Consider the following 56799-nt stretch of genomic DNA (forward strand, 5'->3'; position numbering starts at 1 on the left):
CGCTTTGCTTCGGCGCAGGGACCTTCCCCCCTGCGGGGGGACCGAGGTCCGGGTGGCTCTCTCTGCGGGTCGTGCCCCCCTACTTCCGCCTTCGCTTTGCTTCGGCGCAGGGACCTTCCCCCCTGCGGGGGGACCGAGGATCGGGTCGGTCGGCCCCCTCTGCCTCGAGGACTCGGCATCTCCCCCACGTGCCGTGGGGGAGGAAACGCGGTGGTGCGCAGTGACGGCCCACCACTCGCGACTAGAAACTCGCGACTCGCGACTAGAAACTCGCGACTCGCGACTAGGAACTCGCGACCATGAAGCGTGACAATCCACACCAGGTCGTCACCGGGGCCATCAACGATGGGTGGGTCGAGGGGGGAAGCTTCCTCGGGTCCATTTTGGCCGGGTGGCTGCTTGGATGGTTGCTGGACTTCTGGCTCGACACCGACCCGTGGTTCATCGTGATCGGCATCATCGCCGGGTCGGTCAGCGGTTTCTATCGCATGTGGACACTGGCGACCAAGGACGACGATGTTCGAGAGAAGTGACGCCGAGACCTACGTAGCCGAGCAACGGCCGGTCGAACTCGACCTGGCCAAGAGCACGGTGCGTCGCACAATCGTCGTCGGTCCCATCTTGGTAGCCGTCTTCTGGCTGGTCAGGGGATGGGACGGCGCCTGGTCTGCCGCCCTGGGGGTCGCCATCGTGGTGGGCTACTACCTCATCACCGGAGTGTTCCTGTCCATGGCGGCGCGGATCTCGTTCGCCGCCTACTATGCGGCCGCGCTCCTTGGTTTCATCGCTCGATTGGGCCTGATCGCGGCGACGATGTATCTTCTCGCCAACATCTTGCCCGTCGACCGTATGACATTGGGAGTTACGGTCGTTGTGGCCTATCTTGCACTATTGGTTTTAGAAGTGAGAGCACTCGCGGGGAAGCGACGAGGAGACCATGGTTGACCAACTGATCCTGGCTAGTGAATGCGATGTCGCCAACGAGGTGATCTGCGCCCCTGCCGACGTCAAAGAGCTCTTCGAGCTCCCCACCATCTTCCACATCGGCGAGCTCGCCATCACCCGAACCATTCTCCTGATCTTCCTGGCCGCCTTCATTGTGCTGGCCATTCTCTACTTCGGGCTCCGCAAAGGAAGCGTGGTCCCTTCCAAGTTTCAGGCCGTCGTCGAGAGCCTCGTCCAGTTCGTGCGGAAGGATGTGGCGGAAGACATCATCGGACCGGATGGCGTCAAGTACGCCCCCTACCTGACCGCCATGTTCCTGTTCCTGCTGGTCGGCAACCTCTTTGAGGTCACCCCGCTGGTCAACTTCCCGATCACCTCCCGGATGGCGATCCCCGCCTTTTTGGCCATCGTCACTTATGTGATCTTCGTGTTCGTCGGTTTCAAGAAGAACGGCTTCCGCTACCTCACCGACATCATTTGGCCCAAGTCGGTTCCCATCGGGTTGCGCTGGCTGGTCGGCGTCATCGAGTTGTTTTCGACCTTCATTTTGCGGCCGCTCACCCTGGCGGTGCGGCTCTTCGCCAACCTGGTGGCCGGCCACCTCATGTTGACCCTGCTGCTCGGTTCCGGCGCCATCTTCATCTGGAACTTCGCCGATGCCGGCGCCAAGAGCCTGGTGGGCGTCGCCTGGTTCGCTTTCGGCCTCGGTATCTACCTGTTCGAGATCGTCGTGGCGGTTCTGCAGGCCTACATCTTCACGCTGTTATCCGCCGTCTACATTCAGTCTTCAGTTCACCCAGAGCACTAAGGAGGAGAAGGGAAATGGAAGGATCAATAGAGGTCCTCAAAGGAGGACTTGCCCTGATGGGGTACGGTCTCGCCGCCATCGGACCTGGCATCGGCATCGGCATCGTGGTTGGCAATGCCATCACCGCCATGGCGCGTCAGCCTGAGATGGCCGGCACCGTGCGTACCACCATGTTCCTCGGTATCGCATTCACGGAGGCGCTGGCCCTGATCGGGTTCGTGCTCTTCTTCATCGCCTAGGAGGTCACCGTGTTGTACGCACTGTCCACGGTGCTGGTCCTGGCCGCCGAAGAAGCAGAAGAGACCTCGAACGTTGGCCTTGTCCTGCCCGACCCGTATGAACTGGTCGCCGGCATCATCGCCTTCGCCATCGTCTTCTTCTTCGTCTGGAAATGGGCGTTCCCGGCCATCGACAAGATGCTCGAGGACCGTCAGCGGGCCATCAAGGGCCAGATGGAGGACGCCGAGGCCACCAAAGCCGAAGCACACAGCCTCCTCGACGACTATCGCAAGCAGCTCGCCGATGCCAAGGGCGAGGCCGCCGGGATCATCAACGAAGCCCGGTCGGCCGCCGAAGCCATGAAGGTCGATATCGTCGCCAAGGCTCAAACTGAAGCCGAGCACATCACCACCAAGGCCCGCCAGGATGCCGCCACCGAGCGCGATCGTGCCCTTGCCTCTGCCCGGGTCGAGGTTGCCAACCTGTCGATCGACCTCGCCGAGCGGGTGGTCGGGGAGAACCTCGACCGCAGCGTCCAGCTGGGTCTAGTCGAACGGTACCTAGCCGACCTGGACAGGATGACCGAGTAGATGGCCGCTGAAGACCGCATCCAGGGCTACGCGTCGGCGGTCTTCGAGATCGCCCGCGGTGAGGGTGAACTCGAACGAGTCGAGCGCGAACTCTTCAGAATCGCCCGAACCTTCGAGAGCTCCAACGAGCTGCGGGAAGCGCTCACCGATCCTCGCCTCCCGCAGGAGCGCAAGCAGGGCGTCATCGACGACCTCCTTGGTGCCAGGGCGTCTGAGCTGACCGTGTCCCTCGTCGGGTTCATCGTCGGCGCCGGTCACGCCTCCGAGCTGCCTGAGATCGTCGACGGGTTCGTTGCCAGGGCGGCCGCCGAACGGCACCGGGCGATAGCAGAGGTGCGGTCGGCCGTTGAGCTCGACGCAGAGACGATTGCCCGTCTCGAGTCGGCGCTCGCCAAAGTGACCGGAAAACAGGTCGAAGTCAAAGTCGTCGTGGACCCGAAGGTTCTCGGCGGCATCGTCGCCCGCGTCGGCGACACCGTGATCGACGGCTCGGTTCGCAGCCGTCTCGACACGCTGCGAGACACGCTACAGAGCCGCTAAGGAGTCACCGATGCCAGAGATGACCATCAATCCGGAAGACATCACGGCTTCCCTCCGCAGGAACCTCGAGGGGTGGGAGCCGACCATTACCCAGGAGACCGTCGGCTACGTCTCCTCCATCGCCGACGGTGTTGCCCGGGTCAAGGGCCTGCCCAACGCAATGGCCTCCGAACTGCTGGAGTTCCAGGGCGGACTCCAGGGGGTCGCCCTCAACGTCGATGAACACGACCTCGGTGTGGTGCTCATGGGTGAATCGAACCACATCGAAGAAGGCTCCCCGGTCCGCCAAACCGGCAAGGTGCTGTCCGTACCGGTCGGTGACGAACTACTCGGGAGGGTCGTCGACCCGCTCGGCAACCCGCTCGACGGTAAAGGTCCGGTCAACGCGTCGTCCAGCCGCCTGCTGGAGACGCAAGCGCCATCCGTGGTCGAGCGCCAGCCCGTGGTCCAGCCGCTCCAGACCGGCATCAAGGCCATCGACGCGATGACCCCGATCGGGCGCGGCCAGCGCGAGCTGATCATCGGCGACCGCCAGACGGGCAAGACCGCCATCGCCGTCGACACGATCATCAATCAGAAGGGCCTGGGCGTAAAGTGCATCTACGTGGCCATCGGGCAGAAGAGCTCGACCGTCGCAGAGGTGGTCGACGCCCTCGAGTCGCACGGGGCCATGGAGTACACGGTGGTGGTCAACGCCTCGGCGGCCATGCCGGCCGCTCTGCAGATGTACGCACCGTACGCCGGCTCGGCCATCGGTCAGTACTGGATGTACAAGGGGGAGCACGCCCTGATCATCTTCGACGACCTGTCGAAGCAGGCCGTTGCCTACCGCGAGATCTCCTTGTTGCTGCGCCGTCCGCCCGGCCGTGAGGCCTATCCGGGTGACGTTTTCTACCTGCACAGCCGTCTACTCGAACGCTGCGCCAAGCTCTCAGATGAGCTGGGGGGCGGGTCGTTGACCGGCCTGCCGATCGTCGAGACGAAGGCCGGCGATGTGTCTGCCTACATCCCGACCAACGTCATCTCGATCACCGATGGACAGATCTTCCTGGAAGCCGACCTGTTCTACTCGGGTCTGCGCCCCGCCATCAACGCCGGTATCTCGGTGTCCCGGGTGGGCGGCAACGCCCAGGTCAAGGGCATGAAGAAGGTAGCCGGTCCGTTGCGCCTCAACCTCGCCCAGTTCCGCGAACTCGAAGCGTTCGCCGAGTTCGGCTCTGAGCTCGACGCCGCCTCACTCGCCCAGTTGGAGCGGGGCCGCCGGGTGGTCGAGGTGCTCAAGCAGGGTCAATTCGAGCCGATGCCGGTCGAAGAGCAGATCGTGTCGATCTACGCGGTGACCGAAGGCCACATGGATTCGATCCCCACCGAACACGTTGAGGAGTTCGAGTCGGCGCTGATGGACCACATGCGAGCCCGCCACGGTCAGATGCTCGACACCATCCGTGAGACCGGCGCACTTCCGGACGAGGAGACCCTCGTGGCGGCTATCTCCGAGTTCAAAGACATCTACGAGATCGAGGGGTAGCGACCGGTGGCCAGCGCCGAACTCCGGGATACGCGACGGCGGATCAAGTCCGTCCAGTCGACGATGAAGATCACGCGGGCGATGGAGCTCATCGCCGCATCGAGGATCCCGAAAGCGACCGCCCGGGTGGCAGCCTCCAAGCCCTACTCGGCCAAGCTGGTCGAGGTCATCCGCAACGTGTCCGGCGCCTCCGGGGGCTCGTCGCACATGCTGCTCGAACGGCGCGAGGTGCGAAACGCGGGTGTGCTGATCGTCTCGTCGGATCGCGGCCTGGCCGGAGCGTATGCCTCGACGATCATCCGGGAAGCCGAACGCCACATCATCGCCCTGGAGAAGTCTGGAACGCCGGCACGGCTGTTCGTGGTGGGGAAGAAGGCGCAGAGCTACTTCAACTACCGCAAGTATCACATCGAGCGCACTTTCCTGGGCGTGACCGACACGCCCGGCTACGGTGATGCCAGGGCGATCGCCAACATCTTGATGGATGCGTATGCATCCCAGAACGTCGACTCAGTTGACGCTTTTTACACCCAGTACAAGTCGCCGATGACCCAGGTGGCACTCCAGTTCCAACTGCTGCCCATCGTGGCTCCGGAAGGGGCCGAGGGTGGCGAGGCCGCCGCCGCGGTGGACTATGCCTACGAGCCGTCGCCGGCCGCCATTCTCGATCGGTTGCTGCCCCGCTATGTGGAATCGACCGTGTTCAGCATGCTGCTGGAAGCGTCGGCCTCGGAGCACTCTGCGCGGCGGCGGGCCATGAAGGCGGCCACCGAGAACGCCGACGAACTCATTCGCATCCTCACCAGAATCGCCAACAGGGCACGGCAGGCTGAGATCACCACGGAGATCTCTGAGATCGTCGGCGGCGCCGAGGCGCTCGCCCCCCAGACGTCATAAAGGAGCACGGAATCGTGGCAGAAGCAACAAGCATCGGACGTATCACGAAGGTCGCCGGACCGGTGATCGACGTGGAATTCCCGCCCGACCGGCTTCCGGAGATCAACTTCGCGTTGGAGGTCGATCTGACCGTGGACGGCGTGACCAGCATGGTTATCGCCGAAACCGCTCAGCATCTCGGCGGCAACCGGGTCAGGGCCGTTGCCATGGCACCGACCGATGGTCTGGTGCGCGGCACCGAGGTCCGTAACACCGGAGGGCCGATCTCGGTTCCGGTCGGCGACCGCACCCTCGGCCACATCTTCAACATGTGGGGTCAACCCCTCGACGTCGACAGCATCGAGGACGGCGAGAGCTGGCCGATTCACCGCGCCGCCCCGGCCTTCGAGGATGTCGAACCGCAGAAGACGGTGTTCGAGACCGGTATCAAGGTGCTCGACCTCCTCTGCCCGTACCTCCAGGGTGGCAAGATCGGCCTGTTCGGCGGGGCCGGCGTCGGCAAGACCGTGCTCATCCAGGAGATGATCAACCGGGTGGCTACCCAGCACGGTGGTGTGTCCGTGTTTGCCGGGGTCGGCGAACGCACCCGTGAAGGCAACGACCTCTTCCTGGAGATGCAGGATTCCGGCGTCATCGAGAAGGCTGCGCTGGTGTTCGGTCAGATGGACGAACCGCCCGGCGTGCGGCTCCGGGTGGCGCTCTCGGCGCTGACTATGGCGGAGTACTTTCGGGACGTCCAGAACCAGGACGTGCTGCTGTTCATCGACAACATCTTCCGGTTCACTCAGGCGGGTTCCGAGGTGTCCACTCTGCTCGGCCGGATGCCGTCTGCGGTGGGCTACCAGCCGACCCTGGCCGGCGAGATGGGTGTGCTCCAGGAGCGCATCACCTCGCTGCGCGGCCGTTCGATCACGTCGCTCCAGGCCATCTACGTGCCGGCGGACGACATCACCGACCCGGCTCCGCATACGGCCTTCGCTCACCTCGACGCCACCACTGTGCTGTCCCGTCCGTTGACCGCACTGGGCATCTACCCGGCGGTGGACCCGCTCGACTCGAGCTCCCGGGCCCTCGACCCGCTGATCGTTGGCGACGAGCACTATGAGGTCGCCACATCGGTCCAGCAGGTGCTCCAGCGGTACAAGGACCTCCAGGACATCATCGCCATTCTCGGCATCGACGAGTTGTCCGAAGAGGACAAGCTGATCGTGAGCCGGGCCCGGCGTATTCAGAAGTTCCTGGCCCAGCCGATGTTCGTCGCCGAGCAGTTCACCGGCCAGGCCGGTGTGTACACGCCCATCGAGGAGACGATCCGCTCGTTCAAGGCCATCCTGGATGGTTCCATGGATCAGTACCCCGAGCAGGCCTTCTACATGGTCGGCGGCATGGACGACGTCATCGCCAGAGCGAAAGAAATCGAAGCGGTGGGCGTCTAGTGTCCCCTCTTTTCCGTTTTCGCGCGGGAATCACCCCAAATAGGGTGGGATCCCCGCGCGAAAACGTGGTTTTGGGGGTGCGCTGATGGCTAAGCCCTTCAACGTTGATGTTGTGTCGCCCGAGGCCACCGTTTGGTCCGGAGAAGCGACCTTCGTCGTGGCGCGGACCACCGAAGGCGAGATCGGCATCATGGCCGATCATGAGCCGGTCATGGCGGCGCTGGCCACCGGGGCGGTGAAGATCGAGTCGGGAGCTGAAACCGTCACCATCGGCGTGCACGGCGGATTCCTCCAGATTCTCAACAATCAGGTGACCTTGCTCACCGACCGGGCCGAACTCGCCAAGGGCGACGCCGACGCGGCCAGAAAAGTGGCCGAAGGGCTGCGCCAACTCGAAGAAGGCGCCGAGTAGGAGCGTCGCGGGTCGCGTGATCCTCGTCTCTGCGATGAGGTGATCGGTTTCGGAGGCTGGTCGGCGACCTTTTTAGGTCTTCGCGTCTTGTCGGGTGGCCCAAAATCTATCTAGCATCAAATCGTGTCTTTGCCGGCTATCGCACGCTGGGAAACAGCTTCACATCCGCGACGGCCGGTTCTACCGAAAGAAGGAATCTGATGAAGAACTGGAAAGCCCTTCTGGGGCTCATCCTGGCCTTCTCGTTGATTGTCGCCGCATGTGGCAGCGACACGACCGAGACGACCGAGGGAGTGGCAGCCCCTAGTACTACAGCTGCTCCGGCGACGACCACAACAGAGGCCGCTCCGGAAACCACCACGACACTCGCCGATACCGGCGGGACGACCACAACGACGCTGCCGCCGGTTGTCCGGGCCGACGCCGACCTGGTGATCTGGGCCGACGATACCCGTGCTCCTGCGATCACGCCGTTCGCCGAGCAGTTCGGCGCAGACAACGGCCTGACCGTTGCCGTGCAGGAAGTCGGCTCCGGCCAAATCCGCGACCGTCTGATTGTCGCCGGTCCGGCCGGTGAGGGTCCCGACATCATCATCGGAGCCCACGACTGGCTTGGCCAGCTCGTCGACAGCGGTGTTGTCGCTCCCCTAGACGTGAGCGCCGTCGCAGATCAGTTCAGTGAGGCCTCGATCCAGGCATTCAACTATGAGGGTCAGATCTACGGCCTGCCTACCTCAGTCGAGAACATTGCGCTGGTCCGCAATGTCGACCTCGTCCCGGATGCTCCGGCGACGTTCGAAGAACTGGCCGAGGTCGCCCTGGCCCTCTTCGCGGCCGGTGACGTAGAAGTCCCGCTGGCGCTGCAAGAAAACGGTAACGGCGATCCGTATCACAACTACCCGCTGGTCACCTCCTACGGTGGCTATGTGTTCGGCGTCAACGCCGACGGCAGCTACAACCCTGAGGACGTGGGCATCGACAGCGAAGGTGGCCTCGCCGCCGCCCAGGCGTTCAGCGACTATGCCGCCTCCGGCCTGATCAACGTCGACGTCACCTACGACATCATGACCGAAAGCTTCGGCAACGGCACCGCGCCCTTCGCCATCACCGGTCCATGGGCGTTGCCCAGCTTCGAGGGCGTTAATTACGTGGTGGAGCCGATCCCGCCGGCGGCCGGCGGCGAACCGCAGCCGTTCATCGGCGTGCAAGGCTTCATGATTTCGGCGTTCGCAGAGAACCCGATCTTTGCCCAGACCTTCGTACTCGACTTCATGTCGACGCAGGAGGCTCAGGTGGCGCTGTTCCAGGCTGATCCCCGTCCGCCCGCTCATCTCGGCGCATTCGCCGAGGTGTCGGCAGATAACCAGGCGATTCAGGGCTTCGGCCTCTCGGGCCAGAACGGCTATCCCATGCCTGCTATCCCTGAGATGGGATCTGTCTGGACCGCCTGGACGGATGCGTACGAACTCATCCTGACTGGTGGGGATCCCATCGCAGCGTTCACCGACGCGGCCGCGCAGATCCGAACGCTGATCGCCGCAGGTTGATCAGTCCGTGAAGCAAGGCGAACCGGGCAGGGTTGAGGAGACCGGGCTTTCGGGCCCGTCCGACCCTGCCGGTTCTCCGGTGAGCCGGGAGGAGCGATCCTCCCGGCTCTCGCTATCCGGTGGCACGATCCTCAAGCTGCTGTTCCTGGCGGCGGTCAACGCGATCGCACTGGCATCGATTCCCACCATTTGGACGGCGCGTTGGTGGGCCGGTCTGATCGTTGTCGTTGGAGCGACATTGCTCCTCGATATCGCCTACCTGACGAGACGGGCAATTCCCCTCAAGTATCTGATTCCCGGGACGATCTTTGCTCTCATCTTCCAGGTGGTCCCGGTCGTGTACTCGGGCTACATCGCATTCACCAACTACGGCACCGGGAACGTGCTCACCAAGGAGCAGGTGCTCGACAGTATCTCTACTCGGGTATCCAACGTGCCCGGTGCTACCCGCTACCAGGCCAACGTTCTGGCAGCGGACGGAGGTACGGGCGAGTTTGCTCTCCTCCTGACCGACGACGCAGGCAATCAGTTCCTTGGAACCCCCGAAGGCCTCCAGGATCCCGGTGACATCGTGCTCGACGACGCCGGCAAGGTGACGGAAGTCGACGGCTACTCAGCACTTGCGTTGCGCGATCTGGCCGATCGGCAAGACGAGTTGCAGAGCGAATTCGAGATCCCGACCGAACAGGGGGTCATCCGGGTCGTCACCGCCACCAGCGCAGCTCTCTATGAGGCCGTATTCCAATATGACGAAGCCTCCGACACGGTGACCAATATCGAGACGGGCATCACCTACACGCCGGTCGAGGGCAACTTCGTCAGCAGCACCGGCGAGAAACTCACCCCGGGTTGGGTGGCAAACATCGGCTGGAAGAACTTCAGTCGTATCTTCACCTCCCAGGCCATTCGCGGACCGTTCGTTCGGGTCTTTCTGTGGAACTATGCGTTTGCACTTCTCAGCGTCCTGTTCACATTCGTGGTCGGACTTGGGCTGGCTATGACGCTCAACCATCCAACCATGCGCGGTAAGAAGATCTACCGCTCGTTCCTGATCTTCCCGTATGCACTTCCGGCATTCCTGACCGCCCTCGTGTGGGCCGGGATGCTCAACCAGGAGTACGGGGTCGTCAACGATGTACTCAGCACAAACATCCCCTGGTTGCGTGACCCCTGGATGGCCAAGCTCTCCGTTCTCCTCGTCAACCTCTGGCTCGGCTTCCCCTACATGTTCCTGATCACGACGGGGGCATTGCAGGCGATCCCCGAAGATCTCAAGGAAGCTGCCTTCGTCGACGGAGCGACGCCGCGCCAGGCGTTTCGCCGAATCACCTTCCCGCTATTGCTGGTTTCCGTGGCCCCGCTGCTGATCGCCTCCTTCGCATTCAACTTCAACAACTTCAACATCATCTACCTCCTCAACGGCGGCGGTCCGCCGATTGCCGGCGCTCAAACTCCGGCCGGACATACCGACATCTTGATCAGCTACACCTACCGGCTGGCCTTTGAAGCCGGGAGTGGGTCGGACTTCGGTTTCGCCTCGGCTATAGCCATCATGATCTTCATCATGGTCGCCACTATCTCGGCCCTTAGTTTCCGCCGTACCCGCGCTCTGGAGGACCTTGCCTGATGGTTGTCGACAGCACCCGAGTCGAACAGAACACCACCGCTGAGCTGCAACGGCCGGGGCAGCAGTCCTCGTTCGTCAGGTGGTTCCGAAACACCGGCTGGCGTCATCTCGTGGCATGGCTGGCGCTCGTCTTTGCTCTGTTTCCGGTGATCTGGATCATCTCTGCCTCGTTCAACCCCCTCGGGTCGCTCCAGTCGCAGACCTTGATTCCCAGCAACGTGACCCTCGACAACTACAGGGAGTTGTTCGAAGAAACGGACTACGCCTACTGGTACAGGAACACGATGTTGATCGCCGGCGGCGCCGCGGCACTGCAGGTCTTGCTGGCGGCGTTTGCCGCCTACGCCTTCTCGCGGATGCGGTTTCGCGGTCGTCGGACCGGCCTGCTGACGGTGCTCTTGATTCAGATGTTCCCTCAACTCCTTGCCTTTGTGGCGATCTTCCTGATGATGGTGCAGATCAAGGGCGTGTTCCCCGCGGTCGGCCTGGGTACCAAGATCGGACTCCTCCTCATCTATCTAGGCGGAGCAATGGGCGTCAACGTATGGCTCATGAAGGGATTCTTCGACACGGTGCCGGTCGACCTCGACGAGTCCGCCAAGGTGGACGGAGCTACCCATTCGCAGATCTTCTTCCGGATAATCCTGCCCCTCGTCGCGCCCATCCTGGCGGTGATCTTTCTCCTCTCCTTCATCATGTTGCTCAACGACTTCGTGCTGGCCGACGCGGTTCTGGGTCAAGGCAGTTCCAAGAACTACACGATGGCCGTGGGTCTCTATCGATTCCTGACCGACCAGTTCAATCAACGATGGGGACCCTTCGCCGCGGGTGCCCTTCTGCTGGGGCTCCCGGTCATCGTCCTGTTCTTATTCCTGCAGCGGTTCATCGTGTCCGGGCTGACCCAGGGTTCGGTCAAGGGATGAGGCGCCGGTCGCTGGTCGCGAGTCGCGGGTAGCACGTGCCGTCGTTGCACCGTCTTTTCGCACCGATCGTGGTTCTTGCTCTTGTGGCCGCAGCTTGCACCGGGGCCGCAAACGAAACGACCACGACCACGGCTCCCGTCACCACCCCCACGTCACTCCCACCGGCGGCCACTACGACCATGCCGGCCGTCTACGACGGACCACCCCTGTACGTCAACCTGATGTGGCACCAGCACCAGCCGTTCTATCCCAAGGATGAAAACGGCGTCTATACCCGGCCGTGGGTGCGGCTACACGCCACCAAGGACTACTACGACATGGTCGCCATGGTCGGGAGCTACCCAGGTCTCAACGTCACGTTCAACCTGACCCCGGTGCTGCTGCGGCAACTCGAGGACCTGGCCGGCGGCGCCAAGGACATCTACTGGACGATGGCCGAACTGCCGGCATCGTCGCTGAGCGACGACGAGAAAACGTTCATTCTCGAGCGTTTCTTCGACGTCAATCCCCAGATCATCGCTCGCTTCCCACGCTTTCAAGAGTTAGCCGACAGCCGGGGCGGGTCGACCGGCGAAAGTGCCCTGGAACAATGGTCGAGCCAGGACTTCCTCGACCTCCAGGTGCTCTTCAACCTGGCCTGGACCGATCCCGACTTCCTGGCGGAGGAGCCGCTGGCAGCCCTCGTAGCCAGGGAGCGCGATTTCACCGAGGAAGACAAGGTCGTTGTCTTCGGTGAGCACCTGCGCATCATCCAGGAGATCATTCCGCTGCACGCTCGTCTGTGGAAGGAGGGCGTGATCGAGGTCACCACCACGCCGCTGGCGCATCCCATCCTGCCGCTCATCGCCGACACCGACCTCGCCCTCGCCGGCGATCCCACCGCTCTACTGCCGGACGACCGCTTCCGGGAGGTCGCCGATGCCGACCAGCACATCGTCCGGGGCCTCGACGAAGCGGAACGGCTCCTCGGGGCCCGGCCTACCGGCATGTGGCCCGGTGAGGGATCAGTGGCCGAACTGGTGATGGGCTTGTTCTCCAAAGACGGCGTCGAGTGGGTGGCGACCGGGGAGGACGTGCTGGCCAGGAGCCTCGACCTCGGTTCGTTCACCAGGAACGCAGATGAAACGGTGGAGCAGGGAGACCTGCTCTACCGGCCGTGGGCGGCCGAGCCGAACCGACCACCCAACGTTGGCATGTTCTTTCGCGATGTCCGTCTCTCCGATCTGATCGGCTTCGAGTATTCGGGAACCGATCCGCAGGAAGCTGCCGCCGATTTCTTGCAGCGGCTCGAGAACATCCGTGACTCACTCGACATGCAGTCCGCCGCCGACGCCGGCCTGCCCTACGTGGTGTCGGTGATCCTCGACGGAGAGAACGCCTGGGAGAACTACCCCAACGACGGCAAGGATTTCCTCGACGCGCTCTACACCATGCTGACCACGACCGACTGGATCGAGACCATCACGCCGAGCGTGTACCTGGAGCGGTTCGGCGAACCCGAGGTGATCGACGAGGTGTTCCCGGCTGCGTGGTTCCAGCCGAACTTCGCCACCTGGATCGGAGAGAAAGAAGAAGCGACGGCCTGGGACTACCTCTACGACGTTCGCCGGGATCTCAGAGCGGCCGAGCAAAGCGGTGACTACGCCGCCGAAGCGCTCGAGGCCGCGTTTGAGACAATGCTCTACGCCGAAGGCTCCGACTGGTTCTGGTGGTACGGCGCCGACCAGGAATCCGGCGACGACGGCTACTTCGATCGCGCCTACCGTGAGCTGCTCGGGCAGGTCTACGACCTCCTCGACCTCGCGCGGCCGACCTTCATCCAGGTCCCGATCATCCCCCAACTGCCAGTGGTGGCGGACCAGCAACCCGCCGATCTCCTCACCGTGACGATCGACGGTACGAGGGAGGACGCATGGGACCGGGCGGGAGGCTACGGCGACACGGTGCCGGGAGGAATCGACTGGGCCTTCGACAAGGAGAACCTCTACTTGTTCGTCGGCGTAGGCGCAGGTAGTCGATTCGACATCTACCTGGGCGCGCCGTCCGGCTCGAGCAGGCCCGTGACCGAGTCGGGAGCGGTGCTGGGCTTTGGAGCGACCCACGTTCTTCGCTGGGACGGTGCGACGAGCTGTGTCGAAGCGCCGATCGGACCTACTCCGGATCCTTGCCTGCCGGTTGCCGGCGCGGTTCTCGAAGGTGGCGGTATCGAGTTCGCAGTGCCGCTGAGCGCGCTCGGTGCGCTCGAACCGGGCGACACGATTCTCGCCAAGTTCGTACAGGGCACGACCCCGTCGCCGGCGGCCGGACCGATGGCGTTTCAGGTGCCGGACATCTCCAATATCCAGGTGTTTCTCGACGTTGAAGACCCCGTTGGCGATGATCATGGTCCCGGGTCGTACACCTATCCGGCCGATGTCGTCTTCCTGACGGGGAGCTACGACCTCAGCCGCTTTCAGGTCGGAACCGAAAACGGAGACCTGGTGCTCACGTTCGAGGTCGTTGCTCCCATTCAGAATCCGTGGGGTTCTCCCAGGAACTTCTCGGTCCAGACCTTCGACGTATACGTCGATCAGGATCCGGGGGCGGGAACCGGGGCGAGGCTGCTGATTCCCGGGCGCAACGCCTCACTCGAAGAGGGGGATGGGTGGGAGTACGGCATCACGCTGGAAGGATGGCAACCGGCGATCTATGTCGCCGACGCGGCGGGGGACCAGGAGGAAACCAGCCCTACGTTCAACGTGACCACGTTCGGGGACAAGGGCAAGGTCGTGGCCAGGATCCCCCTCGAGCTGTTCGGCGGAGGTGATCCCACCGGCTGGGGCTACGCGGCCGTCGTGCTGAGCCAGGAAGGTTATCCATCAACCGGAGTGCGGCGGGTTCGCGATGTCGAGGGCACCGCACAGCAGTGGGTCCTCGGTGGGGGACCGGCCGACCTCAACCACACCCGGATCATCGACGTTGCCTATCCCGCAGCCGGCGTCCAGGAGGACGGGCTGTCGGCGTATGTGGCGGCCTCCTCCGGCTCGATCGACGACCTCGGTGCCGGCGACTTCGGAACGATTCCGCTCAACCTCGCCGACTGACCCCTGTTCCTCTGCGTTTTCGCGCGGCATTCGCTCGCCATAGGAAGACATCGCCGCGCCAGAACGCAGTTAGAACGAGGCGATCAGGCCGGACCAGGGTGGGACTGCGGCGACGCGAAGGTCGAGCGGTTCGGGCGACACCTCGCCGGTGCCGTGCAGGATATCGACCCGGTCGGCCGTCACCGGGATGAAACAAGACAGAGCCTCCTCGGCTCGATTGACGATGACCAGGAGGCGCTCATCTGCGTTCGTTCTCGTGAAGGCGAAGGCATCGCTGTCGAGGTAGACGACCTCGAACGTCCCATACCGGAGGGCGGGGTGATCTCTGCGGAGCCGGCCCAGAGTCCTGGTCTGGGTCAGGAGATCCTGATTCCACGATTGCTCGTCGTGCCACGGGAAGGCTCCCCGGGATCCGGGGTCCGATCCTCCGGTCATGCCGACCTCGTCTCCGTAGTACAACCCGGGGGCACCCGGCACGGTCATTTGGGCGAAGACGGCCAGCGCGAGGCGCTGTGCGTCATCGCCGGCCATCGTGAGAAATCGCTCGGTGTCGTGGCTGCCGATCAGATTCTGGCTCGCCAGGACGACCTCGGGCGCATACCTCGCATGCATCCGGGTGAGGCCTTCGACAAAACGGTCGGCGTCGATCGTCGGTTCGGCGAAGAAATCGACGGCCAACTCCCGGAATTGATAGTTCATGGTGGCGTCGAATCGATCCCCCTGGAGCCACGGCATCGCATCCCCCATGATTTCGGCGATTAGGTACGTGTCCGGGTCGACCGACTTGACGGCCCGGCGGAAGTCGACCCAGAAATCGTGGTCGATGTAGCGCGCCACATCCATCCGCCAGCCGTCGATGTCGTAGTTGGTAATCCAGTGAGTGGCCACCTCGAGGAAGTACTGCCGGGCATCCGGATTGGTGAGCACCAATCTCGGCATGGTCGGCACTCGATACCAAGAGGCGAAGGATGGCTCGACCGGTGGGCCGTCATCATCGGATTCGATCAGGGTCAATCCGGAGGCCTTGATGGTGTTCACCTGGTAGTCCAGGAATTGTTCGGCCCGCTCGCCGTAGAGATCTCGCGCGACGCGCGGCCGGATCTGCACCGTGAGCGGGTATGAGTGGACGTCGAACCAATCCCAATAATCCGAAGCGGGGCCATTTGCGATCATGTCCTGAAAAGCGAAGAAGTGCGGATGGCAGTGATTGAAGGAAGCGTCCAGTATCACCTTGATGTCCCGGGAGTGCAGCGCCTCGACCATTTCCCTCAACGCTTCATTACCGCCCAGGCGTTGATCGACCTCGTAATAGTCGACGGCGTCGTAGCGATGCACCGACAGTGAACGGAATACCGGGTTGAGATACACGGCATCGATCCCGAGGTCCGCCAGGTAGTCAGCCTTCTGGGCAATCCCACGGAGGTCGCCACCCTGGAATCGGCGGGGGTGCGGTGGGCTGCCCCACGGGTCGGCGTCGGACGGGGTCAGCGTCGGGTCACCGCTGGCGAAGCGATCAGGGAATATCTGATAGATAACTGCGCCGCGTGCCCACTGCGGTACCTCCACGTGCTGCGTCTGCGCCACATCGAGACCCCAGTAGTCGAGGCGCTCGGCCGCGTTCGTTATGCCGGAAGGAACCAGGTACACGGGTTGATCGCTGCCGAACCGGAGGGCGAACGAGTACTCGAAAGTGGATCCTGCCGGGTCGACGGTTGCCTCCCAGTAGATGAAACGCCGGTCCTCGGCATAGCGGTCCATGGTCGTGCCGGACCCATCGAGTCGGGCGAGCACCGCTTCGGTGAAACCATGTTCGGTGATGAGTCTGAAGCGTATGCTTCCGTCTGCTCGGCGCTCGCAGAAGGCAACGTCGGACGGGTCGTAGCGGACGTCGTAGGGGAAGAGATGTCCAGGTCTTCTGTAGTACTGGTAGACGCGCTCCACGGTCTCAGGGCCTCTGTCTATGACAATCGCCCGGCGAAACCTTCGACCTGACCAGGTAAACCGTTACCCAGGGCTTGCGTGATCACCGGGAAGAACAGCGTCGCCAGGAACCCTTTCGAGCGGAGCAGCACATGCACGTCGACGGCGACTCCGGTTTCGGCCTCTGTGAGCTTCGTGGTGATGCGGCCGGTCACCTCACTGGTGGCGATTTCGATGGCCATCATCGAGGGATTGGTCGATTCCACCGTCACGGCTGTGCCCTCATACACCTGAGAGGCGGCTGTAGCTCTGAACCGATAGGCGGTCAACAAACCATCCGGATCGTGGTGGACGTCGAAGACCTCTTCGACTCCGGCGAGGCCCTCCCAGGTCTCCGGCAGTTGAAGCTGTTGCCAGGCGAATTGGCGGGTCGTCGGCGCAATCACCGTATGCGAGAACTCGGCAGAGGACACGGCGGGAGCGTATGACCCGAATCAGCGTGATGCAAGCTCCCGGTTAGCCTGATGGGGTGATCAACCCGACAGATTTCGTACGACTGACCCTCGATCCGGTTCGACTCGCCATCCTCGGCCGGGCAGCCCTGGGTCCGGTAGATGCAACCGAACTCGCCGGGGTTCTGGGAACCCACACCAAGCAGGTTCTATCCGGCATCGCCCGGCTGCGTGAAGCCGGCCTACTGACCGAAGAGAACACGCTCAACCGGGAAGCGTTGCGGGAGCTGGCACTGGCGCTCCCGGACGATGCCGGTGTCGATCCGGCCGTCGTTGAGGGGCCGTGGTCGACTGAGGAAGTCCAGGTGCTGTCACGGTTCTTCTCGGGTTCAAAACTCACGTCTATTCCAACGAACCGTTCGAAACGGCTCGTGGTTCTCGACCGGCTGGCGACGGAATTCGAACCCGGTCTGCGCTATACCGAACGCCACGTGAACCTGATCCTCAAGTCATTTCACCCGGACTTCGCGGCTCTGCGACGGTATCTCGTGGACGACGGGTTCCTGACCAGGGCCGACGGTGTCTACTGGCGCAGCGGCGGCCGTACCGGCGGCTGACCCTTCCAGGATTGCTGGTTCTGCGCGATCATGGTGTTGCGGCCTCCGGGTGAGAGGGCGGTGTTTGGGAGTTCACCCGGTGGTTGCTCTTCTCCGATGTCCATGACCCGTGACTTCTGGTTCCTGGTACCTTCTTGTCCATGTCTGGACTTCTCGCATTTCATGCCCATCCCGATGATGAGGCCACCTCGACCGGAGGGACGCTGGCCCACTACGCCGACGCCGGCGAGCGGGTCGTCGTTGTCACTGCCACCGACGGCGCGGTGGGGGAGATCCACAACTACGACGATCCCGAGGAACTCCTGCCGCAGCTGGCCGAAATGCGCGCAGTTGAGATGGCAAAGGCGGCGGCCATCCTGGGTGTGGAGCACGAGTTCCTGGGGTACCGGGACTCGGGGATGATGGGAACCGAGGACAACCAACACCCCGATTGCTTCTGGCAGGCCGACTTCATGGAAGCGACGGGCCGGCTCGTGCGGCTCATCCGCAAATACCAGCCGGAGGTCATGGTCATCTACGACCCGTTCGGAGGATACGGGCACCCCGACCACATCCAAGTTCACAGAGTCGGGCTGGCGGCGTTCTACGCAGCGTCCGACCTGTCTCGGTTCCCCCTCACAGGCGGTGAGATCGAGTGGACCCCACCGAAGCTGTATTGGACGGCCTGGGCCCGGTCGCGGATGGCGGCCTTCGCCGAGGCGCGTCATGAGGCGGGACTGATCTCAGCCGACGATCGCGATCGGATGCAACGCGGGGGAACCGCCGATGAGTACATCCATGCGTGGGTCGACATCCGGTCGCAACTGGATCGCAAATTCGATGCCCTCCGGGCGCACCGCACGCAGATCCCGGCCGACTGGTGGCTGTTTCAGGTCCCCGAAGAGTTGCGACCGGAGATCTTCGGCCGCGAGAGCTACATCCGCGTATTCAGCCGGGTCGAGGTACCGACGCCCGAGGACGACCTGTTCGCCGGCCTCCGTTGAGTTCCAGACTTTTCTCCGCAATGCAATGGCGCGTGGCAATACACAGTATTGCGCAGAAACCTGGGTCTGAATTCTCCGCAATGCAATGGCGCGTGGTGATTAACAGTATTGCCGAGAAAACAGGCTCCTCGACCCGTTACCCTGCTCAGCAATGTTGATCGTTCGCGACCTCCGGATTGAGGTTGGGCCCCGTGTACTCCTCGACGGGGCCTCATTTACGCTGCAATCTGGAGACAAGGTGGGGCTGGTCGGGCGCAACGGCGCCGGAAAAACCACGCTCATGCGGACTCTGGTCGGATTCCAGTCTCCTGCCGACGGGTCGGTCATCCGGTCCGGCAACCTCGGCTACTTTTCGCAGGAAGCGGCCCTGCCGGACCTCGAGCGCCCCGACCTGACCGGCCTCGAACGGATTCTGGCCGCCCGGGAGATCGGAGCCATGCTGCGCCGCATCGAGGACACCCGCCGCAAGATCGAGCGTCTCGACGGCAAGGCGCGTGACGAGGCGATCAAGCGCTTTGCGCGTCTGCAGGACGAGTTCGAGGCCAAAGGCGGTTTTCCCGCCGAAGCCGAGGCCAAGCGCACCGCCGCCTCCCTCGGCATCGGCAACGACGAGCTCTCCCAGCCGGTCGCCACGATGTCAGGTGGTCAACGGCGCCGGACCGAGTTAGCTCGCATTCTCTTCGCCGAGAGCGACACGATGCTGCTCGATGAGCCGACCAATCACCTGGACATGGACGCAAAAACCTGGCTCATGAGTTACCTCGCCTCCTATCGCGGCGCCCTACTGGTCGTCAGTCACGACCTGCCGCTCCTCGACGAGTCGATCACGTCCGTCCTCTCATTGGAGGGCGGGGATCTCGACGCCTATCGGGGCAACTATTCCCATTTCGTCTCCGAACGCGAGCGTCGCCGAGTCCAGAAGGAGCGAGAGCGGCGCCACCAGGACGTCAAGATCGCTCAGCTCCAGGGCACGATCAACCGCTTCAAAGGCAAGACCGAGAAAATGGCGCGCAAGGCCAAAGTGATGGAGACCAGGGTGGAGCGGATCAAGCGCGACCTCATCGAGGTGGGAGGACGTGGCAAGAACGTCTCGGTCAGGTTCCCGCAACCGGAACCCTCTGGAAGAACACCCCTGAACGCCGGCGGCCTCGCCAAGTCCTACGGTGACAACCTCGTATTTGTCGACGTTGATGTCGACATCGACCGGGGTGAATGCATGCTCATCATGGGGCTCAACGGCGCTGGGAAGACGACGCTGTTGCGTGTGCTGGCGGGTGTTGAGACACCCGACCTCGGCGAGGTCACGCTCGGGCACAATGCTTCGCTCGGGTACTACGCACAGGAGCACGAGCAGATCCACAACGGAATGACCGTTCTCGATCACCTGCGCCAGGTGTCAGATCAACCCGACCGGATGCTGCGAACCGTCCTTGGTCACTTCCTGTTGGCCGACAAGATCGAACAGGACGCCGGAACGCTCTCGGGTGGCGAGAAGACCAAGCTCGCCCTCGCCCAGGTCGTGCTCGCTCGCCCCAACGTCTTGCTGCTGGATGAGCCGACCAACAACCTCGATCCCCAAGCGAAGGAGGCTCTCCTCGGCGCGTTGCATCAGTATCAGGGCACGATCATCCTCGTGAGTCACGACACCGAGTTCGTCGCCGAGGTGCAGCCAGACCGGGCCATCATGATGCCGGACGGTGAGGTCTTCTACTTCGATGAGTCGCTGCTGGAGCTAGTGGCTCTGGCGTAGCTCCTGGGCGATAGGGGCGTCGCCCTGCCGCCTCGAACCCGTTGCCACCCGGTAGCCGGTCCACAGCAGCACCGCCCCGATCAGGAGCGCCACCGCGAACCCGGCCGCTTCCCCGAGCGCGGTCAGCGAACCGCCAAAGGCAGGCGAGAGGGTTCCCAGCACAATCAGCAGGTTGCCGACGGCCAGCATCCGATTGGAACTCCAGACCTTCACTGCGCTGAATCCGGCGAGTCCAACGATGATCAGCGTGGCCACGCCACCGGCCAGCGCCGCGAACAGCCGTGGGCCAGGGACGGAAACCCCTCCGACCTCGATGATGAAGTCGAAAAGCTCCTTTCCCTCCGGGACTCCGTCGGTCGCCGTCGATCCCTTCAGCGGCGCCAGCCAGGTGGCAGCCAACCCCAGCGCCGACCACAGGCCGACGCCGTACGCGAATCGCCGGCCGGCGATCGGTCCGAGCACCAAAAACACCGATCCGGCGGCGAGGAAAGGGATGTTGACGATGGCGCCGAGCCAGTAGAACAGCCTGAAGTTGAGCGCACCCCAGCCCACGGCCAGTCCAAGCACGAGGGCCCACGAAGCGAGGGCGTAGGCCCCCATGGCCGTTGCCCACATGATGGCGTGCGGGCGAGGTCGTCTTCGCCAGTCGAGGGCTAGATCGAGGGCGAAGCCGGTGGCTGCCAGCGCGGCGAGCAGCGGGACGAGGTAATTCACGGCGTCACCCTACCGGCGAGGCATCCGACAGGGAGTCGGCTCGAGGCGATGACATAATGCCTCCTCGTGAGCCAGACGATCGACGACCAACAACTCTCCAGACTCCGCTGGATCGGCCGCCGGCTGATTCTCCTCGGGGTCTCAGTTTGGGCGGTCTGGCTGATCGTCAAAGCAACAGGAGGCGATCCGCAGGTCGAGCACTATCTGCCGTTTCATCTCGGTGGTGTGCTTCCTGGTTCGATCATGGCCCGGTGGAGCAGCGTCCGGAAGATCTTCCGGAGGGGTTGAGGCGGAGGCCACGGGCTACGAACGTCCGCCCATCAGCGCCAGCCAGCCATCCGCCACCCGGCCGAACGGTTCGCGCAAGCCCTCCAGCGCGATGTGCACATCTGCGGCCGTCACCCTGGCCTTGTCTACCCAGAAATCCGGGTAGGCGAGCGACGTCTGGTGCAGGAGGAACTCGTCCTCATCCTCGATCATCACGGTCCCGTCGGTGAGGCGCACGACGTCGAGATCGAGATCGACCATCGTCACATAGTCCGTCCGCTCCCACACGGCCGGCGTGATGATGTCGACGTAGTGCGAAGTGCGGTGCTCGGTGTTGCGAACCACCGTCCACCAGCGCCCGGGAGCGACGCACTGCACGAAGAACCCCTCCATCGCTTTGGCGGGCTCGGTGCCTTTGCGCAGCTCGGTCCCGGTCGGGACCCCGAGCCAGGTGCCGAACTCGTCATCGCCGAGCAGTTCGGCTTCGTAGTTCCAGTGGAGGGTGTCGGGATGCTTGCGATACTCAACCGTGATCATCGGGCGTATCCTGGTCGCGATGGACGCTCTCGTCGAGTACGCGCAGGAAGCACTGAGTTCGAGAGCCGACGCGGCGAAGGCTGCGCAGATGGCTGCCTACATGAAGACCGACATGCCGTTCTACGGCGTGCAAACGCCCGCCCGCCGCCAGATCGCCAGGGAAATGAAGCGGAGGTTCGTTCCGCGCTCGGCAGGCGAGTACTGCACGATGGTCGAGACGCTCTGGGCCCTTCCTCACCGCGAAGAGAAATACCTTGCCATCGGGCTGGCCGGGGCACACCCAGGGTTCGTCACGTTCGAACAGATCGGCCTCTACCGGCGGTTGATCGTCGAGGGCGCATGGTGGGACTTCGTCGACACCGTCGCATCGGGGCTGGTCGGCCGGGTCCTACGCAACGAGCGGGAAGTGACCCGCCCGGTCCTCGACGAGTGGATAGACGGTGAGGACATGTGGCTTCGCCGCACTGCGATCATCAGCCAGCTCGAACACAAGGACGCTACGGATGCAGAGATGCTGTTCGACTACTGCTCCAGGCGTGCATTCGAGAAGGAGTTCTTCATCCGCAAGGCGATCGGGTGGGCGCTGCGCCAGTACGCCAGAACGGATCCAACCGCCGTCACCGCGTTCCTGCTCGAACACCGGGACGAGTTGTCCGGACTGAGCTTCCGGGAGGCGTCCAAGCATTTGGACCTCAGCAGTATGCAGTAGGCGGTAGGCCGGACGCGACCCGGCCCCCGGGGATGCCGGAGGCCAGGTCACTAATCGCCTGTGGCCTATGGCCTATGGCCTATGGCCTATGGCGAACCGCCGCAGGCGGTTCCTATTCCACCGTCCAGGTTCCCAGAGAGCCGATGAGTTTCTGGAGGTCGCCGGGGCCTCGCTTCTCGGTGACCGCCTCGATCTGGCGGGTGACTTCCTTGTCGTAGACCGGGCGGTCGACGTCGCGGAAGATTCCGATCGGGGTCGGCCCATCCGGGTGTGATGACAGACGGCTCAGCGCAAACGCCATGCTCGGGTTCACTTGCCGTGAGTCGTGCACGTGGATGGTCGACGGATCGACCGAGGCCGTGTCGACGATTCTGGCCACGCCGCTCTCGATGACTACCGCCTTCTCGCCATCCGGACCGAAAGTGATCGGCTCGCCGTCTTCCATGCGGATCTGGTTGTCGAGGCGCTCTTCCTTGCCCGTCAATGCCTGGAAGGCTTTGTCGTTGAAGACGTTGCAGTTCTGGTAGATCTCGATGAAGGCGGTGCCCTCGTGTTCGTGAGCCCGCTTCAAGATGTCGATCGTATGTTTGCGGTCCATATCGATCGTCCTCGCCACGAACGAAGCATCGGCGCCGAGGGCCAGGCTGACCGGATTGAACGGATGGTCGATCGAGCCGAGCGGGGTCGACTTGGTCGTCTTCCCAACTTCGGAAGTGGGCGAGTACTGGCCCTTGGTCAGGCCGTAGATCTGGTTGTTGAACAGCAAGATCTTCAGATTCACATTGCGTCGCAAAGAGTGAATCAAGTGATTGCCACCGATGGAGAGCGCGTCGCCGTCACCGGTGACGACCCACACCGACAGATCCGGGTTGGCGGTGACGACCCCGCTGGCGATCGCCGGCGCCCGGCCGTGAATCGAGTGCATCCCGTACGTGTTCATGTAGTACGGGAAACGCGACGAACAGCCGATTCCGGAGATGAAGACTACGTCTTCTCTGGCGACACCCATCTCCGCCATATAGGCCTGAACGGAGGCGAGGATCGTGTAGTCCCCACAGCCCGGGCACCACTTGACTTCCTGGTCCGACTGGAAATCGGCCCGTTTGTAGTTGAGGGTTGTCATGATTCGATGAGCTCCAGGATCTTCCGTTCGATTTCCGAGACCTTGAACGGTTCTGCCGATACCTTGTTGAACCCGATGGCGGGAACGAGGTATTCCGCCCTGATCAGATGGCGAAGCTGACCCATGTTCAGCTCGGGGATCAGGACTTTGTCGAAGCCGTGCACGACCTCTCCGAGGTTGGCCGGGAACGGATTGAGATGCCGCAGGTGGGCCACCGAAACCGCCAGGCCACGCTTGCGGACTCTGCGGACGGCGCCCTTGATCACACCGTAGGTCGACCCCCATCCGAGTACGAGCAACTTGCCATCCGGATCGCCGTCGACCTCGATGGGATCGATGTCGTTGGCGATGTTGGCGATCTTCCAGGCTCTGGTGTCGATCATCAACTGGTGGTTGTCCGGGTCGTACGAGACATTGCCGGTGACTTCTTGTTTCTCGAGGCCGCCGATGCGGTGTTCGAGACCGGGGGTGCCGGGAACCGCCCAACTCCGGGCGAACGTTTGCGGATCCCGCAGATAGGGCAAGTATTCGTCTCCGGCATTCGGTGCCTTGATCTGCGGCTTGCTGATGTCGGGCAGCTTGGAAACGTCGGGGAGATTCCAGGGTTCAGATCCGGTGGCGATCGAGTTGTCCGAGAGCACGATGACCGGAGTCATGTACTTGAGGGCGATTCTGACCGCTTCGATGGTGATCGCGAAGGCGTCGGACGGTGACTGGGCGGCCAGCACCGGCATGGGAGCCTCACCGTGCCTCCCGAAGATGGCGAACAGGAGGTCGGCCTGCTCGGGCTTGGTCGGCAAACCCGTCGAAGGACCGCCGCGCTGGACGTCGATGACGATCAACGGCAACTCCATCATCAGCGCCAGGCTGATGGTCTCGCTCTTGAGGGCAAGGCCGGGACCGCTCGTGCCGGTGAAGGCAAGGTGGCCGGCAAAGGCCGCACCAACTGCAGCGCCGATGCCTGCGATCTCGTCCTCCGCCTGGAACGTCTTCACGCCGAAGTTCTTGTGTCGCGACAACTCGTGGAGTATGTCGGAGGCCGGCGTGATCGGGTAGGTGCCGTAGAACACGGGCAGCTTGGCCGCCTGGCCGGCCGCAATGATGCCCCAGGCCATGGCGGTGTTGCCGGTCACGTTCGTATACGTGCCGGACTCGAGCTTGGCCGGTTTCACGAAGTACGTCGTGCGCGCCGCGTCCGTCGTGAGTCCGAAGTTCCAGCCCGCCTTCAGTGCTGCCACGTTGGCGTTGAGCACTTCCGGGCGTTTGGAGAACTTTTTCTCGAGCCATTCGGTCGTCGGTTCGAGTGGGCGGTTGAACAGCCAGGCCATGAGCCCGAGAGCGAAGAAGTTTTTCGAGCGAAGGACCTCACGCCCAGTGACGCCACTGTCCTTCACGGCCTCCTTGGTGAGCGTCTCCATGGGGGCGGAGATGATCCGGTATCCGTCGAGGGTCCCGTCTTCGAGGGGGTTCGTCTGATACCCCGCCCGGTGAAGGTTGCGCTCGATGAACGCCTCCGAATTGACGACGATCGTGCCGTTGGGACGAACGTCCTTGAGGTTCGATTTCAGGCCCGCCGGGTTCATCGCCACCAACACATCCGGTTCATCACCAGGCGTGAGAATGTCGAAGTCCGCGATCTGAACCTGGAACGACGACACACCTGCCAGGGTGCCGGCCGGGGCCCGGATCTCGGCAGGGAAGCTGGGGAACGTCGCCAGATCGTTGCCGAACGCCGCCGAGGCGTCCGTGAATCTGGTTCCGGCCAGCTGCATGCCGTCGCCGGAGTCCCCGACGAAACGGATGATGGCTTTGTCGATCTCTTCCTGGTCGGAGGAGTGCTCTTCGACGGGAAGGGTGGCAGTTTCTTCTGACACCGACATCACTTCCTTTTCATGGCCGTTGGCGGCCGGCACAGGATCGCTCCCTCACCGAACTCGACTGGCGGCCAGTTTCATACGTTCAATTGCGAATGATCTGTTGACCATCCTCGGCGGGCCAGTGTACCCCTCCCCGGGAGTGAACAAAGGTCCATCGGTCTATGCCATCGGGCCGATGGTCATTCTCCGGAATTCCGCATTGATGCGGTCAGCTTGGCGAAGTGAGGTCGAACACGAAGCAGACGATTTCGTGGTCGTCGTTGTTCCATCCGTCTTCGAGCGGGGTGAAGAAAGAGAGGTCGAGCCGGGAGTCGGCGTACTCCGCCCCAACGTAGGCGGCGAAGCGGTCGACGCAGGCCAGGTAGGCGTATTCGTTGAGAGCATCCTGGCCCGGCCACGCCTGATCTGGCTCCTCGTGGTCGAAGATGGCGTAGACCTCGTTGTCGTGAGCGACGTCGCACGGCAGCCCCGGCACGTCTTCGACTTCGATGACGGTGGGATCGTCGAAGCAATCCCCGATCTGGAAATCGGCCACCGGAATTGCCGCCGCTTCCGAAAGGCCTCCCGCGTCGTTTCGGGACACCGAGTTGCAGGCAGAGGCCACTGCCACGGCCGCGACCGTCAATGCCAGGAATCTGCGGTGGTACATCGGTGCTCCTTCGTTGCCGCTCGTCGCTTGTTGATAACCTACCAAACGGTAAGTTGGCGTTCGGGGCGGGTACTTGTCCTCTACTGGCGCCGGGTGGTGGGGAGCATAATGGCAGTAGTTGACAAGAGAGCCACCTAAGGGACGTCGGGAGATCCCGACGAAGATTTCCGGGGTGGGGTGGGCTGTGAACGGTGGCGGTACGCCATCCCTCGATGTGTCGAGGTTCCTCCCCGTTTCGGGCTTCGCATCATGCGACGCCTGTACCGCATCGGGCACACTCACCCCACACCGGATTCTCAATTGTCACACCGGGGGGACTGTCACTTTGCTCAGTCCGGCTGCTTCGAGGTAGGCGCCGAAGTCCAGCAAGCGCTGCTCGTGCCACCAGGGACCGATGATCTGCAGTGCGGGAGGTGGCGACCCTTCGATGGCGAGCGGCACGACGAGCGCCGGCACCGCCGCGTGATTGATCGGTGCCGAGAACCACGAGAGTGCCGACCGGTAGTGAACCGACCCCGACGAAGAATCCACCGTGTCGCTTCCGATGGTCTTCGTGGTCGTGCACGTGGCGGGCGTCACGATCAGATCGACCCCGGCAAACGCCCGCTCGAAGGACTGCCGGAGCCGGGCGCGCCAGGCCAGGCCGTTCACGTATTCATCGAGGGTGACCTCATCGGCGCGTTGCATTCGCTGCTCGACCTCCGGACCGTAGTGCTTACCGGAGGCGCGAAATGAGCGGTGGACGGCGGCCACCTCACCGTAGACCGAGGCGAGGAGGAGATCCGGGGCAACGATGTCGGGAAGCTCGATCGCCTCGATCGACACACCGATCCCGTCGAGCGACCGGACTAACCCGTCGAACCCGGCGGTCACTTCGTTGGTCAGGGGCGCATCATCGATCCAGGCGGTCGGGACGCCGATGCGGAGGCCGTCTGGTCCGCTTTGCGGCCGAACTGCAGGAGCGGGGGAGAACGACGACCAGGGATCTCCGGGGTCGCCACCTGCCATGAGTGAATAGATGAGACCGGCATCGCCGACCGAGCGTGTGATCGGGCCGACGGTGTCGAGCGAAGGGGCCAGCGGAAAGACCCCCGAGATTGGGATGCGTCCGTGGGTGACTTTGAGGCCGACCAGCCCGCACAGCGCGGCCGGAACCCGGATCGATCCACCCGTGTCGGTCCCGAGCGCGGCGGCCGCCAGCCCGGCCGCCACCGCCGCTCCCGATCCGCCGGACGATCCACCCGGTGAGGTGTTCGGATCCCATGGATTCCGCACCGGGCCGAACCAGTGGTTCTCACTGGAGAACCCGAACGCAAACTCGTGGAGGCCGGTCCGGCCGACCGCAATGGCGCCGGCCGCCTCGAGCCGCCCTACGGCCGGGGCCGTGTGTTCCGGAACCGAACGGTAGAACGACGACCCGGCCGTGGTGAGGAGCCCGGCCTGGTCGATTAGGTCTTTGACGGCGATGGGCACACCGGCGAGCGGCCCGGGGTCTTCGCCACTCTGGATCATCTCGTCGATCAATGCCGCCCTGGCCAGTGCCCCTTCGTGATCGACGAGCGTGAACGCGTTCAGCGGTGAGGCATCGATGCGGGCGAGGCAATCGACCACCGTCTCGGTGGCGGTGATGTCGTGCCTGCGGACGGCCGCGGCCAGCCCGAGCACGTCGTCCATCAGATCACCAGGAGAGAGTTCGGGTATCCGGGAATACCGACACCCACGGTTTGCCGGGTGGGACGGTCAGCGTCGATCCGTCCGCCTTGGTCAGTGCGAACGGCTCCTCGATGGAGGCCCTGGTCCAGACCCCTTCTTCCACTTCGCCGCCGGAGAAGACGAGTGCCCGACCGGTGCCCACCGTCTCCATGGCAGGCACGGAGCTTCCTGCCCCGGATGGTGAGGCGGTATAGCGGCGAGCCAACAACACCACCAGGGTGTCGGTAGCGATTTGGGCTGCTTCGCCTTCCTGGCTGATCCACTCGTGCGGTTCTCCTCCGGTGAAGCGTACATACCGTTCGCCGTCCCACTGCCACATGACCTGGAGTCCCGGGGACCAGCTGAGTGTAATTTCCGTTGCTTTCTGGCGATCACCGGCCGGCCAGGCGTCCCATGCGAAGAGATCGGGCGGTGGCTCATCCGGGTAGCCGCGCCCGTCTGCGTATTCGCGCAACGCGGCTGTGTCGACATAGAGGTTGTGTGGGGCGTAGCGGCCCGAAACCCGGAACGTAGCGGGGCGTACCTCGCCGATGAGGGACACACCGGCTGCGGTGATGCGATTGATCACCCACGGCTGGGCGCCGCTGATGGTGAAGGTCGCCCCGAGGGGCCGCAACAACGTCGGGTCGGTCGGGCGGCCCGACCGCATGGGGCCCAGGTACGACGAATCGCTGTCGTGGAACAGGGCGATGAAGCGGGTGAGGCCGGCTTCAACCAGCAGTTCGTAGACGGCGTCTGCTTCCTGGATCCCGGATTGAGGGCGGGCATTCCAGTGGTTGTCGATCTTGACCGCCATCACCCGCCGCTCGAGGAGGAGCGGGTCGTCGACCGATAGTCCGTCGAGCGGCGACATCGGTCCTGCCGGGAGGGTGGTCGTCGTTGTCGAACTCGTCGTGGTCGGCGCCACAGTGGTGGTTGTCGTCGAGGGCTCGGTCGTGGTGGAGACGACCGGCTCGATGGTGGCCGCCGACGATCCCGAGCATGCGGCGGTCAGCACAATGCTCAGCACCGCCAGGGTTAGGGGGGTTCTTCGAAACACGGGGCGGGAGTGTAACCCGATTGTCGGCCTGTGAGACATGGCAAATTCCGGGGTCGGCAGATCGGGTCACGCTCCCCGCCGACCTCGGTCAGAGCGACGTCAGCGGGGCCGGTCGATCAGCCCGGCTCTGCGCAGCGGCCAATAGCGAAAGAACGCAACGTTTGCTTGGTCTCCGATGAGAATGGGCCCGAGCGTCCGCCCATCGTCCCGCGACCGGTGGCGGGCATCACCCAGGACGAAAACGTGGCCGGCCGGTACTCGCCACGAACCGTTCGGGGTGGTGTCGTCGACCGTCCACCTTTCGACTAGCTCCCGGCCATCTACGAAGACCGCCCCGTCCTCGACGTCGATGGTTTGTCCCGCCATCCCGATCACACGCTTGATCAGGTGAAAGCCCGTTCGGTCCGGATGCTCGAACACGATTACGTCCCCGCGAGCCGGCCGGCGACGCCACGTGACCACGTAGTCGCCCTCCTGGAGGTGGGGGCTCATCGATGCTTCAGCAATGGCAAACCTGCGGAACAACACGCTGTGCCTCGGGTGTCGATAGAGAGCACGTGAGTGTATCGTCAGACTCAGAAACCCTACATCCGGAGGTTATTCATGGGTCTGTTCAAGCCAAGCACCACAGCACACGCACATTGCGATTTGTACTGCGGTGTGTACGACCCGGCGCAGGCGAAGATCGAGGCGATGTCGGTCCTGAAGGTCGCAGAGAAGTACCAGGCTTCAGACGATCCGGAGTTTCGGGATCGCTGCATCTTCATCAAAGAAGAGCGCGCCGAAGAAGTGAAGCACCATTTGATGGTGCTCTGGGCCGATTTCTTCTCCGCAGACCATCGTGTCGAGTTCCCGCAACTCGACGATCTGTTCTGGCGGGCCATTCATCAAGCCGGCGATGCCAAGAAGAGCATGGATCCAGAAGCAGGCAGGAAGCTCATCGCCTTGATCGACGAGATTGCGGTGATCTTCTGGAGCACCGAGAAGGCCAAGGGAATGGGCGTCTATCCGCCCAAGTAGGTGATAGGGGTACTAGGTCATAGGTAATAGGCCGTAGTTTGGGCCCCATCGGGGCCCAAACTACGCCAGATCGCGCTTCTTCAGGAGCAGCGTCGTCAGCCCTGTCGACACGACGAAAGCCACCAGGACTTTCGCCAGTGCGCCGCCGACGCCCGGCACGAGGTTTCCGAGGAACCCGAGTGTTCCGGCCGGTATTCCTTCACCGATGTCTGCGTAGCCGCTGAAGGCAGTGATCCACACCGAAGAGGGGGCCAGCGCCGAGAGCGCTCTGCCGAGGATGCCTTCCCACACGAAGATGTAGGCCAGTCCGGCCAGCGTTGCCCGGCTGAACAGCAGGCCGAGAGGCACGAAGACCGCCGAATAGCCGAGCGCCTCGATGACGAGCGCGGCGAGCGGGGCTAGTCCCAGGCCGGCATCGCCGATCGTGATGATTGCCACCAACCAGGTGACCGCCAGTCCAATTCCGGCCAGCAGTAGCGTTGCGGCGGTGGCGGCCGCAGATACTGAGGCGGCGATGATCCACCTCGGAACCGGCTTCACGACGATGTATGAGAGGGTCGAGGCACGGAGTTCTTCACCGAAGGCCGAGGAAGCGTTCAACAAGGCCGTGACCGCCAGGCCGACCATCAGATACAGGCCGACGTTCAAATCATGGAACAGGCCTATCAACTCGTCCTCATCGACCGAAGCCGAGGCAATGGCCAGAACGATGCCCGGCAGGGCCGTGAAGAGGGTGAGGCCGATGGCCCGTTTCCTCTGCACCAGTTGCCGGAAACTCAGCCGGAAGATCCATCTGGCGGCGATCATCGTGGTTTCACCAGATAGCGGAAGACGCTCTCCAGCGAGGTGTCCTCGGGATCCACCCGGGTCAGGCGAGCTCCCAGGTCCCGGCACAAGGCGGGAAGCCGGTGCCCGAGAGCCACCGGATCCCGCACCTCGACGTGGATGGTGCCGTCGATGAGCCTGACCCCCTCTACCCAGTCCTGGATGAGCAACGCGGCTCCGACCTTCCTCGGGACATCGGTGTCGATCCGGATGCGGCGGGGGATATCGGTCATCGCCGTGCGAAGGTCGGCCACCGAACCCGCTGCGGCGAGGCGGCCGTCGACCATGGCAATGACCCGATCGGCCATTCGCTCCACCTCGTGGAGCACATGAGAAGACACGATCACCGTATGGCCGTTCTCCGCCAGTTCGGAGAACAGTCCGATCAGGTGAGCGCGCTGCACCGGGTCCGTCCCGTTGAGCGGTTCGTCCAGGAACAGGACGATCGGGTCGTGAGCAAGAGCCGCCGCCACCTTGGCGCGCTGGCGCATGCCTTTGCTGAACGTTCCGACCTTCCGATGGGCAACGTCGGTCAGGCCTACGATCTCAAGCGCGCGATCTGCCGCCTCGGCCGGCTTGCTGAGGCCGAAGAGGGCGGCGTTGAAGGTCACGAACTCCCTGGCTGTGAACACCTCGTACACGGCCTCGTCCTCATGAACGAATCCGATCCGACGGAGCACTTCAGGGTTGGAGCGCGGGCCTTCGCCGAGCAACGTGATCCGACCTTCTGAAGGGCTCAGCAGCCCGACCATCATCCTGAGGAAGGTGGTCTTCCCCGCCCCGTTGGGGCCCAGCAACCCGGTGACACCGGGTCCGAATGAGCAGGACAGCTCGGACACGGCGACCTTCTGTCCGAACCACTTCGAGACGTCGTTCACCTCGACGGTGGCTTCGGCGGCGAAGCGGGCATCGGTCACGGCAGCCTCCGGTACCTGGCCCACACGACGGTTGTAGCGAGGAGCGCGACGGCTACGGTGGCCGGGACTGCGGTCCACTGTTCGAAGCCGGACCGTTCGACGAGGTAGTCGACCGTGTCGATGTCGAAGATCCAATCTCTGATCACCCGGGGGTATTCCTCCACCGCCAGGAAGGCGGCGTACTTGGCGCCGGTCATATCGAGCTGTGTCAACAACTCACCGATTCCATTGAGGATGAAAAGGCCGCCGAAGAAGGCGCCGGCCGCGAACCCCTCGCGCGGTATCAGGGCAGCAGCCGTAACAGCCAATGCCGCGTGCGCGGTGAAATAGGCGAGGGCGACCACCGGCACCTTCCACAGGATGTCGAGGTTGGCGCCCATGTACGACAGGAAGCCTTCAGTGGAGACCACGCTCAGGCCGAGGTGCATGAGGATCTCTGGGACCAGGTAGAACGACAGAACCAGAATCGCCAGTGCGGCGATCTTGGCGGCGAGGTAGTCGACCATTCGTAGTGGACGGGAGAGGTAGATATTCAATACACCCTCGACCCGATCCGGAACCAGGAGGGCCGGCGCGGCAAAGGCGATGAACAGGATGGCGATACCGGAATTCAGGTCGAAGTACTCGCCGTAGCCGGGGAGATCAGGTGCCGACGGTCCCAGCGCCACTCCTGCCACCCAGTGCAGGCCGACGAAAATGAAGGCGATGGCCGCGCTGATACCGATGAGCGACCAGGGGAACAGCTTCCTGCGCGCCTTGCGGCGGAGCCCCAGGACGCGGCGGAATCCTTCCTTGACGATGGCGCGCATCGCTCCGCGTCTGCCGAGTCGTTCCTCGTCGTACGACCGATACCCGCGGTCGACGATGACGGCACGGTTGTTCATGACGGATTCGCCTCGGCGGGCAGGAAGAACGCCTCCTCCAGGGAGGTGGAAGCGACGCCCAGGCGCACGATCCCGGATTCGGTGGCTGCCAGACCATCCCGGACCAGATCAAACGTGTCGCCATCGGTGTGGCTGACGTCTAGTACCTGTCCTTGTGCGGTCACGGATGCTCCCCGATCGGAAAGCCAGGCGACCAGGCCGGCGACATCGCCGAGCACTTCCAGGGTGATTGAATCCCGAACCTCGAGTCTGCCGAGCGGTCCGGCGCGCAACACTTTCCCGGCGTCGAGCATCACCACCCAATCGCAGGTCTCCTCGATGTCGCTGATGATGTGGGTCGAGAACAGGACGCTGATCCCGAATTCTCCGAGCCGGTTGATCAGTAGCAGCATGTCCTCGCGGCCTTTGGGATCGAGCCCGGAAGCCGGCTCGTCGAGCAGCACCAGATCCGGATCGTGGACGATGGCCTGCGCCAGCTTGACTCGCTGCACCATTCCCGTCGAGAAGTCGCCCAGGAACCGGAATCGTTCCTCGTGCAGGCCGACGAGGAACAGGATTTCGGAGGCGCGGCGGCGGGCGGCCCGGACGGGGAGTCCGGCGAGTTCGGCTGCGTAGCCGACGAAATCGGCAGCCGTCTGGTCCTTGGGGAGGCATGCACCTTCCGGCATGTAGCCCACCCGGGATCGGACTTCCAGCGGTTCCCGCGTCATCGGCATGCCGAGAACCTCGATCGCGCCTTGTTCGGGATGCAGCATGCCGAGCAAAATTCTCAGGAGCGTTGTCTTGCCTGCTCCGTTGGCACCGACGAGCCCAACCCGACCCTCGGGAATCTCGAGAGTCACATCTTCGAGGGCGGTCACGTCGCCGTATCGATGGGTCAGGTGCTCGACCTTGAGCAAAGCCATGAAGGTGAAGCTAGTCGCGAGTCGCGAGTCGCGAGTCACTCGCGACCAGCGACTCGCGACCAGTTACTAGTTCGTCGGGAACCCCAGGTCGACGGTACTCGTAGCCGGATCCGGCCACCTGCTGGTTACCACCTTGCCCTTGGTGAAGAACCGGAGGCCGTCGGGACCGTACATGTGGGTGTCTCCGAACAGGGAATCACCCCAACCGCCAAACGAGAAGTTGGCAACGGGAACGGGAATTGGCACATTGATTCCCACCATGCCGGCGTCGACGTCGAACTGGAACTGCCTGGCGGCTCCACCGTCACGCGTGAAGATGGCGGCACCGTTTCCCCACTTGTTGTCGGCGATCAGGTCTACGGCTTGCCGGTAGGAGTCAACGCGCACGATCACCAGAACCGGTCCGAAGATCTCATCGCGATAGACGCTCATGCTGGGAGTAACCCGGTCGAGCACCGTCGCACCCAGGAAGAAGCCGTCACCTTCGAATTCGTTCCGGCGACCGTCGACGACGATCTCTGCTCCTTCCGATTCCCCCGCTCCGACATAGCCGGCGACCCGATCCCGGTGTTCGCGGGTGATGAGCGGTCCCATTTCAGAAGTCGGGTCGTTGCCGGGGCCGATCTTCAGCGCCTCGGTTCGAGCGCGGATTGCGTCAACCAGCGGATCGGCGATATCCCCGACGGCGGCCACGACCGAGATGGCCATGCAACGTTCGCCTGCGGAACCGAAGGCGGCGCTGACGGCCGCATCCGCCGCCAGGTTTACGTCGGCGTCCGGTAGAACGACCATATGGTTCTTCGCGCCGGCCAGCGCCTGGACCCGCTTGCCGTTGGCATTGGCCGTTTCGTGCACATGGCGGGCAACCGGGGTAGATCCCACGAAGCTGACGGCCTTGATGTCGGGGTGGGTAAGAAGGCGGTCGACTGCCACCTTGTCGCCGTGAACCAGATTGAGGACCCCGGGCGGGAAACCGGCCTCGTGGAACAACTCAACGATCATCTGGGAAGCAGACGGATCTTTCTCAGAGGGCTTCAAGATGAAGGTATTCCCGGCGGCGACGGCGTTGGGAAGCATCCACAACGGGACCATGGCCGGGAAGTTGAACGGCGTGATGCCCGCGCAAACACCGAGGGGTTGACGGATGTCGTAGACGTCGATGCCGGTCGAGGCCTGTTCTGTGAACCGTCCGGCCAGCGTTTCGGCGATCCCGCAGGCGTATTCGATGTTCTCGAGCCCGCGGGCGACCTCACCGCCGGCGTCGGCTTCGGTTTTGCCATGCTCGGCCGAGATCGTCCTGGCCAGTTCGTCCGCGTTCCGCTCGACCAGCTCGCGGAACTTGAACATCAGCTTGACCCGGCCTGCTACCGAAGTTGCTCGCCAGCCGGGGAAGGCTGCCGCCGCTGAAGCGACGGCTGCATCTACCTCTTCGATCGACGCGAGGTCCACCTGAGCCGTCTGCAGACCCGTGGCGGGATTGAACACCGGTCCGGTTCGACCGGAGCTGCTAGGCGTTTGTTCGCCCCCGATTAGGTGATGAATGTGTTCCATTGCGTTAGCTCCTCTACGACCCAGAAATCTCACCGATGGTACGGATGAGGATGTCGGCAGCTTCATCTATCTCTTCTTCGGTGACTGTGAGCGGGGGAGCGATGCGCAGCACGTTGCCGTACAGACCACCCTTGCCTATCAACAGCCCGTCTCGCTTGGTGAGCTCCATGAGCTTCCCGGCCGCACCTCCATCAGGCTGGTTGCTGTCGGGATGAACGGTCTCGATGGCCAGCATGAGGCCCTTCCCGCGTAGCTCGGCGATCCAGGGTGTGGCATCGACAACCGGCTGGAGGTGGTTTCGCAATCGCCGTCCCATCCGCAGGGAGTTGCCCTGAAGGTCGTGATCCAGAATGTACCGGAGATTGGCGAGTGCGCCTGCCGAGGACATGGGGTTGCCCCCGAAAGTGGAGATCGAGTTGGCGCCCAGGCTGTCCATGATTTCCGCTCTGGCTACCACTCCGCCCATCGCCATGCCGTTGCCGACACCTTTGGCGAATGTCAGGATGTCGGGTATCACGTCGTGGGCCTGGTATCCCCAGAAGTGCTCGCCGGTCCGACCCCAACCAGTCTGCACCTCATCTGAGATGAGCAGGATGCCGTACTGGTCGAGAACCTTCTTCATCGGGCCAAAGAAGCCGTCCGGCGGAGTGGCGAATCCACCGACGCCCTGGATCGGTTCCATTATCAAACAGGCAACGTCGCCCGAAGTCATCATGTCGATCACCTGCTCGAGGTCGTCAACGCACGCCTCGGTGTAAGCGTCGTCGTCGAGGTGCCCGAACGGGCTGCGGAGCCGGTAGCCGCCCTGGACGAAGTTGACGTTGAGGCCGGTCAGGCTGGTCGGCGACCAGGAGCGATGTGAGGTGATCGCAACGTTGGTGAAAGAGCGTCCGTGGTAGCTGTTGCGAAGTGCCAGCACCTGGTTCGACTTCCGATAGCCGGTAGCGAGCATCAGTGCCGCATCGTTCGCCTCGCTGCCGGAGTTAGTGAAGAACACCTTTGCATCCGGAATTCCCGACAGTTCGGCGATCTGCTCGGCGAGTTCGATCATCGGTTCGGATGTGTACAGAGTCGTGGTGTGGAAGACCTTGGCGGCCTGTTCCTGGACGGCCTGAACGATCTCGGGGACCGAGTAGCCGGTCATGGTGGTGAGGATTCCGGCAAAGAAGTCGAGGTAGCGGTTGCCTTCGACGTCCCAGACGTGGCGGCCTTCTCCGCGCTCTATGGAGATCGGCTCCTCGTAGTAGAGGGCCAGCCATGAAGGCAATGCGTTTCGATAGCGCTGGTGCAGGTCTTGATTTGAGGTGGGCATGTTCCCTCGATTCTCGCGGTGTTGGTATGGAGGTCGTTCTCGAATAGTATGTGCCTCAGAAGTATGATGCAAACGGATGATTGTTCCGAACAAACTGATCTCGAGTTGATCGATCGAATCGTTGCGGCCGTGTCCGAGCGAACGCCGGTCGGCATTGCCCGCGCCGTTGGCCGGTTGGTGTCGTCGGGTGAAGCCAAGCCGGGTGATCGGCTCCCAACCGTGCGGGCGCTCGCCGCCGCGCTTTCCGTCAGCCCGACCTCGGTGGCCGAAGCCTGGCTGGTGCTCCGGCAGTCGGGCACCATTGACACCGGGGGCAGGCGGGGGACATTCGTGCGGGAGGCAGGCCCGGCGGTGGGTACCGGCCGGATCTGGCGAGTGCCGGTCGAGCAGGGCGTCTACGAACTCGATCTCAGCACCGGCACGCCCGATCCGGATCTGCTTCCATCGCTCGGTTCGATCCTTCGAACACTCGGTGTAGCACCGGCCGTGACCAGCTACCTCGATCGACCCGTGCTCGAAGCCCTCGAACGGGTTCTGCTCGACCGCTGGCCGTTTCCCGCCGAACGGCTGACGGTCGTCAACGGGGCAATGGATGCTCTCGACCGGTTGGTGTCGCTGCTCCTCGGATTCGGCGACCGGGTCGTGGTCGAGAATCCCACCTTCGCTCCCATCATCGACCTGCTGGAGCGCAGCGGGGCCGAGATCATCAGTGTGCGACTGGATGCGGAAGGGATCGTGCCGGACTCGCTGGCCGACGCCCTCGCCCTGCAACCGGGCCTGCTGGTCATGCAGCCGCGCGCCCACAACCCAACCGGGATCGGCACAACCGAAGCGAGGGCGGCTGCTCTGGCCGGGCTGCTGGCCGACACCGGGACCTTGATCATCGAGGATGACCACTCGGGCGTGGTGTCGGGAGCACCGCTCCACAGCCTCGGAACCTTCCTGCCGGAGCGTGTCGTTCACATTCACAGCTTCTCGAAGGCCTACGGCCCTGATCTACGGCTGGCCGCAGTCGGTGGAGCGGCTGGGCCAATCGATGAACTGATTCGACGGCGTCAGCTCGGGCCGTCGTGGAGTAGCCGGCTTCTACAGTCTGTGCTTCTGCAACTGCTGACCGACCCGGCGGTCGACGCGTCTCTGGCGATGGCGGCGAGCACTTACGGCGAGCGCCGCCGGAGGCTGAGCGAAGCACTCGCCGGGCAGGGAGTCGAAATCGGCCCGGGGTCCGGCCTAAATGTCTGGCTTCCCGTTCGCGAGGAGCAATGGGCGCTGGTTGCCCTGGCTTCGCGCGGCGTCGGCGCCGCGCCCGGATCGCCATTTCAGATTGACGGGTCGGACGGTCCACATCTGCGCATCACGACCGCCCGGGTGCACACCGGCTTCAATGAACTGGCCGTCCGTCTCGCCGACGCGGCCCGGGCGGCTGGTAGCCGGAGCCTCCCCGCCTGAGCGGGCGGGTCGGTCCTCCCCATCGCCGGTTACCCTTCCGCCGATGTCCTACTTCCTCCTCACCAACGACGACGGCATCGACTCGCCCGCCCTTGTTCCGTTCTATCGAGCACTGGCCGAGATCGCCCCGGTTCGTGTTGTGGTTCCCGATCGAGAACGAAGCTGGATCGGCAAAGCCATCACCCGGTTCGAGGCCATTCATGTGCGAACCGTCATCAAGGACGGCGTCGAGATCGCCGTTGCAGACGGGTATCCGGCCGATTGTGCCCAGCTCGGTATCCACTCTCTGTTCGGGGAGAAGCCGGTGATGGTGATCTCCGGCATCAACGTCGGTCTCAACAACGGGCTGGGGTTCTTCCTCTCCAGTGGAACCGTCGGAGCAGCCGCCGAGGGCTGGATCGCCGGGATCCCGGCAGTGGCGTTCTCGACCGGCGATATCAAAGATCATCGGGGTTGGGCCGAGCTGGCCTGGTCGGACGACTCGACCCCGTTCTGGGAAGCGGCGTCGGAGGTGGCGGTCGATGTGCTGCGGTCGATTCTCGAGGTCGGCTACCCGGCTGCGGTCGATTTGCTCAACGTCAACTTCGCGGCAGACGTAGGGATCGACGCACCGCGCCGGGTCACCGACATTGCCAAAGTCGGCTACGACAACATCTTCCGTGAGGCATCTCCCGGCCGCTTCGTTCATGACTTTGCCACCGGACTCCGCATCGACGGCGATGTGGCGGGGACCGACGTCGAGGCGCTGGCGAGAGGATGGGTCTCGATCACACCCGTTCGCCTGGCTCACGGAGCACCGATCAGTGATTCCGTTCGGACGGCTCTCGAGCGGCGGTAAGCCGAGGTACGCGATGGGTCTGTTGCATGAGCTCAGCTGCGAGATCGAGCCGGCCAATCGTCTCCAGAGGTTGCTGCAGCGGCTGGCGTCCACCTTCCCGGTCGCCCGGATTCTCTCGAAGATCCTGGAGCCGCTGGACAGGGCGCTCTTCCGGGTGACGAGGGGCCGGATGACCGTCCCGGGCCTACTGGCAGGATTGCCGGTGATCATGGTGACGACGACCGGCGCAAGGAGCGGGAAGAGGCGGACGGCGCCGTTGATCGGGGTGCCGGTCGGCGACGGCCTGGCCGTCATCGGTTCGAATTTCGGACTCGCAACCACGCCGGGCTGGGTCTACAACCTCGAAGCCGATCCCTCGGGCATCGTGTGCTATCGGGAGAAGGCGGTGGCAGTCACCGCCCGGCGAGCCGATGAACGCGAGGTCGAGGAGGTGTTCCGCCTGGCGGCGGCCGTGTACCCCGGATACGCCAAGTACCGGGCCCGGGCCGGCCGGCGCATCATCCGCGTGTTCGTCCTCGAGTCCGCCATTTGAGCGACTCCGGCCGGGCGCCCGGTTAGTCCTCCAGCGTGTCGGCGTCCACCTTGGCAAAGAGCGGGACGGGTGGTTCGATCCTGGTCCCGGGCACCAGCGGTTCCCGTTCCCACGGGTGTTCGGCGAGCGTCCCCTCCTGCCCGAGGATCTCGTGGAGTCGTTGCGAAGTGAACGGCAGGAACGGGGCCAGGATCGTCTTGATGCCGTTGATCGCACTCAACGCCGTATGCAAGGTCGTCGCCGTGCGAATCAGGTCGGTCTTGGCCGTGGTCCAGGGCGCGGTCTCGTTCAGGTAGGCGTTGGCCTGCGAAGCCGCCGCCATGCCTGCCCGGAGCGCGCCGCGCAGCTCCACCTTCTCGAACTGGGCGGATGCCTCGGCAAGGGCTGCGTCCACCGAGTCGAGCAGAGCCCGGTCGCCGTTTTCGAGTTCGCCGGGGGCAGGGATCGTCCCATCGAAATGCTTGTAGGTCATGGCAAGAACACGGTTGACCAGGTTGCCCCAGGTGGCCACGAGCTCCTCGTTGACCCGGCGAGCGATCTCTTCGTCGGAGAGGTCGGTGTCGTTGTGCTCGGGGAGGATTGCGGCGATTGCATACCGAAGAGCATCCGGCTCGAACCGCTCGAGGTACCAATCGAGCGAACGTCCGACACCGCGCGACTTCGATGCCTTCGAGCCGCCGAACGTCACGTACTGGTTGCCGGGTACGTTGGTGGGCAGGTTGAGGCCACCGTGGCCCATCAACAGGGCGGGCCAGTAGACCGCGTGGAACGGGATGTTGTCCTTGCCGATGAAGTAGTAGGTCTCCGCCTCCGGGTTGAGCCACCAGTCTTTCCATGCCTCCGGCGTTCCCTGGAGTTGGGCCCACTCCTGCGGTGCCGAGAAGTAACCCATGACGGCCTCCCACCACACGTAGATGGACTTGCCCTCTCCCAGATCGTCAACCGGCAGCGGGATGCCCCAATCGAGATCGCGGGTGAAGGCGCGGTCGTGCAGACCGTCTTTCACCATCCCGATCGCGAAGTTGACTACGTGCGGCCGCCAGCCCTCGCGTGAGCGAAGCCATTCCAACAACGGTCCCTGGAAGGCGCTCAGCTTCCAGTAGTAGTGCTCGGTATCTCGCTCGACCGGGGTCGTTCCGGACAGCCTCGATCGGGGTTCGACCAGTTCGTGGGGGTCGAGCGTCTTCCCGCAATTGTCGCACTGGTCGCCCCTGGCATCCGTGGACCCGCAATGCGGGCAGGTCCCCTCGACGTACCTGTCCGGCAGGAACCGTTGCACTACTTCGTCGAAGAACTGACTCGTGGTGTGCTTGTAGAGGTAGCCGTTCTCGAGCAACTTCAAGAAGAAACCCTGAGCGACCCGTTTGTGATTATCGGTTCCGGTGGTTGTGAAGAGGTCGAAGTTGATGCCCAGTTGCTCCCAGTAGCGGAGGAACCGGGGGTGGTAGCGGTCGACGATCTCCTGGGGGGTCACGCCCTCTTCGTCTGCTTTCACCGTGATCGGCGTTCCGTGCACGTCGCTGCCGGACACCATGAGCACCTTGCTCCCCGCCATCCGGTGGTACCTGGCGAAGATATCTGGTGGAAGGTAGGCGCCGGCAACATGCCCGAGATGAAGAGATCCCGTGGCATATGGCCAGCCAACGGCGACGAGAACATGGCGATCAGTCATAGCGGGAGGGTACCAAAGACACGACGACGGGAAGTCGGATTAGACGTTGTCACAGAAACAGAACCTGGAACTCAGAACCTCTGCGGTCAGGTCATCTTCGGAGAACCGGACGATGGTCCACTCGCCGTCGAAGCTGCCGGAGATCTCGAGGCGCCGGCCCTCCGCGTCCACCGCGAAGGCGTAGCACCGGTACCTGCGGAGATCGTCCTCCCATTCGACGACGGACGGCGGGACGATGTGAGCTGAGATCCGGGCTCCGTCCTTTTCGAGCCGCGTCGAGAACTCCTCGAGCAGTCCGTCGCAAGCAGGTTGCTCGCTTTCGAAGAGGTTGCTGATTCCTGGATAGGGCGTGTCGGGAGGCGTCGCATCCTCGAGGTAACCGATGAACTGAGCCGTGTGTGTCAACCGGCAATCGACCGGGTCTGCGTTCAATGATGCGATGTGGCAATCCCCGGCTGATCTCTCGATCAGGCTGGCCTCGCCCAGTCCTTCCAGGGTCCCGGTCAACCGGGTGGCGCCACCGGTTGGATCCGTCAGTTCGGCGACGCATGCGATATACCGGTCGCCTTCGTCCCACTCGGTGAGGTCGGGCAGGTAGCGGACGGCCGTCGCCTTCGAGTCCGACCAGTCGACGCCGACGTAGTTGCGGAAGGCGAGACCGCACGACCGCTCGACCTCCGTTGAGAACGCTTCGCCCGGGTAGTCGTCCTCGGGTCCATAGTCCGTCGTACTCGCGTAGATCACCTCGTGGGTGTGCGGTCCGGTGCATGGGATGACATGGTTCCGTCCGTACGGGGCGAATGGCATGACGGTGTCCTCCCCGGTTCCGAACCACAGACAGTCGCCCGTTTGCCAGCGGTACGGCTCGTCGGCGCCCGCGATCGTGGCGGCCAACGCTCTCTCAGTTTCCGGTTCGGCGCCGATCATTGCGTAGAGGTGGGTGTTCGACGCCCAGAAATACCACCAGGAATCGGCCAGGAAGACGCGGTAGGCGGCCGTTCCCTCGACCGTGATGTCCTCGACATCGGCGAACGGCCCGGCCAATGATCCGGCTAGACCCGGAGCCAGGAACGGATCGCCCTGGAGGAACACTGCAGGGCTCATCGAGAGGCCGATGACGAGGTCGCCCCCTTCATCAGGTTCCAGGCCTGCGTAGCTGAGGCCCTCGATGACGCTGCCCATGACAGATCTGAGCCTGGAGTCGACGGACGCCAGATCGGACTCGTCGAGGTCGCTCCTGGTGAACCCGGCGGTCGTTCCCCACCCCTGCTCGGCGACGTCGACCGGGTCCGGCAACGACGGATCCGGCGACTCCGGGCCGGGGGCCGTGGTCGTGGTGGTTGTGGAGGTCACGTCGGGGGTTTGCGCGGTCGACGGTGGGCTGGTTGTGGGTCCGGTGCAGGCGGATGCAGCCAACATCAGCACGGCAGCAAGAGTCCAGAGGCGTTGCATGGATGAGACGTTAGTGAGGTCCGGAATCCAAGTTGTTCGTCGGGTTTGACCCCGACCGCGGCCCCCGCCAGGCGATTGGTATTTGCCTGGTGCTCTGAGGTCGTAATCTCTTGACCGCATGCTCCAGCTCGAAGGACTCGTCAAACGCTACGGCGATGTTGTAGCCCTCAACGGGTGCACCTTGACGGCCGCCCCCGGCCGCATGCTGGGGTTTCTGGGGCCGAACGGGGCAGGGAAGACGACCGCCATGCGGTCGGTGTTCGGTCTGGTGGCCCTGGACGCGGGCGGTGTCTCGTGGCGAGGCGCTCCGATCGATGAGCGAACCAGGCGGACCTTCGGGTATATGCCGGAGCAACGTGGTCTCTACCCGCGGATGAAGGTGCGCGACCAACTGGTCTATCTCGCCGAGCTACACGGGATGGCGGTTGAGGATGCCGTTCATTCTGTGGATCGCTGGCTGGAGGAGTTCGGGCTGAGCGAGCGAGCCCAGGATCGGCTCGAACAGCTTTCCCACGGCAATCAACAACGCATCCAACTGGTCGCTGCCCTCGTATTCGACCCTGATCTGCTGGTCCTCGACGAGCCCTTCAGCGGCCTTGACCCCCTCGGCGTCCAGGCCCTCGGCGCCACCTTGAAGCGGCAGGCGGCGGCCGGGAAGACGGTGGTGTTCTCGAGCCATCAGCTCGACCTGGTCGAGGACCTATGCGAAGAGGTAGCCATCATCCATGCAGGGAAGGTGGTGCTCTCAGGGGACGTCAAGGCAGTGAAGGAACGGGCGCTGCACCGGCGGGTCGAAGTGCAGGTCGCCGGAAGCGACGGGTCGTGGCTCCCGCAGTCGTCGCAGATTGTGAGCAGTTCAGTTCAGGGCGATCTGGTCGCGCTGGTGGTCGACCGCGGCTTCCCGATCGATGAATTGCTGACGCTGGCGGCCCGGGCGGGCACCGTGACCCACGTGTCGTTCGAGGCCCCGACGCTCTCCGAGGTGTTTCTGGAAGCGGTGGCATTGTGACCGGCCGCCGGGCCATCTGGCTGGTTGCGCGCCGCGAGTTGCGAGAGCGATCGAGAGGGCGGACCTACCGGATCACGACGGTGGTACTGATCCTCGCCACGGTCGCCGCCATCGTCCTGCCGTCGATCCTCGGTGGCAGTGACGAGGCAACCTATCGGCTCGGCCTGGTCGGCGAGATCGACGCGGAATTCGCGCCCACTCTCGAAGTGCTGGCCGAGGCTTCCGGCGTGTCGGTCGACACCGAGCAGTACGGCACTGTGGCCGGCGGCGAGGCCGCGGTGGCCGGCGGGGACATTGATGCCTTGCTGGTCGATGGAGCCGAGATCGTGGTTGAGCAGGCAGCGTCTCCGGGCATCTTCCTGACCGGCGAGTCGGGTCTGCTTGGACTCCTCAACGGGACGGCGCAAACGCTCGAGTTCCAGGACGTAGTGGCCGATGCCGGAGTCGGAGCCGACGAACTGGCGCAGATCCTGAGCGATGAGCCGCTCACCGTGCGAGGGCTCGAGCCCGAAGACCCGAATAGAGGCACGAATCAGGCGGTCAGCTTCGTTGCGATGTTCCTTCTCTACCTGGCCATACTCAGTTATGGAGCCTGGACTCTGAACGGAGTGATCGAGGAGAAGTCGAACCGAATCGTGGAGGTCTTGCTGGCGGTTCTGCGGCCCCATCATCTGCTGGCGGGCAAAGTGCTCGGCATCGGCTTGCTGGGACTCATGCAACTCGTGCTCGTGTCGGTATCCGGGCTGGTGGCCGCGCTGTCAGTCGATCTGTTCGACCTTCCCCGGGTGACGGTCTCGGTGGCCGCTTCGCTGGTGTTGTGGTTCGTCCTCGGTTTCGGGTTCTACGCGGTGGCCTATGCAGGGTTCGGCGCCCTGGTTTCGAGGATGGAGGACGCCCAGAGCGTCGCCACTCCCCTGACGCTCGTCGGAGTGGTCGGCTATATGGTGGCCTTCCAGGCGCTCGAGCATCCCGATGGAATGGTGGCCCGGATCACGACGTTCATCCCTCCGACGGCGCCATTCGTCGTGCCCATCCGAACCGTGCAGTCGGCCATTGCATGGTGGGAGCTGGCGCTGTCGGTGCTGGTAATGACCGCCGCCACGTACGGCATGATCCGCCTGGCCGGACGCCTTTATTCCGGGGGCATCCTCCACATCGGTCAACGGATGAAGGTCAAGGACGCCTGGCGTTCGGGGGAGTAGCCGCCATGTGTGGAGGGCCACGGTGCGGCGGCCGACACTGGTTGACTCCCGGTAGAGAGCAGCTTGACAGTGGCGTCTCGATCTTGATATCATTTGCATAATGACGCAAACAAGCAAGAATCCGTCCGACACGTCGTCCCAGTACTGCGACGATCTCAGCGTCCTGGTGCAACCGGAGCTCTTCAAAGCGTTGAGCGATCCGAACCGGCTCGTCCTCTTGACGACACTGTCCGAACGGGCAGAGCCGAGCACTGTATCGGAGGCGGCCGCCTGCTGTTCCGTGGATATGTCGGTCGTTTCGCGTCACCTGGCCACTATGCGAAATGCAGGTCTGCTGACCGCCGAGAAACGGGGACGTGAGGTTTACTACAGCGTCCCCCGCATGGAACTCGCCGCACAGCTGAGAACAATGGCAGACGCACTCGAGTCTTGCTGTCCCACCGAAGAGGAGTCGTTCGATGACTGATGTCCAACTCACCCGCAAACAAGTCTCGCAGGCATATGCAGAGGCAGTCGAGGCTGAGAGCTGTTGCGGCGGTGCTGCACCGAAGGGCGTGGCAGCCAAGCTGGCCGGCTACGACGAGGCCCTGCTGCGCGAGTTGCCGGCCGACGCCGTCGTCAACTCCTTTGGTTGTGGCAACCCGGTGGCGTTCGCCGCCATGGGCGAGGGCGATGCCGTCCTCGACCTCGGGTCCGGGGCGGGGATCGACTTGCTGCTGGCCGCCAAGAAGGTCGGGCCGACCGGCTCGGTCATCGGTATCGACATGACCGACGAGATGATTGCGAGGGCCCGGGAGAACATCGCCGCCGCCGGTCTCGAGAACGTGGAGATCCGGAAGGGGATCATTGAGGAACTGCCGGTCGAAGATGCCTCGGTCGACTGGGTCATTTCCAATTGCGTGATCAACCTCTCGCCGGAGAAGGATCGTGTGTTCGCCGAGATTGCGCGCGTCTTGAAGCCGGGAGGCCGCATGTCGGTGTCGGACATCGTCGCCGAGGCATTGCCCGACTGGGTGCGAGCGGACGAAACCCTATACAACTCGTGTATCAGCGGGGCGATCAATGAATCCGACTACCTGCGTGGATTAGCGGCGGCCGGCCTGGTCGACGTGCAAGTCGAGGAGCGGTTGCCGTACGACACGGCCCAGATGGAGGCGCTGCTCGTCTCTGAGCTTCTCGGCGAGCCCGCCTCCGGGTGCTGCGGCTCCGGACAGACCGACGTCGCCAAGGTGGCCGAGTCGGTGGCGGGCAACGTTTGGAGCGCCAGGGTCACCGCCCGCAAACCCTGACCCGATTTCTCCGCAATGCTGTGTACGGAATTCGCACCATTGCATTGCCGAGAAAACCCGGGTTGATTTCTGCGCAATGCTGTGTACGGAATTCGCGCCATTGCATTGCCGAGAAAACTCGATCAGCGGGAGCGGCGCCGGTTCCAGCGTCGGTAGAGGTCTACCCAGAGCGGGTCGAATCCGGCCTCGTCGGCGGCCGGCTGATCCTCCACGGGATCCGGAGTCGCCGGCGTCGTTTGTCCACGGAGTTCCGCCAAGCGCTCCCGGAGGAACACCACCTCGGTCTCGGCTTTGGCGGCGCGTTCCCTGGCATCCGCCAACTGCTGGCCGGCCTCGTGGAGGTTGCCCAACTGGTTGAGCATCTTGTTCCACGCATCCAGCGGAACCAGCATCGTGCCTTCAGGGACCTCGGGCGTGACCGGCTGTGAAACGATTGGTTGTGTTTCAGGGTGATCGGTCGCCGGTTGCTCGTCGCCAGTTGGAGCCTCTTCGGCAGGTTCCGTCGACTGTGCCTGTACGTCTTCGTCTCCGTCTTCGTCCTTGTCTTCGTCTTCGTCCTTGTCTTCGTCAGACGCGTCCGACCCGCTCGCGTCCACTTCTTCACTAGCGACGAGCGACTCGCGACTCGGAACTTCTTGACTCGCGACTCGCGACTCGCGACTCGGAACTTCTTCACTAGCGACCCGCGACTCGCGACTCGCGACCTGGGTGTGCTGGCGCCCCAGGTGATCGGCCCAGGCGATCACCTCGGACAACTCCACGTATCTCCGGTCTCCGGTCTCGTCCAGCTCGAAGCGTGAATCGATGCGCTGCTTGCGGGCCCAGTTCCGGATGGTCGAAGCGGGGATCCCGGTGAGTTCTCCGGCGTCGTGCAAATCGACCCAGCGTTCGTTGCTTGACGTGTCCTGGGGGAGCGGGTCGGCCGGTCTGGTTTGCTGGCTGGGGACGGGTCGTCGTGAATCTGTCATCGCCGCCAGGATACGACAGCTCAATCGAACCAGGAACTCAGAAGCTGGAACTAGTTCGTGTTCCCCTATCAAACTCGCCATGAGTTAGATAGACTCAGAGTGGTGAAACGGTCACAGGCGATGAGGCTGGTCGTGGCGGCGGTGCTGGTTGCACTGGTTGCTTCCGCCTGCGAAACCGTCGAATCCGAGGGAGCGCCCGCCACCACCACGACCGAACGCCTCGAGGTGCTCGATGTGACCGTGACGACGAGACCGGGGGTCATTCCGAGGGACGCCACGGCCGGATCCGGCGTGCTGCGGGTTGCCCAGCACAGCAGCGCCACGATGGTCACCACAACGACGTCGACTTCGACGACGACCTCCACCACTACCACCACCCCGACCCGACCCCTCGTCCCGTTCCCGGCCGTGCCGTTGCTCACCATCTTCGAGGCGGCTGAGAAGAAAGCGGTCCACGTGGTCTCCGACCCCTACACCATTGAACCGGACGGGTGCGAGGGGGTCATCTGGACGGCCGGCGGCAACGATTGGTCGGCATTCGTGGTGACTTCGGCGACGGCCGACGGATACTGCGAGATATGGTTGGGCGGGCAATCAGAGAACCCCGATTACACCGGCAACCCGTTCCTGTACTGCCTCTTGCCTGAAGATCACGACCCCGTGAAGGTGGCCTCAGACGCCAATTCCGACTGGGTGGCCGAACCGGGGCTATGTGCCCCAACCGGGTTCGACCAGGGCTGACCGCCCCGTTGTCGTGCAACGCGGCGTCGGGTCCCTAGGATTCCCCCTACATGCCAGATGAAGCAGAGATTCGTAAGGTCGTTCGACGCGTCGTCGAAGGCCTCGTCCCGGACGACGCCACGCCACCCGGCGGGGAGCAGGCAGAGCACCCCGTGATTGCTGTCGGAGCCGATCATGGTGGATATCCGCTCAAGGAACGGATCGGGTTTCGGCTGAAGGAGGCCGGCTACGAGGTGATCGACTGCGGTACGGATTCCGCAGATCCGGTGGATTATCCGGACATCGCCCACAAGGTGGCCCGCAAGGTGGCGGACGGCGAGGCAACCTACGGTGTCATCATTGACGGCGCCGGCATCGGGTCTGCCATAGTGGCCAACAAGGTCCCCGGAGTGCGTGCAGCTCTCTGTTACGACCTTTCGAGCGCCCGCAACAGTCGGGAACACAATCATGCCAACATCCTCACGCTTGGAGCGGGATTGATCGGCGACGGGCTAGCGTGGCAGATCACACAGGAATGGCTCGCCACGCCGTGGGCACCCGGCCGGCATGCTGCCCGCATCACCAAGATGATGGAATACGAGCAGCGCTATGTGAGAGATGAAACATGAATCGCGAAGAACTCATTGAGGCGGTGACCGCAGAAGTGCTGGCTGCGCTGTCTGGTTCCACCGACCCTGATGCCGACTGCGAAGGTGCCTGCGCCGCCCACAGCCCCGACAAGGTGCGGAAGATCGTCGCCAATGGGGCCGGGCGGGTCAGTTACCGGGGAAACGGCGCGGAGGTTCCCCTCGACCTCGCCAAGTTCATCGATCACACGCTGCTCAAACCCGATGCCACAGCCGATGACATCGACCTGCTCTGTAGAGAAGCCATGGACTACGGATTTGCCGCCGTGTGCGTGAACCCGGCCTGGGTGAAGCGGGCGGCCACCAACCTGCGCGGCACCGATGTCCGGGTCGCCTCGGTCGTCGGGTTCCCGTTCGGAGCGACCACCCCGGACATCAAGGCCATGGAAACCCGCAGAGTGCTGCGGGACGGCGCCCGTGAGATCGACATGGTGATCAACATCGGAGCCCTCAAATCGGGTCAATTCGATGAAGTTCGAGAGGACATCGCCCGGGTCTCGGATGCGTGCCACGAGGTCGGGGCCATCAACAAGGTGATCATCGAGACCAGCCTCCTCCAGGACGAGGAGAAAGTCATGGCCTCTCACCTGGCCAAGGAAGCCAAGGCCGATTACGTCAAGACATCCACCGGATACGCCGGTGGGGGAGCAACGGTCCATGACGTGCTGCTCATGCGTGAGACGGTTGGACCGGACATGGGAGTCAAAGCGTCTGGCGGTGTCCGCAACCGGGCAGATGCCGAAGAGATGATCGCGGCCGGCGCCACTCGAATCGGCGCTTCGGCCGGTATCTCAATCGTCACGGGAGGAACATCGAGTGAGCAATATTGACCTGCGGTCCTTCGTCTTTCTAGACAGCCTTCAACCGCAGTACGCGGCGTTCATCGGCACGACTGCCCAGGGGTTCTTGCCGCTCGCATACGATGCATCACTGTTCGTCGAGATCGCGCCTGGAATCGAGATCAACCGTGTCACCGACATCGCCTTGAAGTCGAATCAGGTCAAGCCCGGCATGCAGATCGTCGAGCGTTACTACGGACTTCTCGAGATCCACTCGCCTGAGCAGGCGGAGGCCCGGGGGGCGGGGGCTGCGATCCTCGATGCGATCGGCCTGGCCGAGTCGGATCGCCTGAAGCCGAAAATTCTCTCGAGTCAGATCGTTCGCCGAATCGACGATCATCAGGCGCAACTGATCAACCGGATGCGACATGGGAACATGATCATCCCGGGGCAGACGCTCTACGTGCTCGAGTGTGAGCCGGCCGCCTACGCGGCGCTGGCCGCCAACGAGGCCGAGAAAGCCTCCAAGATCAACGTGCTGGAGGTGCGGGCATTCGGGTCGATGGGCCGGGTCTACCTCGGTGGAGAGGAAGCGGACATCGACGTGGGTTGGAGGGCGGCCGTTGCCGCTTTGGAAGGTTTGGAAGGCCGCGAGCAATAACGACGAGGAGGAGAGCCAATGGCCGACGCCCTTGGAATGATCGAAGCGAGAAGCTTCGCAGCAATGGTCGAAGCTGCCGACGCGATGGTGAAGGCAGCCAAAGTGGAACTGGTCTCCTATGAGGAGACGGGAGGCGGCTACGTGACCGCCGTCGTCCGCGGTGATGTCGCAGCCGTGAAGGCGGCCGTAGAGGCAGGCGTACGCGGCGCCGAGCGTGTCGGTGAAGTGGTCGCAAGCCATGTCATCGCCCGTCCGCACACCAACATCGATCTCGTGCTCCCGCTCGGCCGTGCCGACGAGGCAGGCAAGGAGTAAGGAGGGAGCGCATGCTCCTCGGACGTGTATCTGGCACCCTCGTCGCCAGCCGGAAAGAGCCGCGCTTATCGGGGCTCAAGTTCCTCGTGCTCAGCCAACTCGACGTCGACAACACAGAAACCGGCGGCTACGTGGTAGCCGCCGATGCGGTCGGGGCCGGCGTCGGGGAGGTCGTTCTCTATGCAACCGGCAGCTCGGCAAGGCAGACCGAGTTCACACACGAACGGCCGTGTGACGCGGTGGTCATGGCGATTGTCGACACCTGGGAGGTCGGCGGTGATGAGCGCTACCACAAGTAATCCATGAGCCGTCTCACCAGCGAAGAGATCCGGGCGATCATCGACCGGGTCGATCGGAGGCTCGGCGAGGTTTCCTCATCGGACCGTCCGGCATCGACGCTGCGTGCTCAGGCGGAGCTGGCAGCCTCGGAAGCTGAGTTAGGCGACGGCATCTACCGGACCATCGACGAAGCGGTGGCCGCCGCCGGTCGAGCCCACCGAGCTTATGCGGCCATGGGCCTCGAGACCCGCAAAGCGATCGTGGCGTCCATGCGGAAATCCATGCTCGAGCATGCAGAGCAACTCGCCTTGCTGGCCCATACCGAGACCGGGCTGGGGAGGTATGAGGACAAGATCCGCAAGAACAGGGTCGTTGCACTCAAGACACCAGGTCCCGAGGATCTCGAACCGGTAGCTATCAGCGGCGATCGAGGCATGGCAGTGATCGAATGGGCGCCGTTCGGGTTGGTCGGCGCCATCACGCCGACCACGAATCCAACGTCGACGATCATCAACAACGCCATAGCCATCGTATCCGCCGGCAACGCCGCCGTCTTCAATGTTCATCCGAACGCCAAGCGGGTCTCAGCCGAGAACATCCGCTTGCTCAACCGGGCGATCGAGGCAGCCGGCGGCCCGCCGGATCTGATCACGGCCATCCCCGATCCAACGATCGACTCTGCCAAAGCGTTGATGCACCATCCCGACGTACCGGTCCTCCTCGTCACCGGTGGTCCGGGTGTGGTGCGCGAGGCGCAGCAGACGTCCAAGCGGGCGGTGGCGGCCGGGCCGGGAAATCCGCCGGCGGTGGTCGATGAGACCGCCGATATCGACCGGGCAGCTGCCGCCATCGTGGCCGGTGCATCGTTTGACAACAACATCATCTGTGTTGACGAGAAGGAAGCGATCGTGGTCGACTCAGTCGCCGACCGCCTCCTGCGGGCCATGGCGAACAGCGGGGCGTACCTGCTCAAGCAGCATGAACTCCAGCGACTCGAGCGAGTCATCTTTCGGGAACTCGGCCAGCCGAACAAACCCGGCGTCATCAACCCGCAGTGGATCGGCAAGAACGCCTCCGAGATCCTGGCCCAAATCGGCGTGCAGGTTGCCGACGATGTCCGCCTGATCGTCGCCGATGTACCTCGCCAGCACAGTCTGGTTTGGACGGAGCAGATGATGCCGGTCTTCCCGGTGGTCCGGGTTCCGAACGTTGACGTGGCCATCGACCTCGCCGTCGAGGTCGAGCACGGTTTCCGGCACACCGCCGGCATCCACTCGACCAACGTCGAAACCATCACGCGCATGGCCAAGGCGATGAACTGCTCGATCTTCGTGGCCAACGGACCGTTTTATGCCGGCCTCGGCGAGGGAGGCGAGGGGTATTCGTCGTTCTCGATCGCCAGTCCGACCGGTGATGGCCTCACCCGCCCGCGTACCTTCTCGCGGGAGCGCCGGGTCACCGTGGTCGGTGCCCTGAGGATTGTCTAATGCCCATGCAGCCGGCCGTCGCTCTCCTCGAGTTCGACTCGATTGCAATCGGCATCGAAACCGGCGACGCCATGATCAAACGGGCACCGCTCGATGTGATCAAAGCCGGGACGGTTCATCCCGGGAAGTACCTGGTGCTGGTTGGTGGCCGGGTGGCCGATGTCGAAGAGGCGCTCGAGGCAGGCCGCCTCGTGGGGTCCGAGCACCTGATCGACGAGATGGTGCTGCGTGATGTGCACGATGACGTGGTGGCGGCGCTGGCCGGGTTTCGCCACGCCGGTGATGGTGAAGCGCTTGGTGTCATTGAGACGACGACCGTGGCGGCCATCATCGAAGCTGCAGACGCCGGCGTGAAGGGAGCGAGGGTCACGTTGCGGGAGATCCGCATGGCAGATGGATTGGGCGGCAAGGGATACCTCCTGTTCGACGGCCCGGTCGCCGAGGTCGAAGCGGCCGTCGAGATCGGCTCCGATCGGGTGCCCGATCAGCTCGTCGCCCGGCGGGTGATTGCCCAGATCCATGCCGAGATGGACGAGAACCTGGTAGCCGACGGTCGATTCCGCCCGCGGATGCGAGGTGGAACCCAGTGAGCCGGGGTGCGATCTGCAGCGGTTCTGTGCGACGCTTCGAGTCGCCGGGAGGTCGCAACTGGGTCGGTCCCCCCGGAGGGGGGAAGGTACCTGCGCCGGAGCGAAGCGGAGGCGGAGGTAGGGGGGCCAACCGGCAAACACCGTCCGCGGAACAAGATACCCGTCGGGGGGGTTCATGCAGTTAGGCCGTGTCATCGGGACGGTGGTGGCTACCGAAAAGACCCCGAACCTCGAAGGGGTGAAGTTTCTCATCGTGCAGCCGCTGACGAAGGAACTCGAGCCGACCGGCAGGGCAGTGGTAGCCGCCGACGGGGTAGCGATGACCGGACCCGGCGAACTCGTCTATATCGTCGATTCGCGCGAGGCTGCCCAGGCCATGCCGGAACCATTCGTGCCGGTGGACCACGCGATTGTCGGCATCGTTGATGACGTGACCCTGGAGGGCTCATGAATCTCGAGTCGCGAGTCGCGGGTCGCGGGTTGCGCCGTACAAGGTTCGGGTACCCCGAAGGGGAGTCCGCATGAAGATCGCCAGAGTGGTCGGCACGGTCGTCTCCACGATCAGCGCACCGATCTTCGATGGGCAACGGCTCCTGCTCTGCGACTACGTCGACCCGACCGGTGAGCCGACGGGCGGCTACGTCATCGCCGTCGACGTGGTCGATGCCGGGGCGGGCGAAACGGTCCTCATCCTCGATGAGGGTACGAGCGCCCGGCAAATCATGGGCGAGAAGGTGGCGCCGATTCGGGCGATTGTCGTAGGTGTGGTGGATGAAGTGGAGGCGTCGTGAGCATTAATCCGCAGCTCTACTCCAGATTGCTACGTTCTCATCCGTGGCACGGTGTTCCGATCGGCGCGGGGGCTCCTGCGACCGTCACCGCCTATATCGAGATCGTCCCTTCCGACACCGTCAAATACGAACTGGACAAGGAGACCGGCATTCTCAAGGTCGACCGGCCGCAGCAGTTCTCGAATGTCTATCCGACGTTGTACGGGTTGATTCCACAGACGTACTGTGGAGAACGGATCGCCGAGTTGTGCATGGAGCGCGCCTCGCGCACCGGCATCGTGGGTGATGGCGATCCCCTCGATGTCTGCGTTCTGGCCGAGAAGTCGATCACACACGGCGACATCCTGTTGCCCGTCGTACCGATCGGCGGATTGCGGATGATCGACGGCGAAGAGGCCGACGACAAGATCATCGCCGTCATGAGGGGCGACGCCATATACGGGCACATGAAGGACATCTACGAGTGTCCGCCGGCGCTCATCGACCGTCTCAAGCACTACTTCCTGACCTACAAGCAGGCTCCGGGACCCGGCACGCGCAAAACGGAGATCACCCACGTGTACGGCCGCGAAGAAGCGCACGAGGTGATCGAGCGCAGCATGGCGGACTATGCAGAATCGTACGGCGACATACAGGGTTTGCTCGGCGAGCTCAGCTGAGCCCTTGACATGATGACACCATTCTGACATTATTTCGATGTCAGAATGGTGAAAGAGGCAGATGAGCAACCAACGAAGCGGGTTCCGGACGTTTTTGATCGTCTGGATCGGGCAACTCATCTCGGTCACCGGTTCAACTCTGACCGGATTCGGGCTGGCCATCTGGGTGTATGTCGAGACCGATAGCGTCACCCTGCTGGCCGTCCTGACGCTGGCGGCCAGCGTTCCCGGTATGGCGATAACGCCATTCGCCGGACCACTGGTCGATCGGATGGACCGGAGGATCGTCATGCTGCTGGCGGACTCAGCAGCCGGCCTGGCCACGATGGCCGCGGCCGCCTTGTACTTCACCGGCAACCTCGAGGTGTGGCACATCTATCCGATCGCAGCCGTCGGGTCGATGGCAAACGCCTTCCAGGAGCCTGCCTATCTCGCCTCGGTACCTCTGATGGTTCCGAAAGAACACATCGGTCGAGCCAACGGAATGATCCAGCTCGGTCCGGCCATCGGGACCATCACCGCCCCGGCGTTGGCCGGTGTTCTCGTCCTCACGGCCGGGATCGGCGCGGTCTTGCTCGTCGATATGGCCACGTTCATCGTGGCCGTAGGCACGCTGTCGTTGGTGCGGATCCCGCGTCCGGAACGAACCTCCGACGAAGACGAGGGGGAACCGCTCCTGCGCGGATTCGGGCGCGGATGGAGCTACATCCGTGAACGACCCGGTTTGTTCGGGTTCCTGCTCATGGCGGCCTTGCTCAACTTCATTCTCGGTTTCGCCAACGTCCTGTTTCTGCCACTGCTCCTCAGTTTCTCGAACGAAGCCGCGGCGGGCGGGATCATGTCGATCGCCGGCATCGGCATGCTGGTGGGGTCTGTCGTGATGAGTGTGTGGGGTGGGCCGAAGCGCCGCGTGCCCGGCATGCTCGGCTTCATGGCGATCTCCGGGGTCGCCGTCTCGATCACGGGCGTGAGAGCGTCGGTCCTGTGGATCGCCGGATCGGCTTTCACGCTCATGGCGACGGTTGCCATCGTCAACGGCACGTCCCAGGCGCTGTGGCACACCAAGGTGGCACCCGATATGCAGGGCAGGGTCTTCTCCGTACGAAGGCTGCTTGCGCAGTTCGCCGCTCCCATCTCATATCTCCTGGCAGGACCGCTGGCCGACAACGTATTCGAGCCGGCATTAGCCGAGGGTGGGGCGCTGGCGGATTCGGTCGGAGCCATCATCGGGACCGGGCCGGGCCGAGGGATCGGGTTCCTCTTCGTGTTGATGGGGATCGGCACGGTGCTCGTGGCCTTTGCCGCGTACGGACGACCGCACATTCGCAACCTCGAATTCGAACTCCCGGACATGATCGGCGGAACCGTCGGGAAAGCTCGTCAGTTCGGCGCATGACGGTGCGCAGTAGGTAACGTGGCAGAACGCCGATCGACGGAGCCGATGTGCCTATTCCCGAGCCGAGCTTCACCATGGGGATCGAAGAGGAGTACCTCCTCGTCGATCTGGAGACGAGGGATCTCGTGCGGGATCCGCCCGCCGATGTAATGGTCGACAGCCAGAACCTCCTCCAGGATCAGGTAGGTCCTGAATTCTTGCGCTCACAGATCGAAGTGGGCACCAAAGTGTGTTCAACCATCCAGGAAGCACGCGCCGATCTCGGTCGCCTCCGGCAGAACGTGGCCGAGGTGGCCGGGACCCACGGCATGGGCCTGATCGCCGCCAGTACGCATCCCTTTGCCCGCTGGGGGGAGCAACTGCCAACCGACAAGGACCGTTACCTCGAGCTCGAACGTGACATGCAGTCCGTCGTCCGGCGTCTCGTTATCTGCGGGATGCACGTGCACGTCGGTGTTGAAGACGATGACCTGCGCATCGACCTGATGAATCAGGTCACGTACTTCCTTCCGCACATCCTGGCGGCCAGCACATCGTCACCCTTCTGGCACGGCAACGACACCGGCCTCAAGAGCTACCGCATGACCGTGTTCAAATCGTTACCCCGCACCGGCCTGCCGGAGCACTTCTCGAGCTGGGGCGAGTATCAGCGCCATGTCAACGTGCTGGTCGAAGCCGGCATCATGCAGGACGCCACCCGACTGTGGTGGGATGTCCGGCCCAGCGCCAGGTATCCGACCATCGAGATGCGCATCGCCGACATCTGCACCCGCATCGACGACGGAGTGACCATCGCCACGCTCTTCGTTCTCTTGCTCCGCATGCTCTACCGCCGCCGGCGAAAGAACCAGCGCTGGCGCACCTACGCCAACATGCTCGTGGCGGAGAATACGTGGCGTGCACAGCGCTACGGGGTGCACGGGTCGCTCATGGACTACGGGCGGGGCGAGTTGGTCCCCTACGCGCAACTGGCTGACGAACTCATCGAGATTCTGTGGCGGGAAGCGGAAGAGACCGGGACGACCGCAGAGCTGCAGCATCTGGCCACGATTGCCAGAGAAGGAACGAGCGCCGACCGGCAGCTGGCCACCTACGTGGCTGCTGTGGAAGGCGGCGCCGAACCGCACGAGGCCCTCAAATCGGTGGTTGACATGCTGATGCGAGAAACGATCGATGGAGTCTGAGCCGCTTCGCCGGCGATTCGAACTCCCCGGCCCGCTCGACCTGATCCGCACGGTCGGTCCGCTGCTCGGACCGTCGCAATCCATCGGCCTGGTCGACCGGGGCGAGGTATGGCGGGCTTCGCGAACGCCGGTGGGATCAGTCACCCTTCACGTCGTAATAGGCGAGAGGGCCGTCGATGCTGAGGCCTGGGGGGAAGGAGCCGATTGGGCGTTGGCACATGTCCCCGACCTGCTGGGCTTCTCCGATGATCCGACCACCTTCCGGCCGGATCACCCGCGGTTGCGCGACCTCCACGTGCGGGCAGGCGGAGTGCGGTTTGGGGCGACGCGGTCGGTATTCGAGGTGCTGGTTCCAACGATCCTCGGACAGAAGGTGACTACCAAGGAATCGCATAGCGGCTACCGGCGGCTTGTCGAGGTGCACGGCGAGCCGGCTCCTGGACCCCGTGATCTGCGGCTTGCGCCCTCGGCGGAGGTGCTCGCCGAGCTTCCCTACTTCGAGTATCACCCGCTGGGCATCGAACGGAAGCGGGCGGACATCATCCGCAGCGTTGCGGCTCG

Annotated in this window: 60 protein-coding genes (1 of these 60 cut by a window edge); 41 read left to right on the plus strand and 19 right to left on the minus strand. The window is 63.5% G+C overall.

Annotated features, from left to right (window positions below; genetic code table 11):
• Window positions 1–299 precede the first annotated feature (299 nt).
• The 14 genes from P1T08_02660 (at window position 300) to P1T08_02725 (ending at window position 14555) form a co-directional block, all read left to right on the plus strand.
• Window positions 300–533 carry an AtpZ/AtpI family protein gene (locus tag P1T08_02660; protein MDF1594991.1) on the plus strand — a complete coding sequence of 78 codons (234 nt, stop codon included), beginning with the start codon at window positions 300–302 and terminating at the stop codon, window positions 531–533.
• Window positions 517–945: a hypothetical protein gene (locus P1T08_02665; GenBank protein MDF1594992.1), complete on the plus strand. Its 429-nt coding sequence runs from the start codon at window positions 517–519 to the stop codon at window positions 943–945. The genes P1T08_02660 and P1T08_02665 overlap by 17 nt, the downstream gene beginning before the upstream one ends.
• Entirely contained in the window at window positions 938–1753 is an 816-nt protein-coding gene (gene atpB / locus P1T08_02670) for a F0F1 ATP synthase subunit A (protein ID MDF1594993.1), read from the plus strand. Before P1T08_02665 ends, atpB begins: the two co-directional genes overlap by 8 nt.
• Before the next feature lie 14 nt (window positions 1754–1767).
• On the plus strand, window positions 1768–1992 hold the full coding sequence (atpE, locus tag P1T08_02675) for an ATP synthase F0 subunit C (GenBank protein ID MDF1594994.1): 225 nt from the start codon (window positions 1768–1770) through the stop codon (window positions 1990–1992).
• A 9-nt stretch (window positions 1993–2001) separates the two neighbouring features.
• On the plus strand, window positions 2002–2562 hold the full coding sequence (gene atpF, locus P1T08_02680; GenBank protein MDF1594995.1) for a F0F1 ATP synthase subunit B: 561 nt from the start codon (window positions 2002–2004) through the stop codon (window positions 2560–2562).
• On the plus strand, window positions 2563–3102 hold the full coding sequence (atpH, locus tag P1T08_02685) for an ATP synthase F1 subunit delta (GenBank protein ID MDF1594996.1): 540 nt from the start codon (window positions 2563–2565) through the stop codon (window positions 3100–3102).
• Window positions 3103–3112: 10 nt separating this feature from the next.
• On the plus strand, window positions 3113–4630 hold the full coding sequence (gene atpA, locus P1T08_02690) for a F0F1 ATP synthase subunit alpha (protein MDF1594997.1): 1518 nt from the start codon (window positions 3113–3115) through the stop codon (window positions 4628–4630).
• A 6-nt stretch (window positions 4631–4636) separates the two neighbouring features.
• Window positions 4637–5527: a F0F1 ATP synthase subunit gamma gene (locus tag P1T08_02695; GenBank protein ID MDF1594998.1), complete on the plus strand. Its 891-nt coding sequence runs from the start codon at window positions 4637–4639 to the stop codon at window positions 5525–5527.
• Between the two features lie 14 nt (window positions 5528–5541).
• Window positions 5542–6963 (plus strand): F0F1 ATP synthase subunit beta, encoded by a 1422-nt coding sequence (gene atpD / locus P1T08_02700; protein ID MDF1594999.1) that lies wholly within the window; start codon window positions 5542–5544, stop codon window positions 6961–6963.
• 85 nt (window positions 6964–7048) lie between these two features.
• A complete protein-coding gene (locus P1T08_02705; protein MDF1595000.1) occupies window positions 7049–7375 on the plus strand; it encodes a F0F1 ATP synthase subunit epsilon in 327 nt (108 codons plus the stop codon).
• Between the two features lie 200 nt (window positions 7376–7575).
• Window positions 7576–8922, plus strand: a complete 1347-nt coding sequence (locus tag P1T08_02710) for a maltose ABC transporter substrate-binding protein (GenBank protein ID MDF1595001.1) — start codon at window positions 7576–7578, stop codon at window positions 8920–8922.
• A 7-nt stretch (window positions 8923–8929) separates the two neighbouring features.
• The gene (malF, locus tag P1T08_02715) at window positions 8930–10549 is read left to right on the plus strand and encodes a maltose ABC transporter permease MalF (GenBank protein MDF1595002.1); all 1620 of its coding nucleotides are present in this window, start codon (window positions 8930–8932) and stop codon (window positions 10547–10549) included.
• On the plus strand, window positions 10549–11472 hold the full coding sequence (locus tag P1T08_02720) for a sugar ABC transporter permease (GenBank protein ID MDF1595003.1): 924 nt from the start codon (window positions 10549–10551) through the stop codon (window positions 11470–11472). Before malF ends, P1T08_02720 begins: the two co-directional genes overlap by 1 nt.
• A gap of 35 nt (window positions 11473–11507) precedes the next feature.
• Window positions 11508–14555 (plus strand): glucodextranase DOMON-like domain-containing protein, encoded by a 3048-nt coding sequence (locus P1T08_02725; protein ID MDF1595004.1) that lies wholly within the window; start codon window positions 11508–11510, stop codon window positions 14553–14555.
• A gap of 69 nt (window positions 14556–14624) precedes the next feature.
• Here P1T08_02725 and P1T08_02730 read toward each other — a convergent pair whose 3' ends face one another.
• Window positions 14625–16496, minus strand: a complete 1872-nt coding sequence (locus tag P1T08_02730; protein ID MDF1595005.1) for a glycoside hydrolase family 13 protein — start codon at window positions 16494–16496, stop codon at window positions 14625–14627.
• Between the two features lie 17 nt (window positions 16497–16513).
• Window positions 16514–16948 (minus strand): hypothetical protein, encoded by a 435-nt coding sequence (locus P1T08_02735; GenBank protein MDF1595006.1) that lies wholly within the window; start codon window positions 16946–16948, stop codon window positions 16514–16516.
• A gap of 56 nt (window positions 16949–17004) precedes the next feature.
• Here P1T08_02735 and P1T08_02740 point away from each other — a divergent pair, with 56 nt between their 5' ends.
• The 3 genes from P1T08_02740 (at window position 17005) to P1T08_02750 (ending at window position 20277) form a co-directional block, all read left to right on the plus strand.
• The gene (locus P1T08_02740) at window positions 17005–17544 is read left to right on the plus strand and encodes a DUF2087 domain-containing protein (protein ID MDF1595007.1); all 540 of its coding nucleotides are present in this window, start codon (window positions 17005–17007) and stop codon (window positions 17542–17544) included.
• A gap of 140 nt (window positions 17545–17684) precedes the next feature.
• Window positions 17685–18527: a PIG-L family deacetylase gene (locus P1T08_02745; protein ID MDF1595008.1), complete on the plus strand. Its 843-nt coding sequence runs from the start codon at window positions 17685–17687 to the stop codon at window positions 18525–18527.
• Between the two features lie 151 nt (window positions 18528–18678).
• Window positions 18679–20277, plus strand: coding sequence for an ABC-F family ATP-binding cassette domain-containing protein (locus P1T08_02750; GenBank protein ID MDF1595009.1), 1599 nt, complete (start codon window positions 18679–18681; stop codon window positions 20275–20277).
• On the opposite strand, the gene P1T08_02755 is transcribed toward P1T08_02750, so the two are convergent.
• Window positions 20260–20991 (minus strand): hypothetical protein, encoded by a 732-nt coding sequence (locus P1T08_02755; GenBank protein ID MDF1595010.1) that lies wholly within the window; start codon window positions 20989–20991, stop codon window positions 20260–20262. The two genes, P1T08_02750 and P1T08_02755, sit on opposite strands and share 18 nt — an antisense overlap.
• Before the next feature lie 66 nt (window positions 20992–21057).
• Here P1T08_02755 and P1T08_02760 point away from each other — a divergent pair, with 66 nt between their 5' ends.
• Window positions 21058–21279 carry a hypothetical protein gene (locus P1T08_02760; protein MDF1595011.1) on the plus strand — a complete coding sequence of 74 codons (222 nt, stop codon included), beginning with the start codon at window positions 21058–21060 and terminating at the stop codon, window positions 21277–21279.
• A gap of 15 nt (window positions 21280–21294) precedes the next feature.
• On the opposite strand, the gene P1T08_02765 is transcribed toward P1T08_02760, so the two are convergent.
• Complete coding sequence (locus P1T08_02765; GenBank protein ID MDF1595012.1) at window positions 21295–21795, minus strand: DUF402 domain-containing protein; 501 nt, start codon at window positions 21793–21795, stop codon at window positions 21295–21297.
• A 19-nt stretch (window positions 21796–21814) separates the two neighbouring features.
• Here P1T08_02765 and P1T08_02770 point away from each other — a divergent pair, with 19 nt between their 5' ends.
• A complete protein-coding gene (locus P1T08_02770) occupies window positions 21815–22504 on the plus strand; it encodes a DNA alkylation repair protein (GenBank protein ID MDF1595013.1) in 690 nt (229 codons plus the stop codon).
• Window positions 22505–22616: 112 nt separating this feature from the next.
• On the opposite strand, the gene P1T08_02775 is transcribed toward P1T08_02770, so the two are convergent.
• The 6 genes from P1T08_02775 to lepB all read right to left on the minus strand — a co-directional run bounded on the left by P1T08_02775 (window position 22617) and on the right by lepB (window position 29433).
• Complete coding sequence (locus tag P1T08_02775) at window positions 22617–23627, minus strand: 2-oxoacid:ferredoxin oxidoreductase subunit beta (protein ID MDF1595014.1); 1011 nt, start codon at window positions 23625–23627, stop codon at window positions 22617–22619.
• Complete coding sequence (locus P1T08_02780; GenBank protein ID MDF1595015.1) at window positions 23624–25507, minus strand: 2-oxoacid:acceptor oxidoreductase subunit alpha; 1884 nt, start codon at window positions 25505–25507, stop codon at window positions 23624–23626. The genes P1T08_02775 and P1T08_02780 overlap by 4 nt, the downstream gene beginning before the upstream one ends.
• Window positions 25508–25712: 205 nt before the next feature.
• The gene (locus tag P1T08_02785) at window positions 25713–26153 is read right to left on the minus strand and encodes a septum formation family protein (protein ID MDF1595016.1); all 441 of its coding nucleotides are present in this window, start codon (window positions 26151–26153) and stop codon (window positions 25713–25715) included.
• Window positions 26154–26456: 303 nt separating this feature from the next.
• Entirely contained in the window at window positions 26457–27827 is a 1371-nt protein-coding gene (locus P1T08_02790; GenBank protein ID MDF1595017.1) for an amidase, read from the minus strand.
• A 4-nt stretch (window positions 27828–27831) separates the two neighbouring features.
• Window positions 27832–28905 carry a DUF3048 domain-containing protein gene (locus P1T08_02795; GenBank protein MDF1595018.1) on the minus strand — a complete coding sequence of 358 codons (1074 nt, stop codon included), beginning with the start codon at window positions 28903–28905 and terminating at the stop codon, window positions 27832–27834.
• A 99-nt stretch (window positions 28906–29004) separates the two neighbouring features.
• Window positions 29005–29433, minus strand: coding sequence for a signal peptidase I (gene lepB, locus P1T08_02800; protein MDF1595019.1), 429 nt, complete (start codon window positions 29431–29433; stop codon window positions 29005–29007).
• A gap of 75 nt (window positions 29434–29508) precedes the next feature.
• Here lepB and sodN point away from each other — a divergent pair, with 75 nt between their 5' ends.
• Window positions 29509–29925, plus strand: a complete 417-nt coding sequence (gene sodN, locus P1T08_02805; protein MDF1595020.1) for a superoxide dismutase, Ni — start codon at window positions 29509–29511, stop codon at window positions 29923–29925.
• 60 nt (window positions 29926–29985) lie between these two features.
• On the opposite strand, the gene P1T08_02810 is transcribed toward sodN, so the two are convergent.
• The 6 genes from P1T08_02810 to P1T08_02835 all read right to left on the minus strand — a co-directional run bounded on the left by P1T08_02810 (window position 29986) and on the right by P1T08_02835 (window position 36319).
• Window positions 29986–30732, minus strand: a complete 747-nt coding sequence (locus P1T08_02810) for a hypothetical protein (protein ID MDF1595021.1) — start codon at window positions 30730–30732, stop codon at window positions 29986–29988.
• On the minus strand, window positions 30729–31691 hold the full coding sequence (locus P1T08_02815; protein MDF1595022.1) for an ABC transporter ATP-binding protein: 963 nt from the start codon (window positions 31689–31691) through the stop codon (window positions 30729–30731). The genes P1T08_02810 and P1T08_02815 overlap by 4 nt, the downstream gene beginning before the upstream one ends.
• On the minus strand, window positions 31664–32551 hold the full coding sequence (locus P1T08_02820; protein ID MDF1595023.1) for a hypothetical protein: 888 nt from the start codon (window positions 32549–32551) through the stop codon (window positions 31664–31666). The genes P1T08_02815 and P1T08_02820 overlap by 28 nt, the downstream gene beginning before the upstream one ends.
• Entirely contained in the window at window positions 32548–33456 is a 909-nt protein-coding gene (locus P1T08_02825; GenBank protein MDF1595024.1) for an ABC transporter ATP-binding protein, read from the minus strand. Before P1T08_02825 ends, P1T08_02820 begins: the two co-directional genes overlap by 4 nt.
• A gap of 66 nt (window positions 33457–33522) precedes the next feature.
• Window positions 33523–35007: a CoA-acylating methylmalonate-semialdehyde dehydrogenase gene (locus P1T08_02830; protein MDF1595025.1), complete on the minus strand. Its 1485-nt coding sequence runs from the start codon at window positions 35005–35007 to the stop codon at window positions 33523–33525.
• Between the two features lie 13 nt (window positions 35008–35020).
• On the minus strand, window positions 35021–36319 hold the full coding sequence (locus P1T08_02835; GenBank protein MDF1595026.1) for an aspartate aminotransferase family protein: 1299 nt from the start codon (window positions 36317–36319) through the stop codon (window positions 35021–35023).
• A gap of 63 nt (window positions 36320–36382) precedes the next feature.
• Between P1T08_02835 and P1T08_02840 the strand changes: the two genes are divergently transcribed.
• Genes P1T08_02840 through P1T08_02850 form a run of 3 tightly spaced genes read left to right on the plus strand, consistent with a single transcriptional unit; the run spans window position 36383 to window position 39138 of the window.
• The gene (locus tag P1T08_02840) at window positions 36383–37768 is read left to right on the plus strand and encodes an aminotransferase class I/II-fold pyridoxal phosphate-dependent enzyme (protein ID MDF1595027.1); all 1386 of its coding nucleotides are present in this window, start codon (window positions 36383–36385) and stop codon (window positions 37766–37768) included.
• Window positions 37769–37811: 43 nt separating this feature from the next.
• Window positions 37812–38606 (plus strand): 5'/3'-nucleotidase SurE, encoded by a 795-nt coding sequence (surE, locus tag P1T08_02845; protein MDF1595028.1) that lies wholly within the window; start codon window positions 37812–37814, stop codon window positions 38604–38606.
• Between the two features lie 13 nt (window positions 38607–38619).
• Window positions 38620–39138, plus strand: coding sequence for a nitroreductase family deazaflavin-dependent oxidoreductase (locus tag P1T08_02850; GenBank protein ID MDF1595029.1), 519 nt, complete (start codon window positions 38620–38622; stop codon window positions 39136–39138).
• Window positions 39139–39160: 22 nt separating this feature from the next.
• Here the strand turns inward: P1T08_02850 and metG are convergent, their stop codons facing one another.
• Together metG and P1T08_02860 are read right to left on the minus strand one after the other, a co-directional pair.
• Entirely contained in the window at window positions 39161–40810 is a 1650-nt protein-coding gene (gene metG / locus P1T08_02855; GenBank protein ID MDF1595030.1) for a methionine--tRNA ligase, read from the minus strand.
• A gap of 39 nt (window positions 40811–40849) precedes the next feature.
• Window positions 40850–42262, minus strand: coding sequence for a septum formation family protein (locus P1T08_02860; protein MDF1595031.1), 1413 nt, complete (start codon window positions 42260–42262; stop codon window positions 40850–40852).
• 118 nt (window positions 42263–42380) lie between these two features.
• On the opposite strand from P1T08_02860, the gene P1T08_02865 reads away from it, so the two are divergent.
• The 4 genes from P1T08_02865 to arsM all read left to right on the plus strand — a co-directional run bounded on the left by P1T08_02865 (window position 42381) and on the right by arsM (window position 45762).
• Complete coding sequence (locus P1T08_02865; GenBank protein MDF1595032.1) at window positions 42381–43271, plus strand: ATP-binding cassette domain-containing protein; 891 nt, start codon at window positions 42381–42383, stop codon at window positions 43269–43271.
• Window positions 43268–44473: an ABC transporter permease gene (locus P1T08_02870; GenBank protein MDF1595033.1), complete on the plus strand. Its 1206-nt coding sequence runs from the start codon at window positions 43268–43270 to the stop codon at window positions 44471–44473. The genes P1T08_02865 and P1T08_02870 overlap by 4 nt, the downstream gene beginning before the upstream one ends.
• Window positions 44474–44573: 100 nt before the next feature.
• Window positions 44574–44939, plus strand: a complete 366-nt coding sequence (locus P1T08_02875) for a metalloregulator ArsR/SmtB family transcription factor (GenBank protein ID MDF1595034.1) — start codon at window positions 44574–44576, stop codon at window positions 44937–44939.
• Window positions 44932–45762, plus strand: coding sequence for an arsenite methyltransferase (arsM, locus tag P1T08_02880; GenBank protein ID MDF1595035.1), 831 nt, complete (start codon window positions 44932–44934; stop codon window positions 45760–45762). Before P1T08_02875 ends, arsM begins: the two co-directional genes overlap by 8 nt.
• Before the next feature lie 122 nt (window positions 45763–45884).
• Here the strand turns inward: arsM and P1T08_02885 are convergent, their stop codons facing one another.
• Window positions 45885–46730, minus strand: a complete 846-nt coding sequence (locus P1T08_02885) for a hypothetical protein (GenBank protein MDF1595036.1) — start codon at window positions 46728–46730, stop codon at window positions 45885–45887.
• A gap of 102 nt (window positions 46731–46832) precedes the next feature.
• On the opposite strand from P1T08_02885, the gene P1T08_02890 reads away from it, so the two are divergent.
• From P1T08_02890 to P1T08_02955, 14 genes are all read left to right on the plus strand, one after another.
• Complete coding sequence (locus P1T08_02890) at window positions 46833–47471, plus strand: hypothetical protein (GenBank protein ID MDF1595037.1); 639 nt, start codon at window positions 46833–46835, stop codon at window positions 47469–47471.
• Window positions 47472–47521: 50 nt separating this feature from the next.
• Window positions 47522–48079, plus strand: coding sequence for a ribose 5-phosphate isomerase B (gene rpiB, locus P1T08_02895; GenBank protein ID MDF1595038.1), 558 nt, complete (start codon window positions 47522–47524; stop codon window positions 48077–48079).
• Window positions 48080–48201: 122 nt separating this feature from the next.
• The gene (gene deoC, locus P1T08_02900) at window positions 48202–48927 is read left to right on the plus strand and encodes a deoxyribose-phosphate aldolase (GenBank protein ID MDF1595039.1); all 726 of its coding nucleotides are present in this window, start codon (window positions 48202–48204) and stop codon (window positions 48925–48927) included.
• Window positions 48914–49537: a hypothetical protein gene (locus P1T08_02905; GenBank protein ID MDF1595040.1), complete on the plus strand. Its 624-nt coding sequence runs from the start codon at window positions 48914–48916 to the stop codon at window positions 49535–49537. The genes deoC and P1T08_02905 overlap by 14 nt, the downstream gene beginning before the upstream one ends.
• Before the next feature lie 18 nt (window positions 49538–49555).
• Window positions 49556–49852 (plus strand): BMC domain-containing protein, encoded by a 297-nt coding sequence (locus P1T08_02910; GenBank protein ID MDF1595041.1) that lies wholly within the window; start codon window positions 49556–49558, stop codon window positions 49850–49852.
• A gap of 11 nt (window positions 49853–49863) precedes the next feature.
• Entirely contained in the window at window positions 49864–50151 is a 288-nt protein-coding gene (locus tag P1T08_02915; GenBank protein ID MDF1595042.1) for a EutN/CcmL family microcompartment protein, read from the plus strand.
• A 3-nt stretch (window positions 50152–50154) separates the two neighbouring features.
• Complete coding sequence (locus P1T08_02920; GenBank protein ID MDF1595043.1) at window positions 50155–51618, plus strand: aldehyde dehydrogenase EutE; 1464 nt, start codon at window positions 50155–50157, stop codon at window positions 51616–51618.
• Entirely contained in the window at window positions 51618–52208 is a 591-nt protein-coding gene (locus tag P1T08_02925) for a BMC domain-containing protein (GenBank protein ID MDF1595044.1), read from the plus strand. Before P1T08_02920 ends, P1T08_02925 begins: the two co-directional genes overlap by 1 nt.
• 175 nt (window positions 52209–52383) lie before the next feature.
• Complete coding sequence (locus P1T08_02930) at window positions 52384–52659, plus strand: EutN/CcmL family microcompartment protein (protein MDF1595045.1); 276 nt, start codon at window positions 52384–52386, stop codon at window positions 52657–52659.
• Between the two features lie 70 nt (window positions 52660–52729).
• Window positions 52730–52999 (plus strand): EutN/CcmL family microcompartment protein, encoded by a 270-nt coding sequence (locus tag P1T08_02935; GenBank protein MDF1595046.1) that lies wholly within the window; start codon window positions 52730–52732, stop codon window positions 52997–52999.
• Window positions 52996–53658, plus strand: a complete 663-nt coding sequence (locus tag P1T08_02940) for an inorganic pyrophosphatase (protein ID MDF1595047.1) — start codon at window positions 52996–52998, stop codon at window positions 53656–53658. Before P1T08_02935 ends, P1T08_02940 begins: the two co-directional genes overlap by 4 nt.
• A gap of 61 nt (window positions 53659–53719) precedes the next feature.
• Entirely contained in the window at window positions 53720–55054 is a 1335-nt protein-coding gene (locus tag P1T08_02945) for an MFS transporter (GenBank protein ID MDF1595048.1), read from the plus strand.
• Between the two features lie 53 nt (window positions 55055–55107).
• On the plus strand, window positions 55108–56238 hold the full coding sequence (locus P1T08_02950; protein ID MDF1595049.1) for a carboxylate-amine ligase: 1131 nt from the start codon (window positions 55108–55110) through the stop codon (window positions 56236–56238).
• Window positions 56228–56799, plus strand: partial view of a DNA-3-methyladenine glycosylase 2 family protein gene (locus P1T08_02955; protein MDF1595050.1) — the 5' portion only. The gene runs 334 nt beyond the window's last position; 572 of the gene's 906 nt are visible here — the first part of the coding sequence; its start codon is at window positions 56228–56230; its stop codon lies beyond the right edge, outside the window. The genes P1T08_02950 and P1T08_02955 overlap by 11 nt, the downstream gene beginning before the upstream one ends.

This window comes from Acidimicrobiia bacterium, from assembly GCA_029210695.1.
Lineage (GTDB): Bacteria > Actinomycetota > Acidimicrobiia > Spongiisociales > JAHEDJ01 > JAHEDJ01.

Bases quoted from the DNA above. Each gene is read 5' to 3' on its own strand.
- surE (MDF1595028.1), top strand. From the start codon at position 37,812: ATGTCCTACTTCCTCCTCACCAACGACGACGGCATCGACTCGCCCGCC.
- P1T08_02765 (MDF1595012.1), bottom strand. From the start codon at position 21,795: ATGATCACGGTTGAGTATCGCAAGCATCCCGACACCCTCCACTGGAAC.
- P1T08_02885 (MDF1595036.1), bottom strand. From the start codon at position 46,730: ATGACAGATTCACGACGACCCGTCCCCAGCCAGCAAACCAGACCGGCC.
- P1T08_02780 (MDF1595015.1), bottom strand. From the start codon at position 25,507: ATGTCGGTGTCAGAAGAAACTGCCACCCTTCCCGTCGAAGAGCACTCC.
- P1T08_02945 (MDF1595048.1), top strand. From the start codon at position 53,720: ATGAGCAACCAACGAAGCGGGTTCCGGACGTTTTTGATCGTCTGGATC.
- P1T08_02830 (MDF1595025.1), bottom strand. From the start codon at position 35,007: ATGGAACACATTCATCACCTAATCGGGGGCGAACAAACGCCTAGCAGC.
- atpB (MDF1594993.1), top strand. From the start codon at position 938: ATGGTTGACCAACTGATCCTGGCTAGTGAATGCGATGTCGCCAACGAG.
- P1T08_02705 (MDF1595000.1), top strand. From the start codon at position 7,049: ATGGCTAAGCCCTTCAACGTTGATGTTGTGTCGCCCGAGGCCACCGTT.
- P1T08_02930 (MDF1595045.1), top strand. From the start codon at position 52,384: ATGCAGTTAGGCCGTGTCATCGGGACGGTGGTGGCTACCGAAAAGACC.
- P1T08_02865 (MDF1595032.1), top strand. From the start codon at position 42,381: ATGCTCCAGCTCGAAGGACTCGTCAAACGCTACGGCGATGTTGTAGCC.
- atpH (MDF1594996.1), top strand. From the start codon at position 2,563: ATGGCCGCTGAAGACCGCATCCAGGGCTACGCGTCGGCGGTCTTCGAG.
- sodN (MDF1595020.1), top strand. From the start codon at position 29,509: ATGGGTCTGTTCAAGCCAAGCACCACAGCACACGCACATTGCGATTTG.
- P1T08_02835 (MDF1595026.1), bottom strand. From the start codon at position 36,319: ATGCCCACCTCAAATCAAGACCTGCACCAGCGCTATCGAAACGCATTG.
- P1T08_02925 (MDF1595044.1), top strand. From the start codon at position 51,618: ATGCCCATGCAGCCGGCCGTCGCTCTCCTCGAGTTCGACTCGATTGCA.
- P1T08_02810 (MDF1595021.1), bottom strand. From the start codon at position 30,732: ATGATCGCCGCCAGATGGATCTTCCGGCTGAGTTTCCGGCAACTGGTG.
- P1T08_02910 (MDF1595041.1), top strand. From the start codon at position 49,556: ATGGCCGACGCCCTTGGAATGATCGAAGCGAGAAGCTTCGCAGCAATG.
- P1T08_02850 (MDF1595029.1), top strand. From the start codon at position 38,620: ATGGGTCTGTTGCATGAGCTCAGCTGCGAGATCGAGCCGGCCAATCGT.
- P1T08_02820 (MDF1595023.1), bottom strand. From the start codon at position 32,551: ATGAACAACCGTGCCGTCATCGTCGACCGCGGGTATCGGTCGTACGAC.
- P1T08_02920 (MDF1595043.1), top strand. From the start codon at position 50,155: ATGAGCCGTCTCACCAGCGAAGAGATCCGGGCGATCATCGACCGGGTC.
- P1T08_02935 (MDF1595046.1), top strand. From the start codon at position 52,730: ATGAAGATCGCCAGAGTGGTCGGCACGGTCGTCTCCACGATCAGCGCA.
- P1T08_02720 (MDF1595003.1), top strand. From the start codon at position 10,549: ATGGTTGTCGACAGCACCCGAGTCGAACAGAACACCACCGCTGAGCTG.
- rpiB (MDF1595038.1), top strand. From the start codon at position 47,522: ATGCCAGATGAAGCAGAGATTCGTAAGGTCGTTCGACGCGTCGTCGAA.
- P1T08_02915 (MDF1595042.1), top strand. From the start codon at position 49,864: ATGCTCCTCGGACGTGTATCTGGCACCCTCGTCGCCAGCCGGAAAGAG.
- P1T08_02790 (MDF1595017.1), bottom strand. From the start codon at position 27,827: ATGGACGACGTGCTCGGGCTGGCCGCGGCCGTCCGCAGGCACGACATC.
- P1T08_02775 (MDF1595014.1), bottom strand. From the start codon at position 23,627: ATGACAACCCTCAACTACAAACGGGCCGATTTCCAGTCGGACCAGGAA.
- P1T08_02860 (MDF1595031.1), bottom strand. From the start codon at position 42,262: ATGCAACGCCTCTGGACTCTTGCTGCCGTGCTGATGTTGGCTGCATCC.
- P1T08_02660 (MDF1594991.1), top strand. From the start codon at position 300: ATGAAGCGTGACAATCCACACCAGGTCGTCACCGGGGCCATCAACGAT.
- P1T08_02840 (MDF1595027.1), top strand. From the start codon at position 36,383: ATGATGCAAACGGATGATTGTTCCGAACAAACTGATCTCGAGTTGATC.
- atpE (MDF1594994.1), top strand. From the start codon at position 1,768: ATGGAAGGATCAATAGAGGTCCTCAAAGGAGGACTTGCCCTGATGGGG.
- metG (MDF1595030.1), bottom strand. From the start codon at position 40,810: ATGACTGATCGCCATGTTCTCGTCGCCGTTGGCTGGCCATATGCCACG.
- atpA (MDF1594997.1), top strand. From the start codon at position 3,113: ATGCCAGAGATGACCATCAATCCGGAAGACATCACGGCTTCCCTCCGC.
- P1T08_02745 (MDF1595008.1), top strand. From the start codon at position 17,685: ATGTCTGGACTTCTCGCATTTCATGCCCATCCCGATGATGAGGCCACC.
- P1T08_02665 (MDF1594992.1), top strand. From the start codon at position 517: ATGTTCGAGAGAAGTGACGCCGAGACCTACGTAGCCGAGCAACGGCCG.
- P1T08_02825 (MDF1595024.1), bottom strand. From the start codon at position 33,456: ATGGCTTTGCTCAAGGTCGAGCACCTGACCCATCGATACGGCGACGTG.
- arsM (MDF1595035.1), top strand. From the start codon at position 44,932: ATGACTGATGTCCAACTCACCCGCAAACAAGTCTCGCAGGCATATGCA.
- P1T08_02750 (MDF1595009.1), top strand. From the start codon at position 18,679: ATGTTGATCGTTCGCGACCTCCGGATTGAGGTTGGGCCCCGTGTACTC.
- P1T08_02875 (MDF1595034.1), top strand. From the start codon at position 44,574: ATGACGCAAACAAGCAAGAATCCGTCCGACACGTCGTCCCAGTACTGC.
- P1T08_02770 (MDF1595013.1), top strand. From the start codon at position 21,815: ATGGACGCTCTCGTCGAGTACGCGCAGGAAGCACTGAGTTCGAGAGCC.
- P1T08_02785 (MDF1595016.1), bottom strand. From the start codon at position 26,153: ATGTACCACCGCAGATTCCTGGCATTGACGGTCGCGGCCGTGGCAGTG.
- P1T08_02710 (MDF1595001.1), top strand. From the start codon at position 7,576: ATGAAGAACTGGAAAGCCCTTCTGGGGCTCATCCTGGCCTTCTCGTTG.